Annotated in this window: 55 protein-coding genes, 1 other RNA gene and 1 riboswitch (1 of these 57 only partly in view); of the genes, 22 read left to right on the forward strand and 34 right to left on the reverse strand. The window is 61.8% G+C overall.

The annotated features are described in order from the left end of the window. Positions 1-182: 182 nt before the first annotated feature. The 3 genes from R6254_RS19650 to R6254_RS19660 all read left to right on the forward strand — a co-directional run bounded on the left by R6254_RS19650 (position 183) and on the right by R6254_RS19660 (position 1,766). Positions 183-845 carry an FABP family protein gene (locus R6254_RS19650; protein WP_318409368.1) on the forward strand — a complete coding sequence of 221 codons (663 nt, stop codon included), beginning with the start codon at positions 183-185 and terminating at the stop codon, positions 843-845. Positions 846-1,038: 193 nt separating this feature from the next. Further along, entirely contained in the window at positions 1,039-1,299 is a 261-nt protein-coding gene (locus R6254_RS19655) for a hypothetical protein (protein WP_318409369.1), read from the forward strand. 308 nt (positions 1,300-1,607) lie between these two features. Then, the gene (locus R6254_RS19660; RefSeq protein WP_412103199.1) at positions 1,608-1,766 is read left to right on the forward strand and encodes a dienelactone hydrolase family protein; all 159 of its coding nucleotides are present in this window, start codon (positions 1,608-1,610) and stop codon (positions 1,764-1,766) included. A 74-nt stretch (positions 1,767-1,840) separates the two neighbouring features. Here R6254_RS19660 and R6254_RS19665 read toward each other — a convergent pair whose 3' ends face one another. Then, entirely contained in the window at positions 1,841-2,665 is an 825-nt protein-coding gene (locus R6254_RS19665) for an AraC family transcriptional regulator (RefSeq protein ID WP_318409371.1), read from the reverse strand. Between the two features lie 75 nt (positions 2,666-2,740). Here R6254_RS19665 and R6254_RS19670 point away from each other — a divergent pair, with 75 nt between their 5' ends. Beyond that, on the forward strand, positions 2,741-3,979 hold the full coding sequence (locus R6254_RS19670; RefSeq protein WP_318409372.1) for an MFS transporter: 1,239 nt from the start codon (positions 2,741-2,743) through the stop codon (positions 3,977-3,979). A 5-nt stretch (positions 3,980-3,984) separates the two neighbouring features. Here the strand turns inward: R6254_RS19670 and R6254_RS19675 are convergent, their stop codons facing one another. The 8 genes from R6254_RS19675 to R6254_RS19710 form a co-directional block, all read right to left on the reverse strand. After that, positions 3,985-4,542 carry a DNA-3-methyladenine glycosylase gene (locus tag R6254_RS19675; protein WP_318409373.1) on the reverse strand — a complete coding sequence of 186 codons (558 nt, stop codon included), beginning with the start codon at positions 4,540-4,542 and terminating at the stop codon, positions 3,985-3,987. Positions 4,543-4,563: 21 nt separating this feature from the next. Further along, entirely contained in the window at positions 4,564-5,460 is an 897-nt protein-coding gene (locus R6254_RS19680; RefSeq protein ID WP_318409374.1) for a DMT family transporter, read from the reverse strand. A 144-nt stretch (positions 5,461-5,604) separates the two neighbouring features. Next, positions 5,605-6,696: a DNA glycosylase AlkZ-like family protein gene (locus R6254_RS19685; RefSeq protein WP_318409375.1), complete on the reverse strand. Its 1,092-nt coding sequence runs from the start codon at positions 6,694-6,696 to the stop codon at positions 5,605-5,607. Positions 6,697-6,744: 48 nt separating this feature from the next. Then, on the reverse strand, positions 6,745-7,623 hold the full coding sequence (locus R6254_RS19690) for a sugar phosphate isomerase/epimerase family protein (RefSeq protein ID WP_318409376.1): 879 nt from the start codon (positions 7,621-7,623) through the stop codon (positions 6,745-6,747). A 92-nt stretch (positions 7,624-7,715) separates the two neighbouring features. Next, entirely contained in the window at positions 7,716-8,903 is a 1,188-nt protein-coding gene (locus R6254_RS19695; protein ID WP_318409377.1) for a dihydrodipicolinate synthase family protein, read from the reverse strand. Positions 8,904-8,967: 64 nt separating this feature from the next. After that, on the reverse strand, positions 8,968-10,131 hold the full coding sequence (locus tag R6254_RS19700; RefSeq protein WP_318409378.1) for a Gfo/Idh/MocA family protein: 1,164 nt from the start codon (positions 10,129-10,131) through the stop codon (positions 8,968-8,970). A 110-nt stretch (positions 10,132-10,241) separates the two neighbouring features. After that, positions 10,242-11,225, reverse strand: coding sequence for a tripartite tricarboxylate transporter substrate binding protein (locus R6254_RS19705; RefSeq protein ID WP_318409379.1), 984 nt, complete (start codon positions 11,223-11,225; stop codon positions 10,242-10,244). Between the two features lie 149 nt (positions 11,226-11,374). Continuing rightward, complete coding sequence (locus tag R6254_RS19710; RefSeq protein WP_318409380.1) at positions 11,375-12,025, reverse strand: TetR/AcrR family transcriptional regulator; 651 nt, start codon at positions 12,023-12,025, stop codon at positions 11,375-11,377. Between the two features lie 165 nt (positions 12,026-12,190). Between R6254_RS19710 and R6254_RS19715 the strand changes: the two genes are divergently transcribed. Next, a complete protein-coding gene (locus R6254_RS19715) occupies positions 12,191-12,499 on the forward strand; it encodes a hypothetical protein (protein ID WP_318409381.1) in 309 nt (102 codons plus the stop codon). Between the two features lie 141 nt (positions 12,500-12,640). Further along, a complete protein-coding gene (locus R6254_RS19720) occupies positions 12,641-14,347 on the forward strand; it encodes a thiamine pyrophosphate-binding protein (protein WP_318409382.1) in 1,707 nt (568 codons plus the stop codon). Positions 14,348-14,477: 130 nt separating this feature from the next. Here R6254_RS19720 and R6254_RS19725 read toward each other — a convergent pair whose 3' ends face one another. The 7 genes from R6254_RS19725 to R6254_RS19755 form a co-directional block, all read right to left on the reverse strand. Continuing rightward, positions 14,478-16,127, reverse strand: coding sequence for an ABC transporter substrate-binding protein (locus tag R6254_RS19725; RefSeq protein WP_318409383.1), 1,650 nt, complete (start codon positions 16,125-16,127; stop codon positions 14,478-14,480). A 132-nt stretch (positions 16,128-16,259) separates the two neighbouring features. Further along, positions 16,260-17,255: a dipeptide ABC transporter ATP-binding protein gene (locus R6254_RS19730; RefSeq protein ID WP_318409384.1), complete on the reverse strand. Its 996-nt coding sequence runs from the start codon at positions 17,253-17,255 to the stop codon at positions 16,260-16,262. Then, positions 17,252-18,283, reverse strand: a complete 1,032-nt coding sequence (locus R6254_RS19735; RefSeq protein ID WP_318409385.1) for an ABC transporter ATP-binding protein — start codon at positions 18,281-18,283, stop codon at positions 17,252-17,254. The genes R6254_RS19730 and R6254_RS19735 overlap by 4 nt, the downstream gene beginning before the upstream one ends. 133 nt (positions 18,284-18,416) lie before the next feature. Beyond that, complete coding sequence (locus R6254_RS19740) at positions 18,417-19,316, reverse strand: ABC transporter permease subunit (RefSeq protein WP_318409386.1); 900 nt, start codon at positions 19,314-19,316, stop codon at positions 18,417-18,419. Continuing rightward, positions 19,313-20,323 (reverse strand): ABC transporter permease subunit, encoded by a 1,011-nt coding sequence (locus R6254_RS19745; RefSeq protein ID WP_318409387.1) that lies wholly within the window; start codon positions 20,321-20,323, stop codon positions 19,313-19,315. The genes R6254_RS19740 and R6254_RS19745 overlap by 4 nt, the downstream gene beginning before the upstream one ends. A gap of 236 nt (positions 20,324-20,559) precedes the next feature. Further along, on the reverse strand, positions 20,560-21,021 hold the full coding sequence (locus R6254_RS19750) for an SWIB/MDM2 domain-containing protein (RefSeq protein WP_318409388.1): 462 nt from the start codon (positions 21,019-21,021) through the stop codon (positions 20,560-20,562). 121 nt (positions 21,022-21,142) lie between these two features. Continuing rightward, positions 21,143-21,511 carry a hypothetical protein gene (locus R6254_RS19755; protein WP_318409389.1) on the reverse strand — a complete coding sequence of 123 codons (369 nt, stop codon included), beginning with the start codon at positions 21,509-21,511 and terminating at the stop codon, positions 21,143-21,145. A 30-nt stretch (positions 21,512-21,541) separates the two neighbouring features. Here R6254_RS19755 and rraA point away from each other — a divergent pair, with 30 nt between their 5' ends. Beyond that, a complete protein-coding gene (gene rraA, locus R6254_RS19760) occupies positions 21,542-22,075 on the forward strand; it encodes a ribonuclease E activity regulator RraA (protein WP_318409390.1) in 534 nt (177 codons plus the stop codon). Here the strand turns inward: rraA and R6254_RS19765 are convergent. Beyond that, positions 22,058-22,762: an ArsR/SmtB family transcription factor gene (locus tag R6254_RS19765; RefSeq protein ID WP_318409391.1), complete on the reverse strand. Its 705-nt coding sequence runs from the start codon at positions 22,760-22,762 to the stop codon at positions 22,058-22,060. The two genes, rraA and R6254_RS19765, sit on opposite strands and share 18 nt — an antisense overlap. A gap of 89 nt (positions 22,763-22,851) precedes the next feature. Here R6254_RS19765 and R6254_RS19770 point away from each other — a divergent pair, with 89 nt between their 5' ends. Genes R6254_RS19770 through R6254_RS19780 form a run of 3 tightly spaced genes read left to right on the forward strand, consistent with a single transcriptional unit; the run spans position 22,852 to position 24,764 of the window. Next, positions 22,852-23,325, forward strand: a complete 474-nt coding sequence (locus R6254_RS19770; RefSeq protein WP_318409392.1) for an OsmC family protein — start codon at positions 22,852-22,854, stop codon at positions 23,323-23,325. Then, on the forward strand, positions 23,318-24,406 hold the full coding sequence (locus tag R6254_RS19775; protein WP_318409393.1) for a cytochrome P450: 1,089 nt from the start codon (positions 23,318-23,320) through the stop codon (positions 24,404-24,406). Before R6254_RS19770 ends, R6254_RS19775 begins: the two co-directional genes overlap by 8 nt. 13 nt (positions 24,407-24,419) lie before the next feature. Further along, positions 24,420-24,764: an antibiotic biosynthesis monooxygenase family protein gene (locus tag R6254_RS19780; RefSeq protein ID WP_318409394.1), complete on the forward strand. Its 345-nt coding sequence runs from the start codon at positions 24,420-24,422 to the stop codon at positions 24,762-24,764. Positions 24,765-24,776: 12 nt separating this feature from the next. On the opposite strand, the gene fdhF is transcribed toward R6254_RS19780, so the two are convergent. The 6 genes from fdhF to oxc all read right to left on the reverse strand — a co-directional run bounded on the left by fdhF (position 24,777) and on the right by oxc (position 34,423). Then, a complete protein-coding gene (gene fdhF / locus R6254_RS19785) occupies positions 24,777-27,614 on the reverse strand; it encodes a formate dehydrogenase subunit alpha (RefSeq protein WP_318409395.1) in 2,838 nt (945 codons plus the stop codon). Positions 27,615-27,723: 109 nt separating this feature from the next. Then, a complete protein-coding gene (locus tag R6254_RS19790; protein ID WP_318409396.1) occupies positions 27,724-29,421 on the reverse strand; it encodes an NAD(P)H-dependent oxidoreductase subunit E in 1,698 nt (565 codons plus the stop codon). 52 nt (positions 29,422-29,473) lie between these two features. Then, on the reverse strand, positions 29,474-30,721 hold the full coding sequence (gene frc, locus R6254_RS19795; protein ID WP_318409397.1) for a formyl-CoA transferase: 1,248 nt from the start codon (positions 30,719-30,721) through the stop codon (positions 29,474-29,476). 126 nt (positions 30,722-30,847) lie between these two features. Further along, positions 30,848-31,294, reverse strand: a complete 447-nt coding sequence (locus R6254_RS19800) for a PAS domain-containing protein (protein WP_318409398.1) — start codon at positions 31,292-31,294, stop codon at positions 30,848-30,850. Positions 31,295-31,407: 113 nt separating this feature from the next. After that, positions 31,408-32,679: a formyl-CoA transferase gene (frc, locus tag R6254_RS19805; RefSeq protein WP_318409399.1), complete on the reverse strand. Its 1,272-nt coding sequence runs from the start codon at positions 32,677-32,679 to the stop codon at positions 31,408-31,410. A 28-nt stretch (positions 32,680-32,707) separates the two neighbouring features. Then, entirely contained in the window at positions 32,708-34,423 is a 1,716-nt protein-coding gene (gene oxc, locus R6254_RS19810; RefSeq protein WP_318409400.1) for an oxalyl-CoA decarboxylase, read from the reverse strand. Positions 34,424-34,685: 262 nt separating this feature from the next. On the opposite strand from oxc, the gene R6254_RS19815 reads away from it, so the two are divergent. After that, complete coding sequence (locus tag R6254_RS19815) at positions 34,686-35,294, forward strand: Crp/Fnr family transcriptional regulator (RefSeq protein WP_318409401.1); 609 nt, start codon at positions 34,686-34,688, stop codon at positions 35,292-35,294. Positions 35,295-35,369: 75 nt separating this feature from the next. On the opposite strand, the gene R6254_RS19820 is transcribed toward R6254_RS19815, so the two are convergent. The 6 genes from R6254_RS19820 to R6254_RS19845 form a co-directional block, all read right to left on the reverse strand. Next, complete coding sequence (locus tag R6254_RS19820; RefSeq protein WP_318409402.1) at positions 35,370-36,899, reverse strand: tripartite tricarboxylate transporter permease; 1,530 nt, start codon at positions 36,897-36,899, stop codon at positions 35,370-35,372. Positions 36,900-36,950: 51 nt separating this feature from the next. Beyond that, a complete protein-coding gene (locus R6254_RS19825; RefSeq protein WP_318409403.1) occupies positions 36,951-37,472 on the reverse strand; it encodes a tripartite tricarboxylate transporter TctB family protein in 522 nt (173 codons plus the stop codon). A 113-nt stretch (positions 37,473-37,585) separates the two neighbouring features. Continuing rightward, positions 37,586-38,608, reverse strand: a complete 1,023-nt coding sequence (locus R6254_RS19830; RefSeq protein ID WP_318409404.1) for a Bug family tripartite tricarboxylate transporter substrate binding protein — start codon at positions 38,606-38,608, stop codon at positions 37,586-37,588. Positions 38,609-39,224: 616 nt separating this feature from the next. Next, the gene (locus R6254_RS19835) at positions 39,225-40,235 is read right to left on the reverse strand and encodes a 2-dehydropantoate 2-reductase (protein ID WP_318409405.1); all 1,011 of its coding nucleotides are present in this window, start codon (positions 40,233-40,235) and stop codon (positions 39,225-39,227) included. Positions 40,236-40,255: 20 nt separating this feature from the next. Continuing rightward, positions 40,256-41,023, reverse strand: coding sequence for a fumarylacetoacetate hydrolase family protein (locus R6254_RS19840; protein WP_318409406.1), 768 nt, complete (start codon positions 41,021-41,023; stop codon positions 40,256-40,258). A gap of 9 nt (positions 41,024-41,032) precedes the next feature. Continuing rightward, entirely contained in the window at positions 41,033-41,422 is a 390-nt protein-coding gene (locus R6254_RS19845; RefSeq protein ID WP_318409407.1) for an HAD family hydrolase, read from the reverse strand. Between the two features lie 150 nt (positions 41,423-41,572). On the opposite strand from R6254_RS19845, the gene R6254_RS19850 reads away from it, so the two are divergent. Beyond that, on the forward strand, positions 41,573-42,532 hold the full coding sequence (locus R6254_RS19850; protein ID WP_318409408.1) for a LysR family transcriptional regulator: 960 nt from the start codon (positions 41,573-41,575) through the stop codon (positions 42,530-42,532). A 9-nt stretch (positions 42,533-42,541) separates the two neighbouring features. On the opposite strand, the gene R6254_RS19855 is transcribed toward R6254_RS19850, so the two are convergent. The 5 genes from R6254_RS19855 to R6254_RS19875 form a co-directional block, all read right to left on the reverse strand. Continuing rightward, positions 42,542-43,465: a methionyl-tRNA formyltransferase gene (locus R6254_RS19855; protein WP_318409409.1), complete on the reverse strand. Its 924-nt coding sequence runs from the start codon at positions 43,463-43,465 to the stop codon at positions 42,542-42,544. Between the two features lie 19 nt (positions 43,466-43,484). Next, positions 43,485-44,285 carry a sulfite exporter TauE/SafE family protein gene (locus R6254_RS19860; protein ID WP_318409410.1) on the reverse strand — a complete coding sequence of 267 codons (801 nt, stop codon included), beginning with the start codon at positions 44,283-44,285 and terminating at the stop codon, positions 43,485-43,487. Positions 44,286-44,319: 34 nt separating this feature from the next. After that, positions 44,320-44,499: non-coding RNA, 6S RNA (ssrS, locus tag R6254_RS19865), on the reverse strand. Between the two features lie 47 nt (positions 44,500-44,546). Continuing rightward, a complete protein-coding gene (locus R6254_RS19870; RefSeq protein ID WP_318409411.1) occupies positions 44,547-44,918 on the reverse strand; it encodes a cell division protein ZapA in 372 nt (123 codons plus the stop codon). Continuing rightward, entirely contained in the window at positions 44,915-45,172 is a 258-nt protein-coding gene (locus R6254_RS19875; RefSeq protein WP_318409412.1) for a cell division protein ZapB, read from the reverse strand. The genes R6254_RS19870 and R6254_RS19875 overlap by 4 nt, the downstream gene beginning before the upstream one ends. 36 nt (positions 45,173-45,208) lie before the next feature. Continuing rightward, positions 45,209-45,495: riboswitch (cobalamin riboswitch) on the forward strand. Between the two features lie 82 nt (positions 45,496-45,577). On the opposite strand from R6254_RS19875, the gene R6254_RS19880 reads away from it, so the two are divergent. From R6254_RS19880 to R6254_RS19925, 10 genes are all read left to right on the forward strand, one after another. After that, positions 45,578-47,425, forward strand: coding sequence for a TonB-dependent receptor domain-containing protein (locus R6254_RS19880; protein WP_318409413.1), 1,848 nt, complete (start codon positions 45,578-45,580; stop codon positions 47,423-47,425). 19 nt (positions 47,426-47,444) lie between these two features. Further along, entirely contained in the window at positions 47,445-48,794 is a 1,350-nt protein-coding gene (locus R6254_RS19885; protein ID WP_318409414.1) for a cobyrinic acid a,c-diamide synthase CobB, read from the forward strand. Then, positions 48,787-49,638 carry a cobalamin-binding protein gene (locus tag R6254_RS19890; protein ID WP_318409415.1) on the forward strand — a complete coding sequence of 284 codons (852 nt, stop codon included), beginning with the start codon at positions 48,787-48,789 and terminating at the stop codon, positions 49,636-49,638. Before R6254_RS19885 ends, R6254_RS19890 begins: the two co-directional genes overlap by 8 nt. Next, entirely contained in the window at positions 49,631-50,212 is a 582-nt protein-coding gene (gene cobU, locus R6254_RS19895; protein ID WP_318409416.1) for a bifunctional adenosylcobinamide kinase/adenosylcobinamide-phosphate guanylyltransferase, read from the forward strand. Before R6254_RS19890 ends, cobU begins: the two co-directional genes overlap by 8 nt. After that, on the forward strand, positions 50,209-51,078 hold the full coding sequence (locus tag R6254_RS19900; protein ID WP_318409417.1) for an ABC transporter substrate-binding protein: 870 nt from the start codon (positions 50,209-50,211) through the stop codon (positions 51,076-51,078). Before cobU ends, R6254_RS19900 begins: the two co-directional genes overlap by 4 nt. Further along, positions 51,075-52,094, forward strand: a complete 1,020-nt coding sequence (locus tag R6254_RS19905; RefSeq protein WP_318409418.1) for a FecCD family ABC transporter permease — start codon at positions 51,075-51,077, stop codon at positions 52,092-52,094. The genes R6254_RS19900 and R6254_RS19905 overlap by 4 nt, the downstream gene beginning before the upstream one ends. 8 nt (positions 52,095-52,102) lie before the next feature. Next, complete coding sequence (locus R6254_RS19910; protein ID WP_412103200.1) at positions 52,103-52,885, forward strand: ABC transporter ATP-binding protein; 783 nt, start codon at positions 52,103-52,105, stop codon at positions 52,883-52,885. Positions 52,886-52,909: 24 nt separating this feature from the next. Continuing rightward, on the forward strand, positions 52,910-53,491 hold the full coding sequence (cobO, locus tag R6254_RS19915) for a cob(I)yrinic acid a,c-diamide adenosyltransferase (protein ID WP_318409420.1): 582 nt from the start codon (positions 52,910-52,912) through the stop codon (positions 53,489-53,491). Between the two features lie 134 nt (positions 53,492-53,625). Continuing rightward, positions 53,626-54,312, forward strand: coding sequence for a 5,6-dimethylbenzimidazole synthase (bluB, locus tag R6254_RS19920; protein ID WP_318409421.1), 687 nt, complete (start codon positions 53,626-53,628; stop codon positions 54,310-54,312). An 82-nt stretch (positions 54,313-54,394) separates the two neighbouring features. Beyond that, positions 54,395-56,079, forward strand: partial view of a TonB-dependent receptor gene (locus R6254_RS19925; protein ID WP_318409422.1) — the 5' portion only. Its footprint extends 442 nt past the window's final position; 1,685 of the gene's 2,127 nt are visible here — the first part of the coding sequence; it begins with the start codon at positions 54,395-54,397; the stop codon falls past the right edge of the window.

Here is a 56,079-nt window from a genome sequence, read left to right on the forward strand (position 1 = left end):
CGCCAACTCGTGTAATCTCGCGCATGGGACTTCTCCTTCATATAGGTTTCAGATTGAATTCAACAACCCAATCTTGGCACTTGATGCCGCTACCGTGAAGTGGGAAGTCCCTTCGTATTCCGTTCAAGCGGACCTGCCTTCGGCAGGCCGCTTAAGTCAAACCTTAGACCTATGGATTAACCATGGAAAACTTCCCCAAAGACATCTACACGGAACCCGAGCCGGACGTCGATACGCTCGCCAATCTGGGACCGCTCACCGGAATGGCGGGCATCTGGAGCGGCACGCGCGGCCTTGACGTCAATCCCAAGCCTGATGGCCCTGAAAAGCAGGCTTTTATCGAACATGTGGAGTTGCAGCCTATCGATGCGCAGACCAATGGGCCGCAACTGTTCTACGGCTTGCGTTATCACACGCGAATCGTCAAGCCAGATGATGCCGAGACATTTCACGACCAGGTTGGCTATTGGTTATGGGAGCCGGCGACGGGCAATGTGCTGCAGACGCTGTCGATACCGCGCGGGCAAACGGCGATGGCTGTTGGTCACGCGGCAGCTGACGCGAGAACGTTTCGCCTCCAGGCGGTCCGCGGATCCTTGACGAACGGGATCGTGTCCAATCCGTTTCTGGAGCACGCATTCAGGACGGAGAGCTACAGCATCACGGTCTCGATCAACGCCGATGGAAGCTGGTCCTATGAGCAGGACACTGTATTGATCATTCCGGGGCAAGCGGAACCTTTCCACCATACGGATCGCAACACGCTGCGCAAGATCGGCGAGCCTACGCCCAACCCCACGGCACAAGCCGCAGCAAGGAAGCCTGGGATATCCCGAGCGCGATAGGCAAGCCCGACCTGTTGCGGAGGGCTTCGCCAGCTTGCGCAGGCATCCGTGGCCTGGCGTCAATAGTTGGGCGTCATGGACTACATTTCCTATTCCGCCCAGAATGTTTCAGGAATTGATCGTTGCAGAGGGACAAAATCCACTCTGCTTTTTTTAATGCAAGTATTTGATAGGCTTACTTTCAAGGTTGACCATGCAACACAAATACCACTTTAAACATCTCGATCACCATTACGAGGTCACGGGCGAGTACCGGCAACTCCCTGCGCATCTGGATGGAAAGTTTCTGGTCAAGATACTCCCGCCCGTCGGGGTAACTCGGCAAGCTGTTCCCGCTGTCGCTGGCAGCGATTCGGAACCTGGCGAAAAGACTTTTGTCGCCAACAATGAACATCACTTGGTACAGCAATTGGGGCGTGCATATCCCGGCCTGTCTGGCTTCAAAGGTGTGTGATAAACGGCGCTCGCCATTGATTTCAAAAGCGCGGTTGAATCGTTCGCTGGAGCCGACTGGCTCCAGCGGCGCGTCTTAGTCACTCATTTCATTCTGCGCCTTGTGCTTTGCCGTTAGCACCGGGCGGGTATTGCTGGCGAGTCCAGGACAAGTGTTCGTCGCGTTCTAGCAGCCCGATCAACTCGCCTGATGGTGGAGGCCGAGAGGCCTCACGAACACGTTCGAGCTTTTCGAGTTCAAGCCCGGTGGGCGGTGGGTCCCCTCGCTGTTCGGTACCATGCGCCAACTGTTTCCCGCTGCTCGATCAAATGAAGGTAGGCGGCGCACCGTTGCAATGGCATGTCTATCCGGGCGCCACGCACGGCTGGGACAAGCGGGGCGAGGGCGCCAACGGCGATGTCTACCAGGAAGAGACGGCGCAGGACGCCACACGGCACATGCTGGCTTTCTTTGATGAGAACAAATAGTTCTTCCTGGCTGGCGAGCTGGAGACGCTACTTTTTTGGGAGCATCCTACGCCCGCTAGATAAGGGCTGGAGCCCTATTTGTTCTGAAAATAACTCGGCGACTGCCCCATCGCCGCCTTGAACATGGCTGAAAACGCGCTGTCGCTGGCATAACCGCTGGCGGCCGCTACCTGGCTGACCGGCGTGCCGCGCGCGAGCAGAGGCAGGGCGTGGGCCAGGACGGCCTGTTGGCGCCACTGCTGGTAGCTGATGCCCAACTCGTCGCGGAACAGGCGGGCCATGGTGCGTTCGCTGGCGCCCGTGTCGGCCGCCCATTCGGCCAGGGTGGCACGTTCAGACGGTGCGCGCAGCACGGCTTCGCACAAGGCGCGCAGGCGTTTGTCGCCCTGCTGGGCATGTGGCAGTGGCACACCCAGCGGCTGGGTATCCGCGACTGTGATTTCGTCGAGCAGCAGGGTGCTGAGCAGGGCTTCGCGTGTGGGGCCCAGGACAGGGCTATCTAGTGCGTGGACCATTTCACGCAGCAGCGGTGACACCACGATCACGCGGCAGCCCTGCCAACCGACAGGGGTGGCGTTGGCGTGGATGTACAACGTTCTGAACTCGGCCGCCTCCAGCACGTTGATGGCATGTAAGGCGCCGGGTGCGACCCAGACCGCACGTGAAGGCGGCACGATGTAGGTTACTTCGTCGGGTGTGGCGGCCGTCACCTGCACGATGCCGCTGGCGCAATAGGCCAGTTGCGCCCAGGCGTGGCGGTGCGGCTCGAAGTGGGTGTCGGCCGGCATGCTACGGGCCCGCACTCGCACCGGCCGCTCGCGGCTGGGCGTGAAGGCGTCTATGCCGTCCACCGAGATCAGCGGCGGACGGGCTTTGGCGGGGTCGGGATGGCGGGGCATGGGTTTGGCTGGATTTCGCTAAATGATGTCTTTTTGTCGCATTCAGGAATCCTGGGCCGATATTACGATAGCCGCATGAGCATCACAAGTACCGCCCCCACACCTCCTTTCAATGCCGTCCCCCTGCGCCAGGACGCCGGCGTCATTGGCCTGGTCGGCCTGGCCCACATGATTAGCCACTTCAGCCAGTTGCTGCTGGCGCCGCTGTTTCCCTGGCTCAAGGACGAGTTCGCCGTCAGCTACGCGCAGCTAGGCTTTTTGATGACGATTTTTTTCGTCGTCTCGTGTGCGGTGCAGGCCTTGTCAGGTTTTGTGGTGGACCGTTTCGGTCCGCGCCCGATTCTGTTGGCCGGCCTGAGCCTGCTGGGCATCGCGGCCTTTGGTTATTCCATCAGCACCAGCTACTGGATGATGGCCGGTTTTGCGGTGCTGGCCGGTATCGGCAACGGCGTGTTCCATCCGGTGGACTACACCCTGATCAACCGCAAGGTCAGCCCACCGCGCCTGGGCCATGCTTACAGCGTGCACGGCATCACCGGCAGTCTGGGTTGGGCGCTGGCGCCGGCACTGGTGGTGACACTGACCTTTGCCTACTCCTGGCGCGTGGCGCTGGCGGCCGCGGGTACGCTGGCCTTTGTTGTGCTGGCTGTGTTGCTGCTGAATCGCGACAAGCTGACCTTGACGGTGGCGGCCCCGGTCAAGGGGGCCCCGGCGGTTGACAGCTCCTTGAGTTTTCTGCGAATTCCCGCGGTGTGGATGTGTTTTGCGTTTTTCTTCTGGTACGCGATTGTGTTGAGCGTGGTGCAGGCTTTTGCGCCTGAGGCCGCGCGCCAGTTGCATGACGTGCCCGTGGCGCTGGTGGCGATGTGCCTGACGATTTACATGGTGTGCAGCGCGGCCGGTATGGTGATGGGCGGCTTTCTGGCCGCGGACCCGGCGCGTTGTGAACGTATTGTGGGCGGCGGTTTTGGCGTGGCGGCCCTGATTGCGCTGGTGCTGGCCCTGGGCAGCTTTCCGGCCTGGGTCGTGCCCGTGTTATTTGGCTTGATGGGATTTTCGTCCGGCATTGCCGGGCCCTCGCGCGACTTGCTGGTCAAGCGCTCCACGCCTGAAAACGCATCGGGCCGGGTGTATGGCGTGGTCTATGCAGGCCTGGACATCGGCCAGGCCGTGTCACCCCTGATTTTCGGCGTGATGATGGACCACCAGATGTACCGCGGTGTTTTGCTGGGCCTGGCGCTGATGCTGGGGGTGCTGATTGCCAGCGCGTTTAATGTGCGGCGTGTGCGGCGCACGCCGCTGGCGATGGCTTGAAATTTTTAGCGAAAAGGCCGGCTCAAAAACACGGAGCCGGCCAGGCCGAATCGCCAAGGCTGGTCCACCGCTTTTGAAATGCCGATACGCGGCCCGCTGAGCACGCGGCTGGTGCTGCGGGCCGGCAACAACTCAAACGGTGGCAGCGTGATCGGCAAGCCGTTGTGCGCCCGCGTGATGCCCAGCGCCTGACCGACCCGTCCCGGCCCGGCGCACAAGAGCCGCAGCTCTTGCAGCCCACGCCGTTCGCGCATCTTGTCCAGCCCGGCCAGCGGCTCCAGCGCGCGTATCAACACACCGGCGCCATGGCCTTCTTCGCGGCAGACCAGGTTCAGGCACCAGTGGATGCCGTAGGACCGGTACACATAAGCATGGGCGGGTGGGCCGAACATGGCCACGTTGCGCGGCGTGGGTCCTGAAAAACTGTGCGAGGCCGGATCGTCCTGGTCATAGGCTTCGGTCTCGACAATCCGTCCGCCCACGCCGTCCAGCAGCAAGGTCGCGCCTATCAGGCGGTGCGCCAGCTCGGCAGAGGGGGCCAAAAAATCGAGGGTGATGGGCACGTTGGGTCGTGCCAGACGGGCTCAGTCTGGCGAAGGTTTGCGTCGCTTTTCATTGTGCAGCACATACAGGCCCGAGCCTATCAGCAGGGCAATGCCGCTCCAGGCCAGCACGTTGGGCACGTCGCCCCACACGGTGTAGCCCAGCAGCAGCGCAAACAACAAGCCGCTGTAGCGAAACGGCGCCACCAGTGTCATCTCGCCATGGCGCATGCTGTTGATGATCAGGTAATAACCGCCGGTCAAAAATACCGAGGCCAGCGCGAGCAAGGCAAACTCAAACAGGCCGAAAGGTCGCCAGCCCTGAAAGATGGAAAACACGCCGGAGACCACGGTGACGGCCACGGCCGTGGCCAGGGTGATGAGGATAGCGGGAATGCCGGCATGGATGCGGCGTGTCATCAAATCGCGGGCGGCGTGAAACAGCGTGCCTAGCAGGCACACCAGCGCGTAGTAGTTAAAGCCCTCGGCGCGCGGCTGGATCACCAGCAACACACCGAGAAAACCGGCGCCGACGGCCAGCCAGCGCGCACCGTGCACCCGTTCTCCGAGAAACAACACGGCAAACACCGTCATGAACAGCGGTGCCGCCAGGTTGATGGCAGTGGCGTTGCCAATCGGCAAATGAAACAGCGAGCCCAGGTACAGCATGGTGGCTATCGCGTCCACCACGGCGCGGCAGGCGACCCAGCCGCGTGTGGCTTCGGCCAGGCGGGCGGTGGCGCCCAGTACATGGGCGACCACCAGCACCAGCAGGACGGACAAGGCACCGCGCACAAAAATCAGTTGGGCGCTGGGCATGCTTTGGCTGGCAAACTTCACCAGCGCGTCGTTGCTGACAAAACAGGCCATGGCACCCACCATGGAGAGAATGCCGCGGCGGTTTGCGGCGGCTGATGCGGCAGACGTGAGCAGGCTCATGGCGTGGCGGCCAGGCCGCAAGTTTTGATTCGTCCGTACCCAGTCATGCGGCTTTCTTGAAAAAATGGAAGGCCTGTTTATACCCCGCTGCAGTGCCCCGTGTAGCGGATGGACAAGGCGGCAGGGGGTAGGCGTGGTCCTGCATCAGCGCCCAGCCAGGAATTGCATCATGCCTTGCAACTCGTCATCGAGCGCCGCGCGAAAGGCGATATCACGCGGTTTGGCATCGGCATAACCGAAGCTTGCTTGCAGCCCGTCCGCAGTGTTTGTCACATTGGCCCAACCGATCACACGTTCGTGCCTGAGCAGGGGCAAGGCGTAGTAGCCGAACTGTCGCTTGGGCGCCGGCGTATAGGCTTCGAACTTGTAGGTCCAGCCCCACAGCAGCGCAAAGCGGCGCCTGTCCCACACCAGCGGGTCGAAAGGCGCGAGCAGGCGGACTGCCGTATCGGGCGCATGTTTTCGTGAGGCCGGGTTTTCATCCGCTGGCCAATACCAGGTGGTGCCGTCGATGCGGCAGCTCGCCAATTCTTCGCGGGCCAGCTTAAGGGCTGCCTGCATTTGCGCGGACAGATGCGGCGCGCCGTAACCCAGCAGACGCACGAGGTAAGTCAGGCTCGCCGCCGGCAGTGGCGCGTACTTGCGCACCACCAGCTCAATCAGCGCCGCGGCACGTTGTGCGCGAGCGGCGGCACTGTCATCGGCGGGTACATGGGCGACTGTTTCGTAGACACGTGTGCCGCTCTGGCGCAGCGCCACGCGCAGCAGGCCGCGGTAGTGCAGGCCATCGAGCAGGTGTGTACTCGCGTTGCCGGAGCCGCCCCAGTAGTTCTTGACGCTGCCGTGCGCAAAGTGTTGCTCGACCTCGCGTGGATGCACAGGCCCGCGCTCGCGCACAAAGGCCAGCACGTCGGCGGCCTGGCGCTGCGTGTCGGTATCCCAGGTACGTTTGGCTTGCCGCGGATGCATCAGCGCCAGATGTTCGCGCGGCAGAAAACCGTAGTTGACGAGGCAGTCTTCCTCGATCGCCAGCTTGGTGTAGCGGCTTTCCAGATCGCCCGCGCGGTAGTCTTTCACGCGGTGGCGTAGCGTGAGGTCTTGCGCACGCGCCGGCGCGCGTATCGGATCGGCCTGCACGAAGCCCAGCCGCCGGATCGCGCGCAGCAGTGTCGTGGGCGGGAAAAGGGTGCGCGCCACGGCGTAGCGGCGCAAGTCGTCAAGGGTTGGGTCAGCCATGTGGTGAATTTCAGCACATTCGACGGCAACCCGCTGAAGCTGGCCCGGTCAAACTGCGCTGCGATGCCGTTCGATGCAGATGTCCAGCGTTTCGGCACCGGGACGTTGCCACCAGTCGAGTGTCGAGAAAATTTCAACCTCGCTGAAGCCGGTAAAACCCGCGTCTTCCACCCAACTGCGAATTTTCTTGAGCTCCACCACACCATCCCCCATCATGCCGCGGTCCGAGAGCAGGTCACGTGTTGGTGTGAGCCAGTCGCACACGTGGTAGGCCAGCAAGCGTTCTTTGCCCGCGCGGGCGATTTGCTGCTGCAACTTGGGATCCCACCAGACGTGATAGATGTCGAGCGCGACGCCCAACATGCCGCTTTTGCCGGCGTCGAGTTCGTCGCAGATGTCGAGTGCATGTTCCAGCGTGTTGATGCAGGCGCGGTCGGCGGCCTGCATGGGATGCAGCGGTTCTATGGCCAGCGGCATGCCGACTTCGCGCGCGTATTCAAGCGAGGCGGCGATGCCGTCACGCACCTCGTTGCGAGCGCGGGCCAGGTCGGTATAGGCCGCTTTGCCTTCCAGTGCGCCTGGCAGGGCGCCGACGACCAGCACGACGCAAGGTGCATTCAAGGTCTTGGCCTCATCGATGGCGTGGCGGTTGTCGTCCAGCGCGGCTTTCAGGCCGGCGGCATTGGCCGCGGGGAAAAAGCCGCCGCGGCAGTAGCCTGAGAGGCCGATGCCGTGCGCCTTCAATTGTTTTGCGACCTTGTCGAGTCCAACAGCCGCCACCTGGTCGCGCCAGGGGCTGATGGCACGTATGCCGCGTTCGGCGCACTGGTCGATGATGCGGTCCAGCGGCACCTCGGCACCCGCTTGTTTGCGCACCGTGGCGGTGTTGATGGACAGCCAGTGGTGGTCTTGGGAAAAATCTCTCATGCTTGCCTCAATGGGTGTCGCGCCGGACTTGATCCGGCATCCATGTGGGCTCACCAGCATGGATCCCGGGTCAGGTCCGGGATGACAGATGGTTAATGTTCGACGCCGTGTAGCGCCAGCAGGGTCTTCATGCGGCGTACCGCCAGCTCGGGTTGCTCCAGCAGGTTGGCCGCATCGGCCAGGCGGAACAACTCGGCGAAATGTTGCAAGGACCGTGTGCTTTGCTGGCCGCCCACCATGGTGAAGTGGCTTTGATGGCCGTTGAGCCAGGCCATGAAGACCACGCCGGTTTTGTAAAAACGTGTGGGCGCGGCAAAAATGTGGCGCGACAGCGGCACGGTGGGGCCGAGGATGGCGTGGAATTTCTCCACATTGCCCAGGGCCAGTTCACCCAAAGCCGCGCTGGCGGCCGGCGCAATCGCGTCGAAGATGCCGAGCAAGGCGTCGCTCTGGCCGTGCATGGCTTGTTCGCCAAAACCGTCGCCGGCAATCAGTTCGGCGTAGTTGAAATCGTCACCGGTGTACATACGCACGCCGGCAGGCAGACGCCTGCGCATGGCGATTTCCTTGTCCTTGTCGAGCAGGGAAATCTTGATGCCGTCGACCTTGTCCGGATGGGCGTTGATGATGCCCAGCGCCGTGTCCATGGCTTGTTCGACGTTGTTGCTGCCCCAGTAACCGGCCAGCGCGGGGTCGAACATCTCGCCCAACCAGTGCAAGACCACGGGTTGTTTGGCCTGGCTCAGGATGCGGTCATAGACACGTTCGTAGTCGGCCGGTGATTTGGCCACGCGGGCCAGCGCACGGCTGGCCATGACGATGAGTTTGCCGCCCAACTTTTCGATGGCCGCCATTTGTTCTTCGTAGCCGGCGATGACTTCATCAACGGTTTTGACGTTCTCCAGCACCAGGTGGTCGGTGCCGCAACCGGACGCGACCAGCGCGCCCGGCATATCTTTGGCGGCGTCCAGCGAGCGGCGGATCAGCTCCAGCGAGGTGGGCCAGTCCAGGCCCATGCCGCGCTGCGCCGTGTCCATGGCTTCGGCCACACCCAGGCCCAGCGACCAGAGGTGGCGGCGATAGGCGATGGTGGCATCCCAGTCCACAGCGCAGTTGACCCAGGGGTCTACCGCGGCCAGCGGGTCGGCCACCACGTGGGCGGCCGAGTAGGCGATGCGGTTGAATTTTGTGCCCTTGGCGGGCCGTACCGGTGTGGTGCCGCGCAGCGTGTAAGGCTGCAGGCTGCCCGCGGCGACGGGCAGGGTGAGTGTCAAGGGCATGAAATCTACCTTTTTTATGTATCAAATATGCCTGCAGCCCATATCTGACGGGCGCAGGCAGCTATTAAACCTGTAGCGTCGGAACGTCCACCCAGCGGCGCTCTTTCCAGCTCTCCAGCGCGGCTTCCACCAGCTGCACGCCTTTGGCGCCTTCAGGCAGGGTCCATTTGTAGGGCTCGTTTTCGACGACGTGGCGGATGAAGTGCTCCCACTGGATCTTGAAGCCGTTGTCGTAGACCTGAGTGTCCGGCACTTCCTGCCACTGGTCGGAAAAACTCATCGTCTGCTTCTCGTCCGGGTTCCAGACGGGGCGCGGCGTGTTGACGCGCGACTGGGCCTTGCAGGAGCTCAGGCCGGCGACGGCCGAGCCGTGCGTGCCGTCGACGTGAAAGGTGACCAGGTCCTCGCGGTTCACACGTGTGGCCCAGGACATGTTCATTTGTGCGATCACGTTTTCGCCGCTGTGGCCGATCAGCTCAGCCGTGGCATAAGCCGCGTCGTCGGCGGTGGCCTGGTAAGGCTTGCCGGCTTCGTCCCAGCGCTCGGGAATGTGGGTCGCGCCTATGCAGGAGATGGACTTGACTTCGCCGAACAGGTTGTCCAGCACATAACGCCAGTGGCACATCATGTCCAGGATCATGCCGCCGCCGTCTTCGGTGCGGTAGTTCCACGACGGACGCTGGATCGGTTGCAGGTCGCCTTCAAACACCCAGTAGCCGAACTCCAGGCGCACCGACAACATCTTGCCGAAGAAGCCAGCGCGGCGCAGCATGTCGAGCTTGCGCAGACCTGGCAAAAAGAGTTTGTCCTGAACGGCGCCGTGTTTCAGGCCTGATTTTTCAGCCAGTCGGGCGATTTCAACGGCTTCGTTGAGATTGGTGGCAATCGGTTTTTCGCAGTACACGTGTTTGCCGGCACGAATGGCTTTGGCCAGCAAGGTCGGGCGCATCTGTGTGGTGCCGGCGTCGAAGAAAACGGTGTCGTCCGGGTTGGCCAGCGCCTTGTCGAGGTCGGTGCCCCAACGTTCGATGTTCCAGGTCTTGGCCAGGGCTTCCATCTTCTCGGCGTTGCGGCCGATCAGGATCGGGTCGGGCATGACCTTGTCGCCGTTGGACAGCGTAACGCCGCCTTGTTTGCGGATCGCGACGATGGAGCGGATCAGATGTTGGTTCATGCCCATGCGTCCGGTGACGCCGTGCATGATGAGTCCTAGTCGTTGAGTGGCCATGTGAGAGGTCCTTGTAAGTGCGTTGAGAATGCGGTGGCCGCGCCGGTGCCGAATGGGGCCAGGCGCGGGCCTGGGTCACTCGGCCCGGACGTTAACCGGGCGGGAAAAAATTACTGAGGCGCGGGGGAGAGGCCGGCGGCTTTGACCAGCGAGGCGTTGCTTTTGATTTCGTCTTTGATGTAGCTGTCGAACTGCTCGGGCTTGAGCGTCCAGGCATCGGCGCCCAGCGCGGCGAAGCGCTCCTTGACTTCCGGCGTGGCCAGGGCCTTCACGACTTCGTCGTGCAGGCGGTTGACGATGTCGCGCGGGGTCTTGGCGGGTGCCATCATGCCAATCCAGAAGTTGAACTCGGAGCCGGGCACACCGGCTTCGGCCGTGGTCGGCACCTGGGGCAGGGCACTGGCGCGTTTGGGCGAGCCGACGGCCAGCGCCACCAGCTGGTTGTTGCGGATCTGGCCGATCACCGGCGCGATGGGCGAGAAGTAGTAGTCGACGCGGCCGGACATCACCTCGGTCACGGCTTCTCCGGAGCCTTTGAACGGGATGTTGGTCGCTTCGATTTTGGCTGCGAGCTTGAACTTCTCGGCGTTCAGGTGGGTGGCGCTGCCTTGGCCGGCCGAGGCGAAATTCATGCTGCCGGGCTTGGCACGGGCGGCGGCGAGCAGCTCTGGCAAGGTTTTGATGTTTTTTGTCGGCGAGATCACCAGCACGTTGGGGGTGCTGGAGATCGGTGTCACACCGGCAAAGTCACCCACGGTGTCGAAGGGCAGTTTGGCAAAGGTCGAGGGGCTGACCGTGTGCGACGAGGAGTGAATCATGATGGTGTAGCCGTCCGGCGCGGCCGTGGCCACGGCCTGCTGGCCGATGGTGCCGCTGGCGCCGCCGCGGTTGTCGATCACCAGCGTCTGGCCCATGCTGGCACCCATCTTGTCGGCGATGGCGCGGGCAATGATGTCGGTGGTGCTGCCGGCGGCGAAAGGCACAACCACGCGGATCGGCTTGCTCGGGTAGGCGGCCTGGGCGCTGGCAAGCAGCGGCGACAAGGCCGCCATGCAGGTGAGGGAAGCCAAGGCGGCGCGGCGTGTCAAGTTCATGTTGTCTCCTGGAAGGGCAATGAAGGGGCGGCACCTGCTGACCAGGCGATCGGCAGGGTGAAGCAAACCGGAGTTTACGTCTAATTCACCATTGAGTGAATTGTGAATTGTAAAAACAAGGGCCTTGCCGCGTCAATTCCCACCCCGGATCAGTTTCTAAGTACATACCCTAGGATGACATCGCTCATGTGCGACAGGCGCTCGTGGTGGGCTTTGGGGGTCATCAGATCACGTCCGAAAATTGCCGAGAGCGTGTGGTTGTTGGAGAGGTAAAAGTAGGCCATGCCGGCGATCGAGACGTAGAGCTGGATCGGGTCGATACCGCCGCGAAACAGGCCTTCGCTGCGCCCGCGTTCGAGGATTTCGGCCAGCGTCTGGATCAGCGGCGAGTTCATGTCGCGCACCCGTCCGGACATGGCCAGATGCCGGCCCTGGTGCAGGTTTTCGCTGTTGAGCAGCGTCAAAAATTCGGGGTGGGCCAGGTAGTATTCCCAGGTGAACTCGGTCAGCCGCTGGATTGCCTGGGCCGGCGGCATGTCGCGCAGGTGCAACTGGGTTTCGGCCTCGCGGATGTCGGCATAGGCATTCTCCAGCACGGCCAGAAACAGCTCATCCTTGCTGGTGAAGTAGTAATAAATCAGACGCTTGTTGACGTCGGCGCGTTCGGCAATCCGGTCAACACGTGCACCGCCCAGGCCGTGTTGTGCAAATTCATCCCGGGCGGCCAGCAGGATCGCGAGTTGGGAGCGGTCGGCATCGCGTGAGCGGGGCTCGGTGGGTTTGGCTTTGGCGCTTGGCATGGGCTTAATTTAACTGTTTGGTGAATTAATGCAAGATCGGCATTGGCAGGTCGCGCGAGGCGGCATGCCCGATCGCGGCATTGGATGACAGCAACTGTAACAAGCCCATGTCATCATGAGGCAGGCATGGGCCACCCGCGTCCTTGCCATTTCAAGGAGACGGCCATGCATGATTCGACCACGCCCAAAGACGGAGACTTCGCGACTTGGGTGGACGAAAAGGCCGAGGCGCTCAAGTTTGAGCTCGGCGAGAAATTCCCGGTGCCGCCTACCGAACTGCATTCTCCTTCGGTACATGTGGAGACCGGCAGGCAGAAGCTCGAGGAAGTGTTGCTGGAGCACGAGCAGCCGACGCCCGAGTTCCTGGAGGAACTTGATGCGCTGCAAAACGCACCGCCGCTGAGCGACGAAGAACTGGCCAAACAGGCGCTGGAAGCCGGCGGGGCCGATGGCGACAACAAGACGCCCGAGTAGATGATCAAGGGGTGAAGGGGCAACATCCCCTTCAAGCAGGGGCCGCGGGACTGGCTTTGCCAGACCGCAGGCGCAGCGGCCCCCTCGGGGGGCAGGGAGCTACACGCAGTGAGCGACCGTGGGGGCAACATAATAGGTGGCATGACAACACAACTTGCCGGCCATCTTCTTGTTCAATGCCTTGTGGCCCAGGGCGTCACCCATGCGTTCGGTGTTCCGGGGGAGAGTTACCTCGCGGTGCTCGACGGCTTTCATGCCTACCACGACAAGATCAGTTTCATCACCAACCGGCAAGAGGGCGGCGCCGCCTTCATGGCCGAAGCGCATGGCAAGTTGACCGGGCGGCCCGGCATCTGTTTTGTGACGCGTGGACCGGGTGCCACCAATGCCTCCATCGGCGTGCACACTGCCTTTCAGGATTCCACACCCATGATCCTGTTTGTCGGCGACGTGGCCAGCGACACGCGCGACCGCGAAGCTTTCCAGGAGGTGGATTACAGCAGTTTCTTCGGCCCCAGCACCAAGGGCATGGCCAAGCGGGTGGAGCGTATCGACGATGCGCGGCGTATTCCCGAATATGTGGCGCGCGCTTTTGCCACGGCCATGAACGGCCGGCCCGGGCCGGTGGTGCTGGTGTTGCCGGAAGATATGTTGACGCAAACGGTGGACCTGGCGCCGCTGCCGCGTGTGGAGGCGGTCGAAGCCTGGAGCGATCCCGGCTCGCTGCGCAAGCTGCGCGAGCTGTTGCTGCAATCGCAGCGCCCGCTGGTGATTGCCGGCGGCGGCGGCTGGACGCCGCAGGCGGCGCAGGCCTTGCAACGCTTTGCCGAAAATTGGTCGCTGCCGGTGGGTAATGCCTTCCGTTTTCAGGACACCTTTGACAACCACCACCCGCTGTACGCCGGCGATGTGGGTATAGGCCTGAATCCCAAGCTGGCTGCGCGTATCAAGCAGGCCGACCTGATTTTGGCCATCGGCCCGCGCCTGGGCGAAATGACCACCGGCGGCTACACCTTGATCGAAGCGCCGCGTCCTCAGCAAAAGCTGGTGCATATCCACGCCAGCGCCGAAGAACTCAACCGCGTCTTCCAGGCCGACCTGGCGATCAACGCCACCATGAATGCGGCGGCGCGTTCGCTGGAGGTGTTGACGGCGCCGGTGTCCGTGGCCTGGGAGGCGTGGACGGCTTCCGCCAATCAGGACTACCTGGCCAATGTGGATCCGGCCAATGCCGGTGTGGTGTTGCCGGGCAACATCGACATGCCGGCCATCGTTGCGACCTTGCAAAAGTTGCTGCCGGTTGATGCGGTGTTGACCAATGGCGCCGGCAATTTTGCGAGCTGGGTGCACCGCTTTTTCAAACACCACGGGCTGGTCAAAGGCCTGAAGACGCAGCTGGCGCCCACCGTGGGCGCCATGGGTTATGGCGTGCCGGCCGGTATCGCCGCTGCCATCACCACCGGCCGCACGGCTTTCACGATTGCCGGCGACGGCGACTTTTTGATGAATGGCCAGGAACTGGCCACCGCCGTGCAGCATGGTGCGAAAAGCATCGTCCTGCTGCTGAACAACGGCATGTACGGCACCATCCGTATGCACCAGGAGCGCGAGTACCCGCGCCACGTCAGCGGCTCGAATCTGCAGAACCCGGACTTCTGTGCGCTGGCGCGGGCTTATGGCTACACCGCCACGCGTATCACACGCACCGAGGAGTTTGAAGCGGTCATGCGCCAGGCGCTGAAGGGCAAGGAAGGCGCGCTGATCGAGATCATGCTGGACCCGGAGGTCATCAGCACACGCGGTACCTTGTCGGCCATCACGCAGACGGCGTTGAATCGGTTGCTATAAAGTTGATAGCTGCTTGCGCCCGTGGATCATGGGCTGCAGGCATTATTTTCTTTGGAAAATGACAAAAGGCCGGTTGTGCCGGCCTTTTGTCAGAGACCGGGCCATCGCATGACCCGGTGCGCAGCCATACTTATTCCTTGATGTCCACGCCGTAGAAGTTGTGGCGGCCAAAGGGGCTGTTTTTGTAGTCGATCACGTTTTTGCGCACAGGTTTGAGCTGCACCGCATGGGCAATCGTGAACCATGGCGCCTGCTCCTTGAAGATGACTTGTGCCTGCTGGTAGAGCTTGGTGCGTTCGGCCTGGCTGGTGACGGTTTTGGCTTTGAGCACCAGGTCTTCATACGGCTGGTGGCAGAACTTGGCGACGTTGCTGCCGCTGGCCGACTGGGCCGAGGCGCAACCCAGCAGGGTGTACATGAAGTTGTCCGGGTCGCCGTTGTCGCCGGTCCAGCCCAGCATGCCCATCTGGTGTTCGCCGGCCTGCAGGCGCTTGCGGTATTCGCCCCATTCAAAACTCTTGATCTCGGCCTTGACGCCGACCTTGACCAGGTCGGCCTGCATCAGCTCGGCAATCCGTTTGGCGTTCGGGTTGTAGGGGCGTTGTACCGGCATGGCCCACAAGTCGGTGCTGAAGCCATTGGGGTAACCGGCCTCGGCCAGCAGCTTCTTGGCGGCCTCGGGGTTGTAGGCGTCGTCCTTGACCGCGTCGTTGTACGACCACATCGAGGGCGGGATCGGGTTTTTGGCGGCGATGCCGGTGCCCAGGTAAACGCCGTCCACGATGGCTTTTTTGTTGATGGCCATGTTGATGGCCTTGCGCACACGCACATCGTCAAACGGTTTTTTGGTCGTGTTGTAGGCCAGGTAACCGACGTTCAGGCCGGGCTGCTCCAGCACCTGGATGTTGGGGTCCTTGCGGATGGCCTCGAGGTCGGCCGGATTCGGGTAAGGCATGACATGGCACTCGCCTTTTTGCAGCTTGGCCCAGCGCACCGAAGCATCGGTGGTGATCGAATACACGAGGTCGTCGATCTTGGCCTTGCCGCCCCAGTATTGCGGGAAGGCCTTGTAACGAATCACCGCGTCTTTCTGGTACTGCACCAGGTAGAAGGGACCGGTGCCGACCGGGTCCTGGTCGATTTTTTCCGGCGTGCCGGCTTTCAGCATGGTGTCGGCGTATTCCTTGGACTGGACCGCCGCATACGGCATGGCCAGGTTGGCGAGGAACGGTGCTTCGGGTTTTTCCAGCGTGATCTTGACGGTGTAGTCGTTGACCTTTTCTACTGACTTGAGCAGCTTGGGCATGCCCATGTCGCTGAAGTAGGAGTGGTTGGGGCTGGTCACCTTGAAGAAAGGGTTGTCTTCTTTCCACTGGCGCTCGAACATGAACAACACGTCGTCGGCGTTGAAGTCGCGTGTGGGTTTGAAACTTTTGCTGCTGCCATGCCATTTCACACCCTTGCGCAGGTGGAAGGTGTATTCCTTGCCGTCGGCGGAGATGTCCCACTTCTCGGCCAGGCCCGGCATCACCTTGGTGCCACCGCGCTCAAACTCGACGATGCGGTTGTAAATCGGCTCGTTGGCATCAAAGGACGTGCCCGTGGTGTTGACGCCGGGGTAGAAGTTTTCCGGGCTGCCTTCCGAGCAGAACACCAGGGTTTTGGCCGCCACGGGTGACAAGGCCAGCAACGCGGGCAAGGCCAGCGTGCAGAACAAGGCACGCTGGAGCGGGCGCAGCTTCCCTGGGCCGGGGCTTGCAGTGGGTTGGGTCTGAATCATTTGACGAACTCCCTTTGGCGGTTGAATGCTGCAAAGCAGCGGGCTGGCGGCCAGTACGTGCACCGGTGTGCGGCGCGTGTCACGGCCCTGAAAAAGCGTGGCAGACCCATGCTGGCTAAGCACGGAGACAACTCACGCAACGAGGAACTTTTCCGCATGATGGCAAGCCACCTGGCGGTTGGCAAGTTCGCGCAGCGCCGGCCTTTCGGCGCGGCAACGTTCGGTTACATGCGGACAGCGGGTGGAAAAAACGCAGCCTGTGGGCGGGTTGAGCGGCGAAGGCAACTCGCCTTTGAGCACAATGCGCTGCCGCACGATGCTGCTGCCGGCCAGCCCCGGTGTGGATGCCAGCAAGGCCTGGGTGTAGGGGTGCAAGGGTCTTTCAAACAGGGTGGTTTTGTCGCCGTGCTCCACCGTGTGGCCCAGGTACATCACCAGCACATCGTGGGCGATGTGGCGCACCACACCGAGGTCGTGCGAGATGAACAGGTAGGCCAGTCCCAGGGTCTGCTGCAGGTCGGCCAGCAGGTTGAGCACCTGGGCCTGGATCGACACATCCAGCGCCGACACCGGTTCGTCGGCCACCACTAGGGCGGGGCGGAGCATCAGGGCCCGCGCGATGGCGATACGCTGGCGTTGCCCACCGGAAAACATGTGGGGATAACGGTCGTAGTGTTCAGGCCGCAGGCCCACCAGGGCGAGCATGGCGCGGGCCTGGGCGGCCCGTTCGGCCGCCGGCAAGGTGGTGTTGATTTCCAGCGGCGCTTCCAGAATAGCGCCTATTTTTTTGCGCGGATTGAGCGAGCCGAAGGGGTTTTGAAACACCAGTTGCACGGCCTGGCGCAGGCCCAGGCGTTGCTGGCGCGGCGCATGGATGGCATCCACGCCCTGGATGGACAACTGGCCGGCACTGGGCGTTTCAATCAGGGACACCATGCGGGCCAGGGTGGACTTGCCGCAGCCGGATTCACCGACCACCGCCAGGGTCTTGCCCGCCTGGAGTTCAAAAGACACACTACCCACGGCCTGCAGGTGGTCGGGTGCGCGGAAAAAGCCGCGGCGTATCTCGTAGACCCGCTGGAGATTGCGGGCCTGGACCACAGGCGGCGTGGCGGGGGCGGTACTCATGCTTCGGCCCTGGCCAGCGGCGTATCACGCAAGATGGCGGCTTCCCGGCCGGGATCGCCCAGCGGGTAGTGGCAACGCACTTTGCCGCCCGCGGGTGTACCGGCCTCCCAGGCGCGCAGCAGCGGGCGTTCCTTGCATGTGTGTTCGGTGGCGTAGGCGCAGCGTGGCGCAAACAGGCAGCCGTTCGGCCTGTCGTAGAGGCCGGGCACCATGCCCGGAATGGTCGCCAGGCGGGTGCTGCCGTCGCTGCGTTCGGGCAGGGCAGCCAACAGGGCTTCGGTGTAGGGGTGTTGCGGTGTGTTGAACAGCGGGTGGGCGTTTTGTTCTTCCATGATCTGGCCGGCATACATCACGGCCACACGTTGCGCCATCTCGGACACCACACCCATGTTGTGGGTGATCAGCACCAGCGCCATGCCGCGTTCTTTTTGCAGGCTGCGCAACAAGTCCAGGATTTGCGCCTGGATGGTCACGTCCAGCGCCGTGGTGGGTTCGTCGGCAATCAGCAGGCGAGGGTTGCAGGCAATCGCCATGGCGATCATCACGCGCTGGTTCATGCCGCCGGACAACTGATGCGGGTAGGCCTTGAGTCGACTTTCCGGTGCGGGAATGCCGACTTGTTCCAGCAGCTCGATGGCTTTGCGTGTGGCGGCTTTCTGATCCAGCTTCAAATGTTGGCGCAGGGTCTCGGTGATCTGGAACCCAATGGTGAAGCAGGGGTTCAGGCTGGTGGTGGGGTCCTGGAAAATCATGGCCACGTCTTTGCCGATGAGCTTGTTGCGCTCGCGATCGGACAAGGCCAGTAAATCGTGGCCAGCAAACCGCAGCTTGTCGGCACGTACCCGGCCCGGGTAGGCGACCAGGCCCATCAGCGCCATCATGGTGACACTTTTGCCGGAACCCGATTCCCCCACAATGCCCAGCACCTCGCCTTCTTCGAGCGAGAGGCTGACACCGTCCACCGCCTGCAGCATACCGTTGTGGGAAGGAAACTCGACGGACAGGTTTTCGATTTCGAGCAGGGCCATAGTTAGTCACTCCCCCTTCTCGGCTCACTTCGTGTAGCCGGATCCCCTCTCCGGGGGCAACAGCTGCGGCCCGGCGAAGCCGGTTCCGCGCTGTTACTTGCGAAGAGACGCATGGGGTGTGGGTGAGTATTGGTCATCTCTTAAGTTTTGGATCGAACGCGTCACGTAATCCGTCGCCGAGCAGGTTGAAGGCCAGCACCGTGATGAGGATGGCGAGGCCTGGGAACGTCACCACCCACCATGCGCGAAGCACAAACTCCCGGGCGTCGGCCAGCATGGTGCCCCATTCCGGCGAGGGCGGCTGGGCACCCAGGCCCAGAAAGCCCAGTGCTGCGGCGTCCAGAATGGCGGTGGACACACCCAGCGAGGCCTGCACGATCAGCGGCGCTGCGCAGTTGGGCAGGATTTCGCTGAACATCAGCCGCAGGCGGCTCGCGCCACACATGCGGGCGGCCGTCACGTAGTCGCGCGAGGTTTCGGCGATCACGGCGGCGCGGGTGATACGCACATAGTGGGGCAGTACCACGATGGCCACCGCCAGCATGGCGTTGATCAGGCCGGGGCCCAGAATGGCGACGATGACAATGGCCAGCAGCAGGCTGGGCAGGGTCAGGATGATGTCCATCAGGCGCATCACGGCAATTTCGAAGATGCCGCGGAAAAAGCCCGAAAGCAGGCCCAGCACGGTGCCCACGATGACTGACAGCGCGACCACGGCCAGGCCAATCACCAGGGACAGGCGGGCGCCGTACATCAGGCGCGACAGGATGTCGCGGCCTATGGCGTCGGTGCCCAGGGGGTAGGTCCAGGAACCGCCAGCCTGCCAGGCCGGCGGCTGCAGAAACACCGCGCTGTTGGTGATGTTGGGTGGGTGCGGGGCCAGCACCGGTGCAAACAGCGCAATCAGCAGCACCGCCAGCACAATCACCAGGCCTACGACCGCGCCGTGGTTGGCGCTGAAATAACGCCAGAACTCGCGCAGCGGATGGGCCGGTGCCGAGGGGTTGGCAGTGCTCAGTGTGGCCGTGTTCATCGCTGGTGCCTGATCCGTGGATTGATGATGCCGTAGGTGATGTCCACCAGCAGGTTGACCGCCATCACGATCAATCCCAGCAGCAAGATGCCGCCTTGCAGCACCGGGTAGTCGCGGCGGCTGATGGCTTCGATCAGCCATTTGCCGACACCGGGCCAGGAAAAAATGGTCTCGGTCAAAATCGCCCCCGTGAACAACACACCGACCTGCAGGCCAATCACGGTGACCACCGGAATCAAGGCGTTGCGCAGCGCATGCAGGGCCACCACACGCAGCTTGGACAAGCCTTTGGCGCGCGCCGTGCGGATGTAGTCCTCGCCCAGCACTTCCAGCATGGCCGAACGTGTCATGCGCGCGATCACCGCCAGCGTGTGGGTGCCCAGCACAACCATGGGCAGGATCAGGTGGGAGACGGCCGACCAGAAGGCGCCTTTGTCGTCCGAGAGCAGGGAATCGATCAGCAAAAAACCGGTGGTGGGCTCGATGAAATATTGCACCGACAGCCGCCCCGACACCGGCGTCCAGCCCAGTTGAACCGAAAACAGCAGGATCAGCAGCAGGCCCCACCAGAAGATAGGCATGGAATAACCGGTCAGCGAGACCCCCATGACGCCGTGGTCCAGGATGGAGTTGCGTTTGACCGCCGCCAGAATGCCGGCGGGAATACCCACCAGCAAGGCAAACAGGATGGCGCACAAGGCCAGCTCGATGGTGGCCGGGAACAGCGTCAAAAATTCACGGAGGACCGGCTCTTGCGTGATGATGGATTTGCCCAGGTCGCCCTGGAGCACGCGGCCGATGTAGATGCCGTATTGCACCAGCACGGGCCGGTCCAGGCCGTACTCTTTGAGCAACTGCGCGTGGCGTGCGGGATCTATGCCGCGCTCGCCGGCCATGGTTTCGATGGGATCGCCCGGCACCATGCGAATCAAAAAGAAGGCCAGCAAGGTCATGCCCAGGAAGGTGGGAATGATCAGGCTCAGTCGGGTCAGGATAAAACGCAGCATGGTGGCCAGAGGTCCAACAGGGCGTTCTGCTCAGCTGGAAGCTGCTTGCACTGCGCGGGTTTGGGAGGGCATCAACATAGGCCTCCATTATTCGCAGTGCGGCGCGTAATGCGCTCCCCAGTAACCCCTAGGGTCGAACCCGCCTGTCGGCGATGGCCTTGCAGCCTCGCGGGTTATTCAACAGGCATAAAAAAAGGCCGGTGGGTACCGGCCTTTTTGAGTGCGGCGAAAGCCGATTATTTGACGTGCTTGCCGATCAGGCCAGCCATCTCAAACATCGACACTTGCGCCTTGCCGAAAACGGCGCGCAATTTTTCGTCAGCGTTCACCATGCGCTTGTTGACTTTGTCCTGCAGGCCTTTGGCTTTGATGTAAATCCACAGCTTGCGAACGATCTCGGTGCGGGGCAACGCAGCAGCGCCAACCACGGCCGACAGAGCGGGGCTCAGTGTCAACGCCTTCATGAAGGCTGCGTTGGGCGTACGCTTTTTGGCGGGCGCTTTTTTAGCAGGAGCAACTTTCTTTGCCACTACTTTTTTAGCAGGAGCAACTTTCTTTGCCACTACTTTTTTAGCCGGTGCGACTTTCTTCGCAGCGACTTTCTTTGCAGGAGCTGCTTTTTTTGCAGCTACTTTTTTGGCCGGTGCAGCTTTTTTTGCAGCTACTTTTTTTGCCGGTGCTTTTTTTGCAGTTGCCATGATTGATTTTCCTTCTAGAAGTTGATAAATCACCAATGCAGATAACTACTCTTCACTGGCAAGGGGGATGCTACTGGAGAAAATCACGATTTCATAGGGAAACCGGAATATTTTTGGTCTTTTATGTTGCTGATTTACCTCTGAAAATCAAAAAACCACCAGTGAGAATCACACCGCAGGTCATCCACTGCACACCTGCGGCATCTGCTTCTGCAGAAAAAACACGCTGCTTGTCAGTCATTCGAGAGCGTTGAAACGCCTCACCCACTGCGAGAGAAATCTCCCATAACACCGCGCCACCACTGGGCATTTCGCTGGCAAAGCTGCTGTCCAGGCCAGCCACAACAGCGTGACCTGCCGCAAGGCCATGCCCGAAATCACCAGCGAAAGCGTTGCGCAATTTCGGTATCCTTGTGCAAATCTCCACGGCGATCGTGTGTGCTTCCCCCTGAGAAAAGGCCAGCGCGTGGCCGGCCCGCAGGGGAAACATTCAGGTCCTCCTTAAGAAAGTCACAGCAAAATGACCACTCCCACCGCCTCGTTTGCCACCTGCGATTTGTGCGACGTCCATAAAAACGACAGCTCGGGCCGCTTTCGGGTGTTGCCGCCCGTGTTCCAAAATTTTGGCGGGGTATCCAAGTTTTGCGGCCCGGTGGTCACCATCAAATGTTTTGAAGACAACTCGCTGGTCAAGGCCGCCGTCGACAGCAGCGGCCTGCTCGATACCCCGGCCGGTCGGGTGCCGGCGGTGCTGGTGGTCGATGGCGGGGCCTCGCTGCGTCGTGCTTTATTAGGCGGCAACCTGGGTGCCGCGGCCGTCAAAAACGGCTGGGCCGGTGTGCTGATCGACGGTTGTGTGCGGGATGTGGCCGAGCTGGCGCAGTTTCCCATCGGCATACGCGCCTTGGCCGCCATGCCCTGGCCTACGGAAAAACGCAACGAAGGCCAGCAGGGTGTGGCGATCCAGATCCAGGGCGTGTGGGTCTACCCCGGCGACTGGCTGTATGCCGACGAAGACGGCGTGGTGGTGATGCCCTCAGCCGGGCAGGCTTAAACCCAGTTGCCTGAGTTGCGCCTGGCCCAGGTCGGTGATGAGGACCACGCGGCTGTGTTTTTTCCGTTCTATCCAGCGCGCGGCCTGCAACTGTTCGGCCAAGGCCGCACCCAAAGCGCCGCCCAGGTGATCGCGCCGTTCTGACCAGTCCAGGCAGCGGCAGGCCAGTTGCCGGCGCCGCGCCCGGACGCTGGCAAGGTCTAGGCCCAGGGAGGTGAAAGCCTTGTTGCCTTTGGGCGTGATGGCCAGCTGTTTGGCCGTGGTATCGCCCGTGTCGTTGACCAGCCAGTCTTTGTGCAGCAGGGTGCTCAGCAAGCCGGTACCGAGGCTGCCGGCCAGGTGGTCGTAACAATAACGGGCGTGGCGGATCGGCTCGTTGGACGCCGAAGCGGCGGCTGCCATACGCTGGCGCGGCGGCGCCACACGCATCAAGGACTCCACCAGTTGCGCCACCTGTTCGGTCGCCAGGCGGAAATATTTGTGCCGTCCTTGCGAGGTGGACACCAGCAGGCCGTCATCCAGCAGACGTTTGAGGTGGGCGGTCGCCGTGGCGGGCGTGATGCCGGCGCCCAGCGCCATCTCCTTGGCGGTCAGCGCGCGGCCTTCCATCAGCAGCACCAACATCTGGATGCGGCGCGGATCCCCCACGGTGGCGGCCAGCCGGGCGAGGTCGGGTTCTGCATTCATAGTTTCATCTTAAGCAAACTGTTGTCGCTCGACAAGTGATGCCTTGCCCGCGACACTGGCATTTTTCCATCAAGCGGATCGGGCACACCATGGCGGCGTACAGCGCACACATTCTTTGGCAACGCGGCGAGCAGGATTTTCTGGGCAACCGGTATAGCCGGCGGCACCTGATGTCTTTTGATGGCGGCGCCGAAGTGGCAGGGTCGTCCTCACCGCATGTTGTCCCCTTGCCCCTGTCGGATGCGGCGGCAGTCGATCCCGAAGAAGCGTTTGTGGCCTCGCTGGCCAGTTGCCACATGCTCTGGTTTTTGTCCATTGCGGCCAAATACAAGTTTTGTGTGGACCGTTACGTTGACGAGGCGGTGGGTGTGATGGCCAAAAACGCCGAAGGAAAAATGGCGATGACCGTGGTTACGCTGCGGCCCGAGGTGGCTTTTTCCGGCGAACGGCGGCCGACACGCGAGCAGATAGACCAGCTTCACCACGAAGCCCATGAAGAATGTTTTATCGCCAACTCGGTCAAGACCGAGGTGTGTTGCGAGCCGGTTTACGTCGATGCTTGATGCCGCGCTGTCACCACCCGCCAACGTGATCGCGGCGGTGACCCATGCGGACCCCTGGCCCTTTTACAGGCAGTTGCGCGAAGAGCGGCCGCTGTATTTTGACCAAGGCCTGATGCTCTGGGTGGCCAGCAGCCATGCCGTGATCAGCGAGGCCTTGCACCAGGAGATGCTGCGTGTGCGTCCGTTGTCCGAACCCGTGCCCCAGGTTTTGCGGGGCACGGCGGCGGGCGAGGTTTTTGCGCAGTTGGTGCGGATGACGGACGGCGCCTTTCATGCCACCCACAAGCCCGAGGTGGCGCAGGCGGCACGCCGCTGGACACTGGCCGACGTGGCCAGGGCCAGCGAAGCGGCCACCGCGGATGTGTGGGCCACCCGGGACTTCATGGACGTGCTGCCTGTGCAAACCATGGCGCGCCTGCTGGGTGTGCCCGGCGAGCAACTGGCGGACACCTGCCGTTGGGTGCAAGCGTTTGTACGCGGCATCGCGCCCGGCGTTGACCTGGCCGCTACGTCGCTGGCGGCCGAAGCGGCTGCGGCCCTGATGGCCCAGGGCCTGGCGCTGGGTTTGCGGGCTGTGCAAGCGGCCAACCGGATCGCCTTGATGCAGCAGTCGCTGGACGCCACGGCGGGGCTGCTGGGGCAGACGGCGCTGATGCTGGCACAAGAGCCGTCGCTGGCTGCGGCGGCGGACCATTCGCTGGACGCGATGCGCGGTTTTGTCGCCGAGGTCGAACGCCATGGCGCGCCAGTCCAGAACACCCGGCGTTTTGCCGCGAGGCCCCTGTTGCTCGCGGGGAAAACCATCGAAGCGGGGCAGGGTGTGTTGCTGGTGCTGGCCAGCGCCAACCGCGATGCCGCGCTGAATCCGCAGCCGGACCAGTTCGATCCGCAGCGCAGCACGCGCCGCAGCATGGGTTTTGGTACCGGTGCCCATGCTTGCCCGGGTTCTTCAGTTGCTATCGAAATGGTAGCTTCTTGCGCCCGTCAGATAAGGGCTGGAGGCCAGTTTGATGCCTGTTTCGGGCGCCCGGCGGGTTTTCAGCCCTCTGGCAATACACGTATCCCTGTCTTCACACGCTGAAAGGAAAACACCCATGGTCTCCGTGATTTTTGAAGTCTGGCCAGATCCCGCGCACCGCGAGGGTTACCTGAACTGGGCGGCCGAGCTTAAAACCGAGTTGCTGAAGATGGACGGTTTTATTTCCATCGAGCGCTTCCAGAGCCTGAGCGAGCCCGACAAGCTGTTGTCTCTGCAGTTCTGGCGTGACGACGCCTGCCTGACGGCCTGGCGCAAGCTGGAGGCGCACCGTGCGGCCCAGAACGCGGGCCGCAGCACCCTATTCAGGGATTACCGGCTGCGTATCGCCGAGGTGACGCGTGACTACGGACTGAAGGAGCGCGACCAGGCCCCCGCTGATTCGCGCCAGGCCCACGGTTAGGCCGCGGGCCGTTCAGATGCCGGCCAGCGCGATCGAGTTTGCCAGGGCCTGACCGCCGCCATAGCTGTCCTGCACAGGCGGCAGGCCGCCCAGCGAGACGCGGATCGCGCAGTATTTGAACTCCGGGATCTTGGCAAAGGGGTCGAGCGCGGCGTTGGTCAGCTTGTTGATGGCAGCCTCGTAGTAGCAGAAGGGCACAAAGACTGCGCCACGCGGCGAGCTTTCGTCGGCCCGAGCATAGAGTGCGACCTTGCCGCGGCGGGACTCGATGGTCACCACGTCACCCGGCTTGCCGCCCAGGGCCACCAGATCCAGCGGATGCACCAGCGCCACCGGATCGGGCTCGATCGCGTCCAGCACCGTCGCGCGCCGCGTCATGCTGCCGGTGTGCCAGTGTTCGAGTTGGCGCCCGGTGATCAGCACCAGGGGGTACTCGGTGTCGGGCCGCTCGTTGGCCGGGATGATGTCGGCCGGCACAAAGCGGGCACGCCCGGTTTCGCGCGGGAAATCATCCACAAACACCACGGACTGGCCCGGGTCGCCTTCCTTCAGGCAAGGGTAGGTCACGGCATGTTCACGCTCCAGCCGGTCCCAGGTGATGCCGCCTATGCTGGGCATGGTGTGGCGCATCTCGTCGAAAACTTCGCTGACATGGTTGTAGTGCCAGTCCAGGCCCATGCGTTTGGCGATCTGCTGGATGATCCACAAATCCTGGCGCGCATCACCGGGCGGGTTGATGGCCTTGCGGCCCATCTGCACCAGCCGGTCGGTGTTGGTGAAGCTGCCATCCTTTTCGGGGAAGGCGCTGGCCGGCAGGATCACGTCGGCCAGGTAAGCGGTTTCAGTCAGGAAGATGTCTTGCACCACCAGGTGGTCCAACGCCGCCAGCGCTTCACGCGCGTGGTTGGCGTCGGGGTCGGACATGGCCGGGTTTTCGCCTTGCACATACATGCCGCGTATGCCGCCTTTCTTGATCGCGTGCATCACCTCGACCACCGTGAGGCCGGGCGTGTCGTCCAGCGAGCCGGCAGGCACCTTCCAGGCTTTTTCGAAGCTGGCGCGCACCACCGGGCTGGACACATGCTGGTAGTCCGGGAACATCATGGGGATCAGGCCCGCGTCGGACGCGCCCTGCACATTGTTCTGGCCACGCAGGGGATGCAGGCCGGTGCCGGGCCGGCCAATCTGGCCGGTCATCAGCGCCAGCGCGATCAGGCAACGGGCATTGTCGGTGCCGTGTACGTGTTGCGACACACCCATGCCCCAGAGGATCATCGAACCCTTGGAGGTCGCGTACAGCCGCGCCACGTAGCGCAGGGTGTCGGCGTCAATGCCGCAGATGGGGGCCATCAACTCGGGCGTGTAACCTTCGACGTTTTTACGCAGTTCTTCGTAACCGATGGTGCGGCTGTCGATGAAAGCTTGGTCCACCAGGCCTTCGGTCACGATGACGTTCATCATGGCGTTGAGCATAGGCACGTCGGTGTCGGGCTTGAACTGCAGGTGGCGGTGTGCCAGGCGGGTCAGGTCCGAGCGGCGCGGGTCCAGCACCAACAGCTTGCTGCCGTTTTTGATGGCGTTCTTGATCCAGGTCGCGGCCACCGGGTGGTTCACCGTCGGGTTGGCACCGATGATGACAATCACCTCGGCCTTGGTCACGTCCATCACGGGGTTGGACACCGCGCCCGAACCTATGCCTTCGAGCAGGGCCACGACGGAGGAGGCGTGGCACAAGCGTGTGCAATGGTCCACGTTGTTGCTGCCGAAGCCGGTGCGCACCAGCTTCTGGAACAAATAGGCCTCTTCGTTGCTGCCCTTGGCCGAGCCGAAGCCGGCCAGGGATTTTTTACCGTGCTGGTCGCGGATGGCGGCGAGTTTGCCGCCGGCGAACTCCAGCGCTTCTTCCCACGTGGCTTCACGGAACACGTCCATCACCCGGTCCGGGTCCATGCTGAAGTCGCCGGTCTTGGGCATGCCGGCGCGGCGTATCAGCGGCTGGGTCAGGCGTTGCGGATGGTGGGCATAGTCAAAGCCGTAACGGCCTTTGACGCAGAGCCGGCCATGGTTGGACGGGCCGTCGCGGCCTTCGACAAACAGAATTTTGTCATCCTTGACGTTGTAGGTTAGCTGGCAGCCGACGCCGCAATAAGGGCAGACCGAGGCCACCTGTTTGTCGGGCACAGCCAGCGCGGCTTCGCGCGCCGGCATCAACGCGCCTGTCGGGCAGGCCTGCACACATTCGCCGCAGGCCACGCAGGTGGAGGCGCCCATGGCGTCGTCCATGTCGAACACAATCTTGGCCTGGTCGCCGCGAAAGGCCAGGCCGATCACGTCGTTGACCTGTTCGTCGCGGCAGGCGCGGAGGCAACGTGTGCACTGGATGCAGGCGTCGAGGTTGACGGCAATGGCGGGGTGGGACAGGTCCTGGCGGACTTGTTTGCGCGCCTCAAAGCGCGGTTTGCCGACCCCGATTTTGGCGGCCCATTGGTCCACCTCGTTATTGCGGGTGTATTCCTTTTCGGGCATGTCGGACAGCAGCAGCTCGAGCACCATTTTTTGCGAGGCCACGGCGCGTTCGCTGTTGGTGATCACTTTCATGCCGGCGGTGGGTGCCCGACAGCACGAAGGCGCCAACACACGTTCGCCATTGATTTCGACCATGCAGGAGCGGCAGTTGCCGACCGCTTCCAAACCTTCCTTGTAACAAAGGTGGGGGATTTCCACACCTTCGCGCTGGGCCACCTGCAGCAGGGACTCGGAGGCCCGGGCCGTCACGTCACGGCCGTTGAGGCTGAAACTCACGAGCGGCGCGTCGAGTTCGGCGAGTTCTTGTCTTGTAATAGCGTTCATCAGAAATCCTTAAAGTCCACAAAGGCCCCGGCCGCAGCGCAGGGCCGCCCCAAGCAAGGCCTGCCCCCTCGGGGGGCAGCGTAGTACGCGTAGCGACAAGCGTGGGGGCTCATAATTCATGCGGGAAATATTTGACAACGCAGTCCATGGGATTGGGCGCGGCCTGGCCCAGGCCGCAAATCGATGCGTCACGCATGACCAGCGACAGGTCCGCCAGCAGGGCGAGGTCCCATTTGGGCTGCTCCATGAGGTGCGCCGCTTTGGCCGTGCCGACGCGGCAGGGCGTGCACTGGCCACAGGACTCGTGGTGAAAGAAACGCATCATGTTGCGTGCCGCGGCTGTGGCGGTGTCCTGGTCGGACAAGACCATGACGGCGGCCGAACCGATAAAACAGCCATAGGGTTGCAAGGTGTCGAAGTCCAGCGGGATGGTGTTCAGCGTGGCCGGCAGGATGCCGCCCGAGGCGCCGCCCGGCAGGTAGGCGTAGAAATTGTGGCCGTCCAGCATGCCGCCGCAATATTCGTCAATCAGCTCCTGGATGGTGATGCCGGCAGGCGCCAGCTTCACGCCGGGTTCCTTCACGCGGCCGGATACGGAGAAGGAGCGCAAGCCCTTGCGGCCGTTGCGGCCGTGCGAGGCAAACCATTCACCGCCTTTTTCCAGGATGTCGCGTACCCAGTACAGGGTTTCGAAATTGTGTTCCAGGGTCGGACGGCCAAACAGGCCGACCTGCGCCACATAAGGCGGGCGCAGACGCGGCATGCCGCGTTTGCCTTCGATGGACTCGATCATGGCCGACTCTTCACCGCAGATGTAGGCGCCGGCACCGCGGCGCAGCTCGATGTCCGGCAGGCCGGCCATCAGCGGCGACTGCCTGAGTTTGTCCAGCTCAGCTTCCAGCATGGTGCGGCAGCCGTGGTACTCGTCGCGCAGGTAAACATAGATTTTTTCGATGCCGACGGTCCAGGCGGCAATCAGCATGCCTTCCAGGAAACGGTGCGGGTCGCGTTCCAGATACACGCGGTCCTTGAAGGTGCCGGGCTCGCCTTCGTCGATGTTGACCGCCATCAGGCGTGGGCCTTGTTCGGCCCGGACAATGCGCCATTTGCGGCCTGAGGGAAAACCTGCACCGCCCAGCCCGCGCAGGCCGGAATTTTCCATGGTCTTGATGACGGCCTCGACATCCTGTTGGCCAGAAACACATTGCTGGAGCAGGGCGTAACCGCCGGCGGCCTGGTAAGCAGCGAAGTCCACAAAACCCTCAGGCACATGTTTGACGGCGCCTGTCGCGACGATGGCCACAACGGCCTCGCAGCTGGCATTCGGCACCGGGTTTTGCCCCACCACCACGGCTGGCGCCTGCTCGCAACGCCCAACACAGGGTGCCGCAATGACCCGGACTTCGCGGCCCAGCAGGGCCGGGAGTTTGGCCAGCAGGTCTTGCGCACCTGCCATTTCGCAGGACAGGCCATCACACACCCGCACGGTGAGTGGTGCTGGCGCAGCTTCACCTTCCTTGACCACATCGAAGTGGTGATAAAAGGTCGCGACCTCGTAGACCTCGGCCTGGGACAGGCGCATCTCTTGCGCCAGTGCCGCCAGATGGGCGGCCGACAGGTGGCCGAAGCGATCCTGGATCTTGTGCAGGTGTTCGATCAGCAAATCCGGCTGCCGCGATTCGCTGCCCAGCAGGCCTTGCACATCGGCCAGGGCCTCCGGGTCCACGCGGCGTCCCTTGGGTGCCTGGCGTTTGCGCTGCTTGCTGGAGGCCTCTATGACGGCGATGGGGATGATGGGGTGATTCATGGGCTTGCTGTTACTTGCTGGCTGGCGAAGGCGGCGTTGAGGGATGTCCGGCTCAGATGACGTGTTCGGTGCGTAATTCGGCGATGTACTCGGCGCTGTAGCCGAGTTGGGTCAAGACCTCGTCCGTGTGTTCTCCGAGCAGGGGTGAACGTGTGACTTCGGTGGCGCTGTCCGAGAGCTTGATCGGGTTGCCCACGGTCAGGTATTTGCCGCGTGTGGGGTGGTCGACCTCGACAATGGTGCCGGTGGCCCGCAGTGCGGGTTCTTCGGCGATTTCCTTCATCGAGAGAATCGGACCGCAGGGAATGTCGTATTTGTTGAGGATGTCCATGGCCTCGAACTTGGTCTTGGTCATGGTCCACTGCTCGATACGCGCGAAAATCGGCTTCAAATGCAGCAGGCGGGCGGCGGCTGTGGCGTAGGCCTCGTCGGTGATCCAGCCTTCTTCGCCGATCACCTTGCACACCGCCGGCCACACACCGCCTTGCGTGATGAAATAAATATAGGCATTGGGGTCGGTTTCCCAGCCCTTGCATTTCAGGATGGAGCCCGGCTGGCCGCCGCCGGATGCATTGCCCGCACGCGGCACGGCCTGGCCGAACTTGCCATCCGGGTATTGCGGGTACTCGTGCATGGTGCCGGTGCGCTCCAGGCGCTGCTGGTCGCGTAGCTTGACGCGGCACAGGTTCAGCACGGCATCCTGCATGGGTGCCAGCACCTTCTGGCCACGCCCTGTGGTGTTGCGCTGGTACAGCGCCGCAACAATGCCCAGCGCCAGGTGCAGGCCGGTGCCGCTGTCGCCGATCTGGGCGCCGGTGACCATGGGCGGGCCGTCGTCGAAACCCGTGGTCGAGGCGGAGCCGCCGGCGCATTGGGCGACGTTTTCATACACCTTGCAGTCTTCGTAAGGTCCGGGCCCGAAGCCCTTGACCGAGGCCACAATCATGCGCGGGTTGAGCTGCTGGATGTGTTCCCAGGTGATGCCCATGCGGTCCAGCGCGCCTGGGGCGAAGTTTTCCACCAGCACGTCGCAGGTCTTGATGAGTTCGTCCAGCACCTGCTTGCCCTTGGCATTTTTGGTATTGAGCGTGATCGAGCGCTTGTTGTGGTTCAGCATCGTGAAATACAGGCTGTCCACGCCGGGGATGTCGGCGAGTTGGCCGCGTGTGGCGTCGCCTTCGCCAGCGCGTTCCACCTTGATCACATCGGCGCCGAACCAGGCCAGCAGTTGCGTGCAAGTAGGACCCGACTGGACATGGGTGAAATCAAGGATGCGAACGCCGTCTAACGCTTTGCTCATGAAGAATTCCTGCTGGGGTTGAATGGGTTATTCGGCCATGGTCCAAGCCATGGCACCGGCCGCGTTGGCAGCCGGTTCAACCTCTATATTAATCATCGCGCCCGTGAGGTGGTTTCCCCGCCTGATTTACAGGGGGGCCGCCGAAGGGGTGATCTGGCTTTCAAGCTCCATCAGGCGTTTGCGCAGGCCGCGTTCCTCGGCGAAGCGACTGGTTTCGTCGCGAATGACGGCCACAATGGCCGAAACTTGGCCGTCAGGCGCATGTAACAGGGCGACGGTGAAGGCGATGGACAGCCCATGCCCGTCCTTGTGCACGGCCGGCACCCGTAAAACGTCGTTGCCGTAACGGGTTTTACCGGTCGCCATGGTCCTGTGATAACCGTCCCAATGGCGTTGTTGCTGGCGTTGCGGAATGATCAGGTCCAGCGATTGGCCCAGGGCTTCCTCTTCCGTGAAGCCAAACATGCGTTGTGCCGCCGGGTTCCACAAGGTGATGGCGCCGCCAGCGTCCGAGGCGACGATGGCGTCGCCCACGGCCTCCACCAGCTGTTTCAGGTCGGTTGTTGATTGCATAAGTCCACTCCTGGTGCGGGCCAATAAGCTGGCTGGGTCCTCAAACAAAGACGGCGTCCAACCTGAACGCCGTCTTTGCGAGTCATGAAGACCAGTGTGTCACATGAGGTCGGTCAAACGGCTTTTGCAGTGTGCATGGCCGCGATCTGGTCCTTGCTGTAGCCGAGTTCGGCGAGAACTTCGTCGGTATGTTCACCCAGCAGGGGCGATGCCGTTACTTCGGGCTTGGTGTCAGAGAACTTGATCGGGCTGCCCACTGTCCAATAGCTACCGCGCACTTTGTGCGGTACTTCAACGATGGAGCCACTGGCGCGCAAGGATTCGTCATGCAACAAATCCTTCATCGACAACACGGGCGCGCAAGGAATATCAAACTTGCGGAAGATGTCCACGGCTTCGAACTTGGTCTTGTCAGCGATGAATGCTTCAATCGTGGCGAAGATGTCCATGATGTGCGGCTGGCGTGCTTTGGCCGTGGTGTAGGCGGGGTCGGTTTTCCACTCGGGTTTGCCCAATGCGTCGCAGATCGGCTCCCAGGCGTGGCCCTGAACCGTGAAATAGATGTAGGCGTTGGGGTCGGTTTCCCAGCCCTTGCACTTCAAAATCCAGCCGGGTTGTCCGCCACCGCCGGCATTGGCGCCACGCGGCACCACGCCGTCTTTGAAGGCTTCCATTTCATGCGGGTATTGCGGGTACTCTTCCAGGTAGCCAAGGTTGTCCAGACGCAACTGGTCGCGCATTTTGACGCGGCACAGGTTGAGCACACTGTCCTGCATGGACACGGCGACTTTTTGGCCCTTGCCAGTCTGCTGGCGGCCGATATAGGCCGTCAAAATACCGATAGCCAGGTGCATGCCGGTATTGCTGTCGCCCAGAGCGGCAGACGAAATGGTGGGACCTGAGTTCTCGCCCTTCCAGTAGCCGGTGGTGGACGCTGCGCCGCCTGCGCACTGGGCCACGTTTTCGTAAACCTTCAGGTCTTCGTAGTGGTGGCCGTCAGAGAAACCCTTGACGGATGCCAGAATCATTTTTGGGTTGAGTGACTGGATGTGTTCCCAGGTGAATCCCATACGGTCCAGCGCGCCCGGTCCGAAGTTTTCAACCAGGACGTCGCTTGTTTTGATGAGTTTTTCCAGGATGGCCTTGCCCTCGGGCTTCTTCGTATCCAGGGTCAGGCCGCGCTTGTTGCTGTTGAGCATGGTGAAGTACAGCGCGTCAGCGCCTTCGATGTCGCGCAACTGGCTGCGGGTGACGTCGCCAGAGCCAGGACGCTCGACCTTGATCACGTCAGCGCCGAACCAGGCCAGCATCTGAGTGCAGGCGGGACCGGCCTGAACGTGGGTGAAGTCGATGATCTTGATGCCCGCGAGTGGTTTGTTGCTCATTTTGCTTTCTCCTTAAATAGTGACTTGCTTACTTCTTCTTCGCGCTTTGCGGATTCAGGCTGGTGATACGACCGCTTTCGGTGCCTGCGGTTTCGTCGATGATGGCGTTGATCAGGGTCGGCTTGCCCGAGGCCACAGCCTCGTCCAGCGCCTTGGCCAGTTCCGCAGGGGTGTTGGCCAGCACGCCGACGCCACCGAAGGCCTGCATCATCATTTCGTAGCGGGCGTTCTTGACGAACACGGTGGGCGCCACATCGCCGCCGCGCGGGTTCACGTCGGTGCCTTTGTAGATGCCGTTGTTGTTGAAGACGATCACGCAGATCGGCAGGTTGTAGCGGCAGATGGTTTCGACTTCCATGCCGCTGAAACCAAAAGCGCTGTCACCTTCAATGGCGATCACGGGTTTACCCGTGGTCACGGCGGCGGCGACGGCATAACCCATGCCGATCCCCATGATGCCCCAAGTGCCGACGTCCAGGCGCTTGCGCGGCTCGTACATGTCGACAATGCTGCGTGCGAAATCCAGGGTGTTCGCGCCTTCGTTGACAACGATGGCATCCGGACGCGCCTTGACTGCGTTGCGAATCACGTTCAGCGCGCTGTGGAAGTTCATGACTTCGGGGTTCAGCGCCAGGGTGGCCGCCATTTTGGTCAGGTTTTTATCCTTGCGCTCGGCGATGCCCTGGGTCCACTCGGCCGGCGGTTTGGCCCAGCCTGAGCCCATGCCAGCGAGCAGTGCCGAGACACAGGAGCCGATGTCGCCGACCAGCGGAGCGGCGATAGGCACGTTGCTGTCCATTTCGGTGGGCGAGATGTCGATCTGGATGAATTGCCGGGTGTCGGCATTGGCGCCGCCCCAGGTCTTGCCCTTGCCGTGTGACAGTAGCCAGTTCAGGCGCGCGCCGACCAACATCACTACGTCGGCTTCGGCCAACACGTGGGAGCGGGTGGCGGAGGCCGATTGCGCATGGGTGTCAGGCAGCAGGCCCTTGGCCATGGACATGGGCAGGTAAGGGATGCCTGTCTTTTCGATCAGGGCGCGGATATCGGCATCACATTGGGCATAGGCTGCACCTTTGCCGAGCACGATCAGCGGACGCTTGGCACCCTTGAGCAGGTCGAGCGCGCGTTGGACCGAATCGGGCGCAGGGAGCTGACGCGGCGCCGGGTCCACCACCTTGATCAGCGAACGTTTGCCGGCTGCGGCATCCATGGTCTGTGCGAAGAGTTTGGCGGGCAGGTCGAGGTAGACGCCGCCGGGACGGCCGGACAGGGCCGAACGGATGGCGCGTGCGATGCCGACACCGATGTCCTCGGCGTGGAGTACGCGAAACGCTGCCTTGCACAGTGGTTTTGCGATGGCCAGTTGGTCCATTTCTTCGTAGTCGCCTTGCTGCAGGTCGACGATCTCACGCTCGCTGGAGCCGCTGATCAGAATCATCGGGAAGCAGTTGGTGGTGGCGTTAGCCAGCGCCGTCAAGCCGTTCAGAAAACCCGGCGCCGACACGGTGAGGCAGATGCCGGGTTTTTGCGTCAGGAAGCCGGCGGCCGCGGCGGCGTTGCCGGCATGCTGCTCGTGACGGAAGGAGATCATGCGAATGCCCTCGGCCTGCGCCTTGCGCGTGAGGTCGGTGATGGGGATACCGGGCAGACCGAAAATCGTGTCGATGCCGTTGAGCTTCAGCGCGTCGATGACAAGATGAAACCCGTCGGTCGTTTCCTGTGTTTGCGTGTCGTTTGTCATGATGAATGTCTCTTCGTTTGGCTTCGATAAAGGTTGATCAAGAGGGCTGGCAGGGTCGGGCGTCTCAAAAAAGCGCGTAGGCCCAAGTCAAGGCCGCCTGGCGTGGATGTGCCATCCCGCTCTTGCGCCCAGACCTGTCTTCTGCACCGTCGAGGTATCATAGGAATCGATTCAGGTTTCGCGATTGACCACGGTCAATTTTTGTTGCATTTGACCTCCCCTGAGCGGGCCTATCCTGCGTCCCGCCCAAACTTACGTCTCCATGCTGTCCGTACAAAACCATCCCGAAAGAAATATCATTCGTGTCCAGTTGGGGCAGAACCTGGTCCTGAAGGGGATGACGGCGGAGCAGAGTGCGGAACTGGAGACCCTCCTGGTCGTGGTGGACTGCCAGAAGGGCGATACCCTGCTACATCAGGGCGCGCATGACATGGAGCAGTATTTCATCCTGGAAGGCATCCTGAAACGGGTGGTCACCAACCAGGAGGCCAAGGAAATGATCCTCAGGTTTGCCGACGAGCGCGACATGGAAACCAGCTACGCGGCCTGGCGCCTGGGCACCCCCACGCCTTACAGCACCGTTTGTGTGACCAAGGGCCGGGTGGCCAAGTTGCCGTTGGCGGAATGGGTGGCATTCCTGGAGCGCCACTACGACATCAAACAGTCTTTCGAGTATTACGTCATGCGCCTGATGAGCGAAATTATGGCGCACACCATCACCTTGCATTTGCTGGATGCGCCTGGGCGGGTCAAACGTTTTGTGCGCAAACATCCGGAGCTGTTCGAGCGTATTCCGAAGAAGGAGTTGGCGTCTTACCTGAACCTCTCCGCAGAAACCCTGAGCCGGCTCAAGCAGCGCGGCAAGATTTGATCGACTGACACAGGTCCTGAAAGCAAAAAAGCCGGGTGTTGCCACCCGGCTTTTTTGTGTCTGAACGGTGTGTGATCAGTCGACCGGCTGTTCTGCCGCAAATTCAGGCCGCTTGGGCGGACGAATCTTGGCCAGCACGCGGGACACCAGCGGCCAGAACAGCAGCACCAGGGCCAGCGTGGTGATACCACCAACCAGGGGGTTGGCCCACATGATGGACAACTCGCCTTGCGACACCAGCATGGCCTGGCGGAAGGAATCTTCGGCCTTGTCGCCCAGCACCAGGGCCAGGACCAGCGGTGCGAGCGGGTAGTCCAGTTTCTTGAAGAGGTAACCCATCACGCCGAACAGCATCATGAACCAGATGTCCAGCATGGCGTTGTGGACGGTGTAAGCACCTATCGCGCAGATCACGACAATCACCGGTGCAATGATGGAGAAGGGGATGCGCAGAATGGAGGCGAACAGCGGCACGGTGGTCAACACCACAATCAAGCCGACCAGGTTGCCCAGGTACATGCTGGCAATCAGTCCCCAGACAAAGTCTTTTTGCTCCACAAACAGCAGCGGCCCGGGTTGCAGGCCCCAGATCAGCAAACCACCCAGCAAAACGGCGGCTGTTGGCGAGCCCGGAATGCCCAGGGCCAACATGGGAAGCAGGGCGCTGGTGCCGGCGGCATGGGCTGCGGTTTCGGGTGCAATCACGCCTTCGATTTCGCCAGTGCCGAACTTCGATCCGTTCTTGGACATTTTCTTCGCCAGGCCGTAACTCATGAACGAGGCCGGGGTGGCGCCGCCAGGGGTGATGCCCATCCAGATGCCGATCAGGGAGCTGCGGATGGAGGTCATCCAGTATTTCGGCAGCTTCTTCCAGGTTTCCAGTACCACCTTGGGATCGATCTTGGCGCTTTTGCCGGAGAAGGCCAGACCTTCTTCCATGGACAGCAAAATTTCACCGATGCCGAACAGGCCAATCACGGCGATCAGGAAGTCGAAGCCGCGCATCAGGTCGGGAATACCAAAGGTCAGGCGCAACTGGCCGGTGACCGTGTCCATGCCCACGGCCGCCAGCGCAAAACCGATGGCCATGGAGGCCAGGATTTTGAACGGAGAACCTTTGCCCATGCCGACAAAGCTACAGAAGGTCAGCAGGTAGACGGCAAAAAACTCGGGGGGGCCGAACTTGAGCGCGAACTTCGCAACCAGGGGTGCCATGAAGGTGATCATCACCACGGCAACAAAAGCCCCAATGAAGGAGGACGTGAACGCTGCGGTCAATGCCGCACCGGCGTGCCCGTTTTGCGCCATCGGGTAGCCGTCGAAGGTGGTGGCCACCGACCAGGGCTCGCCGGGGATGTTGAACAGGATGGATGTGATGGCACCACCGAACAGGGCACCCCAGTAAATACACGACAGCATGATGATGGCTGAGGTGGGTGACATGGTGAATGTCAGGGGCAGCAAAATGGCCACACCGTTGGCACCACCCAAGCCGGGCAACACCCCGATCAGCACGCCAAGGATGATGCCCACAAACATGAGGAGCATGTTCATCGGTGTCAGGATGACACTGAATCCGTGAAAAAGCGCGTTTAGTTCTTCCATGTCATTGTCCGGTCAGTAAATTGCAATGGGCTTGAGGCGGGAGGAGGGGGCTCAATAGCCGAGGAAACTCAAGGGATCGAACTGGCCTTTGAACAAAGGCACTTTGAACCAGACCTCGAACATGAAGAAAAACAGCACCACCACGATGAGGGCGGTGATCACACTCTTGATCCGGGAAAATTTGCCCAGGATGATCATGAACAAGGCGATGTAAACCGCCGACGCGACATAGAGGCCTATGAACTGGACCACCAGCACGTAAAGCAAGGCTGGCAACAGCACCGACAAAACGCGTTTGAGCTGCTCGCCGTCAACAAAAATGTCGGTGTTTTTGTTTTTGCCGAACAAGGCCTGGTACAGGGTGCCGGCGCCGGAAATGCAGAGAATCAAGCCGATGTAAAAAGGGAAATAACCCGAGCCTGGGCCGTCGCTGGTCCAGCCTGAGCCCAGCGCTCGACTGCCCTGAAGCACCACCGCCCCCATGATGACGATGCATAAAGCAACAACGGCTTCGACGACATAGGTGGCGACGCCCGTGCGACGCTCCACGCCGGATTCTTGGTTTGGCTCCATCAGGAACTCCCGCTGAGTTGGTTGCCCTGTGCCAGGGCGAACAGTGATCGAATGGCGGGCCAGTGCAAGAATGGCCGGCCCGCAGTGCAAACCCCGTATCTGCGGGGCTTGCCTTATTTGGCGATGAAGCCGGCTTCTTTCATCAGGTCGCGGTGCATGTTCTCGGCACTACCTAACCATTTGTTGAAGTCTTCGCCGGACAGGGTGGTCTGGTTGAACGCACCTTTTTCCATGTAGTCCTTCCACTCAGGCGTTTCGCGGACTTTCTTGAGCATGTTGACGTAAAACTCAAGCTGATCCTTGGTGACGCCCGGTGGCATGAAAATGCCGCGCAGCATCACGTAATCGGCTGGCACGCCCGCTTCCTTGCAGGTGGGAATGTCGCCCCAAGACTGGGTGTCCGTGACCTTGGTTTTGTAAGGCATGCGTTTTTCGTCGAACACACACAGGGCACGCAACTGGCCAGCGCGCCATTGGGCGACGGCTTCAATCGGGTTGTTCACCGTGGAGTCGATGTGTTTGCCAACCAGTTGCACCGCCACTTCGCCACCGCCTTTGAACGGAACGTAGATGAACTTGGTGCCGGTAGCGCGCTCGATGCCGACGGTCAAAATCTGGTCCTCCTGCTTGGAGCCGGTGCCGCCCATCTTGATTTTGCTCGGGCCGGCGGCTTTCACCGCGGCCAGGTAGTCTTTGGCATTTTTTGCGGGGTTTTCGGCATTGACCCACAACACAAACTGGTCCAGGGCCATCATGGACACGGGTGTCATGTCACGCCAGTTGAACGGCACACCGGTTGCCAAGGGCGTGGTGAACAGGTTGGACAAGGTGACCACGATTTTGTGCGGATTGCCGGTTGCCCCCTTGATTTCCAGAAAACCCTCGGCACCGGCACCACCAGACTTGTTGACGACAATCAGGGGTTCTTTCATCAGCTTGTGCTTGATGACGATGCCCTGGATCAAGCGGGCCATCTGATCGGCGCCACCGCCGGTACCTGCAGGCACCACGAATTCGACCGGTTTGGTCGGCTCCCAGGCCGCATGGGCTGGCAACGTCATCAGCGCCGCTGCGGCGATGGCTCCTGTCGCCACCACGGTCAGTCCACTCCTGATACTTGCAAGTTGGGTCTTCATCGCTTTGTCTCCTGTGTTTGGTAGCTTTGAGGTTAAGGCCGGGACTTCTTGGTGAATCCCTGGCCGGAACGTATCACAACGGTATGGTGTTACCAAGTGGGCGAAAAATTCTTGACGAGGGTCAAGTTTGCCCAATTTTCGAGTCACGCTAGGGGTTTGTCCGGAGTCCCGGACGTGGTGGCCGGATAGCGTAATTCCCTAGGGAAAATGAGTCCGCCAGCTGCAGCATGAATTTCAGTTCGGCGGGCATGTGCATCGGATCCGGCCGGTTCCTGAATTTTCACAGGCGCGACAAGCCATGAAAAATCGATGGCGGTTGGTTTTTGGGGTTGACCTGCGTTGCCTTAGTCCACGCGCAATCGTGTGAAGGCGGCTTGTGCCTGAACCCAAAAGTGATTCGCGGCGAAGGCTCGTCTCAAACCGAAACTGCGTTGGGGGGGGGCGATTTGTCCGGCTCGCAGGGCTGTCGGTGGCGCCAGTCCTCAACATCAAGGAAACGCAAGGCGTTCTGACTGCTGTCAAGAGGCCGGTTCTGCCTTGCCGGGTTGACGACAACCCGGTCGAGCTGAAGACGCTGACGCCCGATCAACAAGCCAGGGTGTGGACGGGGGCCAGCTCAGGTGGCGGGTTGAAGCCGCAGCTGCCCATGTTCGGCTTCCATGGTTCTGGCGAGCAGCTTGACCAGGGCATACACTGTGTCGATGTGGGGCGTGGGTGTCTGTGTGAGGCGTCCGAGTTCCACGACCGATCCCACCAGCGCATCGATCTCAGGCGCCCGGCCGGCTTCGATGTCCTGCAGCATGGAGGTTTTGTGTTTGCCCACCTTCTCGGCGCCGGCGATGCGTTTTTCCAGGGTCACGCGAAACGTGATGCCCAGTTTGTGCGCCACGGCCTGCGCTTCACGCATCATGCTGGCCGCCAGTTCGCGTGACAAGGGGTATTGGCAGATATCCAGCAGGGTGGCGTGAGCCAGGCTGCTGATGGGGTTAAAAGTGAGATTGCCCCAGAGCTTGAGCCAGATCTCCGCGCGGATGTTGTCCAGTACCGGCGCCTTGAAGCCGGCCTTGCCAAAACATTCGGAGATACGTGTGACCCGCTCGCTGTTAGAGCCGTCCAGTTCACCGACCGGGAAACGATCGCCTTCCAGATGCCTGACCACGCCGGGCGCCACCAGTTCCGAAGCCGGATAAACGACGCAACCGATCACGCGTTGTGGCGGAATTTTTTCCACCAGAATGCCGCTTGGGTCCACGCTGTGCACCTGGCAGCCTTCATGGGGGCCGCCATGTTGGTGAAAATACCAGTAGGGGATGCCGTTCTGCATGGTCACCACCGTGGTGTCTGGCCCGAAAAGTTTGGGCAGCTCATCGGCCACCGCTTCCACCTGATGCGCTTTCATCGCCAGGATCACCATGTCTTGCGGGCCAGCTTCGGCATAGTTGTTGCTTGCCTTGACGCCGGCCGCGATGTGTTCAGTGCCGTCATGCATGATGAGTTTCATGCCCTTGTTGCGAATGGCCTCCAGGTTGGCGCCCCGCACCATGAAGGTCACGTCTTCGCCAGCCAGGGCCAGCTTTACGCCTACATAGCCGCCTATGGCCCCGGCCCCAATAATCGCAATCTTCACAGCACTTCTCCTGAAATAATTTATTCGAACCGGTTGCTGAGCCTGCCGATGCCGGCAATCTCCACCTCGACAGTGCTTCCCGCTTGCATGGACCCCACCCCAAGGGAGGTGCCGCACAGAATGATGTCACCGGGGTAGAGGGTCATGTCCTGGGAGATCAGGCTCACCAGTTGTTGCACGGAAAAGCGCATGTCGCTGATGGGATAGTCCTGGCGAACTTCGCCGTTGAGCATGGTTTTCACCACCAGCTTTGTCGGGTCCAGTCCGGTCGCCACTACCGGCCCAAAAGGGCAGAAAGTATCGAAACCTTTGGCGCGCACCCATTGCGCAAACGAGGCATCGCGGTTCAGGATGTCTGCGACCGTCACGTCGTTGGCGCAGGTGTAGCCAAACACGTGATTCAAGGCATCACTTTCGGGGACCCGCTTGCAGGTCTTGCCGATGACAATGCCCAGTTCTCCTTCGAAGACCACCTTGCCGCCGCATGCCGGTTTGAGTATGGTGCCGTTCGGGGCCAGGTAGGTGTTGGGCGCCTTGATCAGGTACAGCGGTTCCTCCGGCACCGCCAGCTTGAGTTTCTCGCCCAGCGCCCGGAAGTTGTTCCACAAGGCGATGACTTTGCTGGGTTGAACCGGTATCAACAAGTTGACCTCGGTCAGCGGCAGCCAGCGATCGGTGGGGGTGGCCCCTGTAAACATGTCCCCCTCGCAGACCCGGATGCGATCGCCTTGCAGAAGTCCAAAGTGGATGGTGCTGCCTTCCGAGAAACGTACCCAATGGTTTGGCATTCGGGTCTCTCAGGTCAAAACAATTGACGCTGGCCGGTGCGTCGGTGTACTGCTTGGTGCGTGTTGTCGGGGGCCATCTGGCGCGTACCCGTAAGCGCTGTCCAGCCAGCTGCTCGGTGTTGGGCGGGCTCGATTGCCGCCCATGCTGGCGTGGCTGCGCGCCTGGGCGACCGCGATGGCGTTGACCAGAAAGTCAGCCTCGTAGGCGCGCAGCAGGTGGGCTTGCTCGGTTTCCAGGTAGACACGTACCGCATTCCGGCCATGCGCTTGCAAGCGGGCATAGGTCGCGGCATCCCAATGCCAGGTCAGGCCGAGTTCCTCGAAGGCCGCGTTGTACGCATGACGCTGGGCCTCGGCCGTTTGGCCGCTGACGGTTTGGTCGAGCAGGGCGTTGAGCATGGCAGTTCTCCTCTTGGTTGACGCTTTCCGGGCAAGGGCGGCGCGCAATGCACCGGGCTTGAGCCCAAATGTAGAGAAGAATAATGATTAGTAATAGTTAAAGTATTTGATACTATGCATAACTCATAGATTATGAATAAAGAGGGGCGAATGAAAAACGCGACGCTGCGCCAGCTCAAGGTGTTCGAGGCCGTGGCCCGCAACCTGAGTTTTTCACGTGCTGCCGAGGAGTTGCATCTGACGCAACCGGCGGTGTCCATCCAGGTCAAAAAACTGGAAGACCACGCTGGTCTGCCGCTGTTCGAGCAACTGGGAAAAAAAATCCATCTCACGCCTGCGGGCGCGGAAATGCTTCACTCCAGCCGGATCATCATCCAGCAGTTCAAGGAAGTTGAAGAGGCCATGGCGCAGTTCAAAGGTATTTCCAGCGGCAAATTGAACGTGGCGGTGATCAGTGCCGGCGACTATTTTTTCCCGCGCCTGCTGGTGGAGTTTGCGCGCTGCCACCCCGGCGTGACCCTGAATTTTGGTGTCTGCAACCGTGAAGAGTTGCTGGACCAGTTGGCGGACAACCTCACCGATCTGGCCATCATGGTGCGGCCGCCGCTGGACATGGACACCGAGCACGAAGCTTTTGCACCCCATCCCTATGTGGTGGTGGCTGCACCCGACCATCCGCTGGCCACGAAAAAACGCATTCCGCTGTCGCGCCTGGTGCGTGAGCCGTTTGTGGTGCGTGAAAAGGGTTCGGACACCTGGAGCTCCATGGAGGAGGGTTTTGGTGCACACCTGGCCGAGCTGAATATCGCGATGGCAATCAAGAGCACCGAGACCATCAAGCAAGCCGTGATCGCCGGCATGGGTGTGAGTTTTTTGTCTGCGCACACCATCAGCCGCGAGTTGCAGGTTGGCAGCCTCCGTGTGCTGGATGTCCAGGGTTTTCCGCTGATGCTGCATTGGTATGTGGTGCACCGCCGGAACAAACGCCTGACCCCGGTGGCCCAAGCCTTCAAGAGTTTCCTGCTGAGTGACGGCGCGGCCCTGATTGAGCAGACCATAGGTTATCGACCCAAGTCGACAGCCTCCGCCAAGAGGTTGCGGACCAATTGAGCGAGGGGCTTAGTGAGCTGGAATAAGCAACTTGCGCTCACGCGCAAAGTCGGCTGCATTCATTTTTTTACCGCCTTCGGGTCGCAGTTTCAACACTTCGATTTGCCCGCCATGTGAATTGATCAGCACGCCCGCGTCCGTGATGCCCGCCATTTCCCCGGGCTTGCCACGCACGGCCGTGAAGCCGCGTACTCGATGTTTGCGGCAGTCATAAAGCCAGACGCGGGTTCCGTCGAGCACGGTCCAGGCCCCTGGCGCGGGGTTGCAGGCGCGGATCAGGTTGTAGACCTGGTCCACGTGGTTGGCCCAGTTGATGCGGGACTCTTCTTCGTGGTACCAGCCTTCGTAACTGGCTTGTGATTCTTTTTGCGCCTGTTCTTCGTGCCGATCGGATGTCACCAGGTCGGCCGCTTCGAGCAGGGCCGCCACACCCATGGGGAACAGCTTGTTGAAGTAAAGCTCACCCAGCGTTTCGTCCGGCCCAATCGGGCAGGATTTCTGCAAAATAATCGGCCCCTCGTCAAGTCCGTCGGTCGGGCGAAAAATACTGATGCCGCTGTGGGTTTCGCCCAGCGCAATCGGCCAACTGATCGATGACGGTCCACGGTGCCGCGGCAGCAGCGAAGGGTGAAACTGGATGGTGCCGCAACGCGGAATATTCACAAACGCCTGCGGTGCGAACTGCACCACATAAGCCATGACGCCGATGTCTGCATTGAGTTCCCGCATGGCGTGTTCGGCATAACTGCTCTTCAGGCTGCTGAACTGGAACACCGGCAGGTGCCGGTCCTGGGCCGTCACGCGCAAGGCATCAGGCTTGGCGCCGGCTTTTTCCGGCATGCAGAACACACCCACCACCTCGTCCCCACGCGCCAAAAAGGCCTCCAGGGTGGCTTTGCCGAATTCCTGTTGGCCGATGAATGCGATTTTCATGGGTGGAAGTGAGGGTTGTTTAGCGGAGCAGAAAGTAGGCGGCCAGTGCGTACAACACCAGCGCAAATACTTTTCGGAGCGGCCGGATGTCCATGCGGTGGGCGGTACGTGCACCCAGGGGGGCGGTGCACATGCTGGCCAGCGAGATGACGATCAGGCCAGGCAGATAAAGATAACCGAAGGCGCCGGGCGGCATTTGCGGCAAGCCCTGGCCAGCCCAGATGTAGCCCAAGGTGCCGGCCAGCGCGATCGGGAAACCCAGCGCGGCCGAGGTGCCCACGGCATCGTGGATTTTGACGTTGCACCAGGTCATGAAAGGCACGGAAACAAAAGCCCCGCCTGCACCAACCAGCGACGACAACATACCGATCACACCACCCATGCCAAAGGTGCCCAGGGGGCCAGGCAAGGTGCGGCTGGGTTTGGGTTTGCGGTTCAGGAACATTTGTGTGGCGGAAAACGCCACAAAGACCGCGAACAGGATGCTCAGGACTTTGCCCGGCAGGGCCACCGCCACTTGTGCACCCAGCAGCGAGCCCAGCAGGATGCCGGGTGCCAACACGCGCACAATGGGCCACAGCACCGCGTCGCGCCGGTGATGCGCACGCACCGAGGACATCGATGTGAAGCAGATGGTGGCCAGCGAGGTGGCCACGGCCATCTTCACGGTGTATTCAGGCGGGAACCCCTTGGCCGAGAGGATGAAGGTCATGAAGGGCACCATCAACATGCCGCCGCCTATGCCCAACAGGCCGGCGAGAAAGCCGGTGGCGCTGCCCAAGAGCAGGAGTTCGAGAATCAGCAGGGGTTCGAGAAACATGCGGGCCGGGCTGGGCCCGAAAAGAGAACAAAAAAAGGTGTCTGCAAGTGCCACCGGACCGTCATCCTGAACCAGGGTTCAGGTGGGCGAGGGCAGTCAAGCTTCGGGTTCGTCTAACGCGAGACGATCACGCCAGCCTGACAATTTACCAAGCCCGAGCTCAAAGAGCATTGGTACAAGGAAATATAAAGCCCAGTGCGCACTGCAGACCCATTGATTGTAGGCGCTTGCGGCGGGCTCTGCCGGCGCCCCTTGTTGCCTTTACAGCAGGCGGCCGTCTACACCCAGCGCGCTGTCCAAGCGCTGCAGCAAAGACGCCAGTTGCGGCTGGGTTGACCCGTTGGTAGGCGTGTTGTTTGACGCCGCGAAGTCGGCGGCTTCGGGGTCCGCGGCCGTGGTTTGGCTGGTGCGTGAAGCTTTCAGCGCATTGGCTTCGAGTTCCGACAACTCGAAAGCCAGGTTCAGCGCGGCCAGCACCGCAATGCGGTCGCGCGCTTTGATTTTTCCGGCGTCGCGGATCTTGCACATGGCGGCGTCGACTTTTTCCACGGCGTCCAGCAAACGGACATCGCCGCCTTCGGGGCAGCCGAGCAGATAACTCTGCCCCATGATTTGGACGTCAAGCTGCTTCATTGGTCTGATCTCGCGGATGTTCTGACGCTGACCGACCCGAGGGACAGGGAGGACGACGAGTCCGGCAGCCGCTCGAGCAAGGCGTCAACCCGGGCCCGGGCGGCGCTCAGGCGTGAGCGGAGGGAGTCGCGCTCTTGCGTCAACTCGTGAACCTGTTCGCTGAGCAGGGTATTGGTGCGCTGCAATTCCTCGTAGCGCAACAGGAGCCGCTCGACGCGTTCGGCAATCTGGTCGATTTGGTTTTGATTCGACATGGCAGCCTGATTGTAGGGTTTGCAAGATTTTGGCGCGTAGAATCTCGCCTGTTGGTGCTCGCGGTGTGGTTCACACGCTGCAGTTCAACGGGAAGCAGGAGGGAGTCAAGGCCATCCGGACCGGGTTAGACCCAGTTCGCAAGCGCCGCGACTTTTAACCTGCGCTGCCCCCGCAACGGTAAAACGGACGAATGGTTTCCTGAAATTCAACTTCAGGTCGCATTCAGCCCTCATCACAGCCACTGAACGTTTGAACATACGTTTGGGAAGGCGATGAGGACAGTTCCGTCAGCCCGGATACCGGCCAACAAGGTGAACGCGCGCGTCTTTCAATTGACCGAGCGTTTGTAACGCTCAAGTACCGGCGGGGAAGCCGGTGAGGGCATTTTGTTGATTGCTTCCATCATGAAACCTGGTGTTTTTTGTGTGCGCCTTGCCGCACTTCCCTTGGCCTTGGCCGCTGCTTTTCCTTCTTTTGCGCAAACCGCCCCCGGCTCGCCCGGCCTGAAGGAAACCGTGGTGACCGCCACCCGTACCGCACAGCCGCTGACCGACCTGCTGGCCGATGTCAGTGTGGTTGACCGCGAAGCCATAGAACGCAGCGGCGCTGTCGGATTGGCCGACGTGCTGGCCCGTCTGCCAGGCATCGAGTTTCAGCGCAATGGCGGTCCAGGTACCAATACCGGCGTGTTCGTGCGGGGTGCCGAGTCGCGCTTCACGGCGGTTTACATCGACGGTGTGCGTGTGGACTCGCAAGCCACCGGTGGCGCGGCCTGGGAGAGCATTCCGCTCGGCCAGATCGATCGCATCGAAGTCCTGCGCGGGCCGGCGGCCGCGGTGTATGGCTCGGACGCCCTGGGCGGCGTGATCCAGATTTTCACGAAACGCGGCGAAGGCCCGTTTTCACCTTTTGTCGGCATCGGGTTGGGCTCGCGGGGCACACGCAAGGCCGATGCCGGCTTCAGCGGCTCCAATGGCGCGTTTGACTACTCGCTGGGCCTGGCCGATGAAAGTAGCGACGGCTTCAACTCGCGCACCATCGCCAGCCAGAACCCCGACCGCGACGGCTACCACAGCCGCTCGGCCAACGCCAAGCTGGGTTTTCAGATCAACAAGGCGCACCGGCTGGAAGCCTCTCTGCTGACCAGTGACATGAATTCGCAATACGACAGTGCGACGACACGGGATGACCGCAACCTGCACGAGTTGCAGACGATGGGGATCAACTGGCAGGCGCAGTGGACCGATACCTACAGCACCCGGCTAAGCATCACCGATTCGCGCGAAAGTTACCAGACCGTCCCCACGCCTTACCTGACCATCACCACGCTGCGCGGCTACCTGCTGCACAACGAGTTGCGCCTGGGTGCCCACCTGTTCACGGCTGACCTGGAGCGCAAGGAAGACCATCTGGAAAACGCGCCCATCAACCGCGGCCGTTCACAGAATGCACTGGCACTCGGTTATGGCTGGAAGGGCGGTCCGCACACGGTGCAACTGAACGCGCGGCACGACGAGGACAGCGAGTTTGGCGGTAAAAACACCGGCAGCGCCGCCTACGGGTTTGCGCTCACGCCGGCCTGGCGGGTCACGGCTTCGACCGCCACGGCCTTCCGCGCGCCCACGCTGTACCACCGCTTCAGCATCTACGGTGTCTCCACGCTGCAGCCCGAAAGCAGCCGCAATGTGGAACTGGGCCTGCGTTACGCCGAAGGCAACAGCAGCTTTGGCATCGTGGCCTACCAGAACAAGGTCTCCAATCTGATCACCTTCACCTCCGGCTCCGGTCCCTGCGCCAATGGGGTCGCGCCTGTGGCTTTGGCCAATCGGGCCTGTTACACCAACACCGCGCGGGCCGAATATTCGGGGGTCACGCTGACTGGCGGCTACAAGCTGGGCAACACCCGGCTGTCGGCTTCGCTGGACTTGCAGGACCCGCGTGATCTCGGCACCGGGAAAAGCCTGGCCCGACGCGCGCGCCAGCATGCGATGCTGGCAGCCGACACCAGGGTGGGCACCTGGTCGCTGGGGGCCGAAGCGCAGTTGTCGGGCCGCCGTTTCGACGACGCCGCCAACACCAAGGTGCTGGGTGGTTATAGCCTGTTCAATCTGAGCGCGAGCACGTCGGTGGCCAGGGACTGGACCGTGATTGCCCGTGTCGACAATTTGACCAACAAGTCGTATGAATTGGCTCAAACTTATGCCACGGCGGGACGCACCTTGTACGTCGGGCTGAAGTGGGCGCCGCTGTAAAAAGTCAAGGTGTTTTCCCATGCCTGAATCCTCCCGCTGCCCCGTTGTCCTGATCGCCGCCCCGGCCTCCGGCCAGGGCAAAACCACCGTGGCCTGTGCCCTGGCGCGTCTGCACACGCGCCAGGGTCGGCGGGTGCGGGTGTTCAAGTGTGGTCCGGATTTTCTGGACCCCTACTGGCTCAGCCTGGCCAGCGACGCGCCGGTCTACCAGCTGGACTTGTGGATGACTGGCGAGGCCGACTGCGCGCAGCGTTTGCACGATGCTGCGCAGGAGGCCGACCTGGTCATTGTTGAAGGCGTCATGGGCCTGTTTGACGGCCAGCCCAGCGCGGCCGACCTGGCGCAGCGTTTTGGCCTGCCGGTGCTGGCGGTGATAGACGCCGGCGCCATGGCCGGCACGTTTGGCGCACTGGCCTGGGGCTTGCAGCATTACCGCGAAGGCCTGCGTTTTGCCGGTGTGCTGGCAAACCGGGTGGCCTCCGATGGCCATGCTGCCATGCTGGAAGAAGGCTTGCGCGACCCGGCGCAGTGGCTGGGCGCCTTGATGCGCAGCACGGCTTTCAGCCTGCCGGAGCGCCACCTGGGCCTGGTGATGTCCGATGAAATCGACGACGCCATGGGGCGGCTGGATGCCGCCGCCGATGCGCTGGCCGACACCCAACTGGGACAAATGGGGCTGGCCGAACTGCAGGCCTGGGCGGTCACTTTTGAGTCGCCGTCTGACGCGGCGGGGGCGATCGCGCCTTTGCTGCAAGGCCAGACCATTGCGGTGGCGCGCGACGCCGCCTTTTGTTTTTTATACGCCGCCAATCTGGATTGTTTGCGCGCCTTGGGCGCGGAACTGGTGTTTTTCTCGCCGCTGGCGGACGCCGCCGTACCTACCTGCGACGCGCTCTGGTTGCCAGGCGGTTATCCGGAATTACACGCTGAAACCCTGGCGGCCAACAACGCCATGAGCACCAGTGTTCGCGCCCATGTGTCGGTCGGCAAACCGGTCTGGGCCGAGTGTGGCGGCATGATGGCGCTGTTTGAGCAACTCACCACCGTCGATGGTGTTAGCCACCCGATGTGGGGTGTCTTGCCCGGCAGCGTGACTTTGCAAAAACGCCTGGCAGCGCTGGGGCCGCAGCAACTGGAGGTGGACGGCGGTACCTTGCGCGGCCATGCTTTTCATTACTCCACCTGTCTCACGCCGCTGCCGGCGGCAGCACGCACCCAGGCGGCGCCCGGTCGAAAATTGCGCGGCGAGGGCGAGGCCTTGTATGTGGCGGGGCCAAGCGGCGCGGTTCAGGCCAGTTATTTCCACGCCTGGTTTGCGTCGAATCCCGCGGCCACCGCGCAGCTTTTCCTGAAGGATGGCCATGACTGAATCCCTCAAAGACTGGCGTAGCCTGGCGGCCGCCAAAGACACTTCGGCCTATGGTCCGCAACGCATCGTCTGCCTGACCGAAGAACCGACCGAGTGGCTGTATTTGCTGGGCGAGGAGCGGCGGATTGTGGGGATCTCGGGTTACACCGTGCGACCACCACGTGCGCGTGAGGAAAAACCCAAGGTCAGTGCTTTCCTGAGCGCCAAGATCGACAAGATTGTGGAACTGCGGCCCGACTGCGTGATCGGTTTTTCCGACCTGCAGGCCGACATCGCCTCGCAACTGGTCAAAAAAGGCATACAGGTCACCATCTTCAACCAGCGCAGTGTGGCCGAAATATTTTCGATGCTGTATCAGCTCGCCGCCATGGTCGGCCAGGAAGCGCGTGGCCTGGCGCTGATGCAGGGCATGCAGCAACGCCTGCTGGAGATCGAACAAGCGGCCGCCACACTGAAACGCCGGCCGCGCGTGTTTTTTGAAGAGTGGTATGACCCGCACATCAGCGCCATTGCCTGGGTGTCTGAAGTGATGGGGATTGCCGGCGGCGACGATTGTTTCCCCGAGTTGGCCAAAGAGGCCATGGGCAAGGACCGCATCATCGCCGACGGCGGCGAGATCGTCAGTCGCAACCCCGACATTATTTTCGGCTCCTGGTGCGGCCGTAAATTCAGGCCCGACCATGTGCGGGCCAGAGCCGGCTGGGACAAGGTCAACGCCGTTAAAAACGGCCAGCTGTTTGAGATCAAGTCCGCCGAGATTCTGCAACCCGGACCGGCGGCGCTAACTGATGGCGTAGAGCAGATTCACAGCATCATCATGGACTGGAATAAACACTATGGCTGAAGTTGCCCGCAGCGAACTGATCCTGGGTGGTCAGAGAAGCGGCAAGTCGCGCCGAGCCGAAACACTGGCGCAGGGCTGGTTGGCGCAGTCGCCGCAGCACCAGGCCGTGCTGATCGCCACGGCCCAGCCCTGGGACGAGGAGATGCGCGCGCGCATAACGCGTCACCAACAGGACCGCGCCGAAAGGGTGCCGGGCATGGTCACGGTCGAGGAACCGCTGCAGCTGGCACAAGCCATCCGGCAACACAGCCGCAGCGACACCTTGATCGTGGTCGATTGCCTGACCTTGTGGCTGACCAATTGGCTCATGCCTGCCGAAGATTCAGAGTCAAATCGGCCTCCAGCCCAATACCCACAAGCGCAAGCAGCTATGCTTTTGGAAGCAATTCAGGCCAGCCCCGGGCCGCTGGTGCTGGTCGGCAACGAAATCGGGCTGGGCGTGATTCCCATGGGCCGCGAGACCCGGGACTTTGTGGATGCGTTGGGCCGGCTGAACCAGACGGTGGCCCAGGCCTGTGAGCGGGTCACCTTCATGGCCGCCGGTTTGCCGCTGACCCTGAAAGGCCAGCCATGAAACGCAGCTCGGTCTTGTTCCTGTTTTTTTGTTTCGCGCTGTGGGGGCCGGCCCGCGCCCTGCAGGTGACGGACGATCGAGGCGTGAGCGTCACCTTGGCGCAAAGTCCGCAACGTATTGTCAGCCTGCTGCCGTCACTGACCGAAGCGGTTTGCGCGCTGGAGCAGTGCCAGCGCATCGTGGGTGTAGACCGTTATTCCAACTACCCGACCAGCGTGCGGCGTTTGCCGGTGATGGGCGGCGGGCTGGACCCGAACATCGAAGGCATCGTGGCGCTCAAGCCCGACGTGGTGCTGCTGGCGGTGTCCTCGCGTGCCAGCCAGCGCCTGGAGTCGCTGGGCATCAAGGTGGTGGCGCTGGAGCCCAAGAGCCACGCCGATGTCCGGCGCGTGCTCAAGAAGCTCGGCGTGCTGCTCGACGTGCCCGACGAGATCGGCGCCGAACGTCTGTGGCGCGTCATCGACACCAGTGTGTCGGCCGCGGCTCAGTCCTTGTCACCGAAAGCACGCAACGTGCGTGTGTATTTTGAAGTCAGCCGCGGGCCGTATGCCGCCAGCGAGTCCTCTTTCATCGGCGAAACCCTGGCGCGGCTGGGTGTGAAAAACGTGGTGCCGGCGTCACTGGGCCCGTTTCCCCGCCTCAACCCCGAATTTGTGGTGCGCGCCAACCCGGACGTGATCATGGTCGGCAACCGCAGCATGCAGGCCATGGTCGCCTACCCGGGCTGGTCCAGCATCAAGGCGGTGAAAGAGCAGCGTATTTGTGTCTTCGGCGTGGACGAGTCCGACGTGGTGGTGCGGCCCGGTCCGCGCATGGCCGAGGCGGCGCGCCTCATGGCCAAGTGCCTGGAAGACAAAGCACGATGAGCCTTCATCTAACGTATCAACACCGCAAGGCCTACCTGCTGGCCGCCGGTTTGCTGATTGCCAGCGTATTGCTGCTGCTGCTGGGGGTGAGTGTGGGCAGCACCGGTTTTGACAGTGTGCTGAACATGGGCAGCGATCCGCAGGCGCAACAAATCGTCTGGGAAATTCGCCTGCCGCGCACCGCCGGCGCCTGGCTGGCCGGGGCGCTGTTCGGCCTGGCGGGCGCAGTGGCGCAGGGCCTGTTTCGCAACCCCTTGGCCGATCCCTATTTATTGGGCAGCGCCTCGGGTGCCTTGCTGGGAGAGGCGTGTGCGATGGTGCTGCTGGGCGTCTCGCCTCTTGCCGCACATTGGCTGGTGCGGATCGGCTTGACGAGTGCTGCCTTTGTCGGCGCCGTGCTGGCCGTGTTGCTCACCCTGCTGCTGGCCAAGGGCGTGCAGCATACGCTGCGCCTGCTGCTGGCGGGTGTGATCGTGGGGGTGGTGCTCGGTGCCCTGAGCTCACTCATCTTGCTGTTCAACCCCAACCTGATGCAGGCCATGCAGTCTTTCATGTTGGGTAGCACTGCGTTTGTGGACTGGACCGCTTGCGCCGTGATGGCCTTGGTGCTGGCAGTCAGCCTGGTCGCCGCCTGGATGATGAGTCACGTGCTGGACGGCCTGGCACTCGGCGAAGCCACGGCGCAAAGCCTGGGCCTGCGCCTACCGCAAATGCGGGCCGCGCTGGTGGCGGTGCTGGCGCTGGCCACCGGCACGGCCGTGGCACAAACCGGGTTGATCGCTTTTGTGGGCCTGGCCGCGCCGCACCTGGTGCGTTCGGTGGTCAAGACCACGCACGGCCGGCTGATTGTGTTGTCCAGCCTGACGGGCGCGGTCTTGCTGGTGGCTGCAGATATTCTGGCGCGCTGGCTGATCTCGCCCCAGGAGTTGCCCGTGGGGGTGTTGACCGCGGTGTTGGGCGGCAGTTATCTGTTGTGGCTGATGCACCGGCATACCGGGCGGGGGGCCGGATTGTGATGTCGACTATGTCCCCACTTGCTACGCATTCGATAGCTATCGATGCCCATACGATAAGGGCCAGGCTCGGAAATGTTGATGTATTGCACGGCATTTCGCTGGCACTGCCGGTGGCGCGCTGGACCAGTATTGTTGGCCCCAACGGCGCGGGTAAATCGACCTTGCTCAAGGTGCTGGCCGGTTTGTTGCCACACAGCGGCGAGGTGGCCTTGCTCGGGCAGTCGCTCCACACCTTGCGTGCCCGCGACCGCGCACAGCAGTTGTCCTGGCTGGGCCAGAACGAAAGTTCGGCCGACGATCTGACCGCCTACGACGTGGCCATGTTGGGCCGCCTGCCGCACCAGCCCTGGCTGGCACCGCCCAGTGAATACGACCACGTTGCCGTCGAGCGGGCTTTGCGCGCGACCCAGGCCTGGGACTGGCGCGACCGTGCGCTGGGCCAGCTTTCGGGTGGCGAGCGCCAGCGCGTGTTGCTGGCGCGTGCGCTGGCGGTCGAGGCCCAGGTCTTGCTGATGGATGAACCGCTGGCCAACCTCGACCCGCCGCACCAGGCTGACTGGCTGCGCATGGCGCGTGAGCTGGTGTCTAGCGGCAAAACCGTGGTCAGCGTCTTGCACGAAATTTCATTTGCGCTGCAGGCCGACGAACTGGTGATCATGGCCGCAGGCCGCGTGACCCACCAGGGCGCTTGCAGCGACAGCAGCACCCACCGTGCGCTCGAAGAAGTGTTTGACCACCGCATTGTCGTGCACCCCTTGGCCGGCCAGTGGCTGGCTTTGCCAAAAATATAGAGATAGCTTTCCGAAAGACGCCCCATGCAGATCGAAACCCCACCGACCGTCAAACCTTACGACAAACCCGAAGGTGAACGCCGCGGCCTGGTCATCGTCAACACCGGCGACGGCAAGGGCAAAAGCACCGCCGCCTTCGGCCTGGCCTTGCGTGCCCAGGGCCGCCACCATGTGCACGGCAAGGCCGTGAAGATTTTCCAGTTCATGAAAGTGCCGACCGCGCGTTTTGGCGAACACCGCATGTTCGAGCAACTGGGCATCCCTATCGAAGGCCTGGGCGACGGTTTCAGCTGGAAAAGTCAGGACCTCGAACATTCGGCCCAGCTCGCGCGCAAGGGCTGGGAAAAGGCCAAAGCTGCCATCTTGAGCGGTGAAAACTTCATGGTGGTGCTGGACGAACTGACTTACCCGCTGATTTACGGCTGGATGCCGCTGGACGACGTGTTGCAGACGCTCAAAGACAGGCCGAAAGACGTGCATGTGGTGATCACCGGTCGGCGTTGCCCGCCCGAGATCATCGAGCTGGCCGACACGGTCACCGAGATGACCAAGGTCAAACATGCATTCAACGCTGGCATCCCCGCCCAGCGCGGCATCGAAGATTAGAAGATGCGAATAAATCTACTGCGCCCACCGATCTCGCACCTGCGGTCCTCGCCGTACGTGTGTACGGCTGCTGTCCTCGATGCGACCTCGGCGCGCTCGCTACGATTTCTTCACACCTTCTGAGCACGGTGGATATGAGCGATTCACCTTCTGATCACGCCTTTCCTGCGCCCGACATTGCCGCGGTGTACCGCGCGATTTTCGAGCGCCGCGACATGCGGCATTTTTCCGGCGGCGAGGTGGCGCCCGAGGTAATGCAGCGTTTGCTGCAGGCGGCGCACCACGCGCCCAGTGTCGGTTTTATGCAGCCCTGGCGTTTTGTGCGTATCGCGCAGCTGGCCTTGCGCCATCAACTGCATGCCCTGGTCGAGGCCGAACGGGTCTTGACGGCACGTGCGCTGGGTCAGCGCGAAGACGAATTCATGCGGCTCAAGGTTGAGGGTTTGCTCAGCGCGGCCGAAGTCTGGGTGGTGGCCCTGGCCGACGGGCGCGAGAAACATGTGTTTGGCCGCCGCACCATGCCGCAGATGGACCTGGCTTCCGCCGCCTGCGCGATCCAGAACCTCTGGCTGGCGGCCCGCGCCGAAGGTCTGGGCATGGGCTGGGTGTCGCTGTTTGAGCCGGCGGCCGTCGCGGCCTTGTTGCAGATGCCGGCCGGTGCCGAACCGATCGCCGTCTTGTGTCTCGGGCCGGTGAGCGGCTTTTACGAAGCGCCCATGTTGCAGCAGGAACGCTGGGCCCAGCGTTGTGCGCTGGACGATCTGATTTTTGAAAACTGCTGGGGCCAGTCCATGGCGCCGGCCTTACCCGGGAAAAGCTGAGCAGCCCGTTCGCATGGGTGCAGCCGTGCGGACCAGCCACCTTGGCGAATTTAAACAACTTGCCTTTCAAAAAAGGAATGGAATGAATCCGTCTGTCATCTGCATCGCCACCAGCGCGCTGATCCTGAGTCTGCACACTCTTGCACAAAGCGCCGAGCTGCCCACGGTGCATGTCCTGGAGACCGGCCAGGCGCCCAATAGCAGCCTGGGCCTGGATGTGCCGAGCAGCACCGGTTCGCGCCTGGGCTTGACGCCGCGCGACACGCCCGCCAGCATCACCAGCATCAGCAGCGCCGATCTGGAAGAGCGCAACATCACCCGTGTGCAGGATGCGGTCAAACGTATGCCGGGCTTCACCGACAGCGCCTCGGCTGGCAACGGTGGCACCGGCCTCACGGCGCGCGGTTTTTCCGGCCACAACTCGGTGGCGCAAATGATTGACGGCACACGCCTGGTGGTGGGCTCCGGCACCGTGACCTTTCCGTTTTCGACCTGGCCTTACGAGTCGATAGAAGCCTTGCGTGGCCCGGCCTCGGTGTTGTATGGCGACGGCAGCATAGGCGCAGCGGTCAACTACATCACCAAACAGCCGCTGCGTGACCGCCGCGAACACGAGGCATTTTTCACCCTGGGTTCGCACGGCACGGTGATGAGTGGCGTTGGCTCGCGCGGGCCTATCAACGACACGCTGGCTTATTCGGCTTATGTCAGCGGCGAAAAAAGCAATGGTTTTCGTGAGGACAACGCCTATTCGCGCCAGAACTATTCGCTGGCCTTGCTGATCCAGCCCAACAGTGCGCTGAAGATCACGCTGTCGGCCGACGGTGCGCGTAATAAGGACGCGACCTACCAGGGCACGCCGCTGATCAACGGCCAGCTCGATGATCGCCTGCGCCGCACCAGCTTCAATGTGCAGGACGCGCTGGTCAAGTACGACGACCAGTGGCTGCGTGCCAAGGTCGAGTTCCAGGCGAGCGACAGTATCAAGCTGCGCAACGAAACTTATGTGCTCACCAGCGAGCGGCATTGGCGCAACACGGAAAGTTATACCTATGTGCCGGCCACCGGCCGTGTCACACGCGGCGATTACCTGGAAATCCTGCATGACCTGAGGCAGACGGGCAACCGTTTTGACGCCACCTTCGACGGCACGCTGGCCGGCATGAAGAACCGTTTTGTCGCTGGTTTTGATGTGTCGCGGGTTGATTTTTTGAACACCAACAATTCGCCTTATGGCGGCAGCAGTTCGGTGAATCCGTTCAACTTTGTGCCCGGCAACTTCATCAGCCCGGTCCCCACCGTGCCGGGCCGCCAGAGCAATCTCGACAGCACGGCCTTTTTTGCCGAAAACGCACTGGACCTGACGCCGCAATGGAAGCTGGTGGCCGGCTTGCGCCAAGACCGCATGACCCTGGACTCAACCGACCTGCGCACTGGGGTGGCGGGTAGCAAGAGTTATTCGCCGCTGACCGGTCGCCTGGGGGCGGTCTGGCGTGCCAGCGCCGCGCTGTCGCTGTACGGCCAGTATGCGACCGGCACCGACCCGCTCAGCGGCGCGCTGAGCTTGCCGGCCAACCTGGCACACGACCTGACCAAGGGGAAACAGCTTGAGTTCGGCGCCAAGGGCGATTTGCCCTCGGTGCGTGGCGAATGGACGGCCTCGGTGTACCGCATCGAAAAGCGCAATCTGTTGTCGCGTGACGCCATCAACCCGCTGGTCACGCAGCAGATCGGCCAGCAGTCCTCGACCGGTGTCGAGCTGGCGCT

The organism is Polaromonas potterensis, from assembly GCF_033446725.1.
GTDB lineage: Bacteria > Pseudomonadota > Gammaproteobacteria > Burkholderiales > Burkholderiaceae_C > Polaromonas.

Bases quoted from the DNA above. Each gene is read 5' to 3' on its own strand.
- R6254_RS19650 (WP_318409368.1), top strand. From the start codon at position 183: ATGGAAAACTTCCCCAAAGACATCTACACGGAACCCGAGCCGGACGTC.
- R6254_RS19655 (WP_318409369.1), top strand. From the start codon at position 1,039: ATGCAACACAAATACCACTTTAAACATCTCGATCACCATTACGAGGTC.
- R6254_RS19660 (WP_412103199.1), top strand. From the start codon at position 1,608: ATGAAGGTAGGCGGCGCACCGTTGCAATGGCATGTCTATCCGGGCGCC.
- R6254_RS19665 (WP_318409371.1), bottom strand. From the start codon at position 2,665: ATGCCCCGCCATCCCGACCCCGCCAAAGCCCGTCCGCCGCTGATCTCG.
- R6254_RS19670 (WP_318409372.1), top strand. From the start codon at position 2,741: ATGAGCATCACAAGTACCGCCCCCACACCTCCTTTCAATGCCGTCCCC.
- R6254_RS19680 (WP_318409374.1), bottom strand. From the start codon at position 5,460: ATGAGCCTGCTCACGTCTGCCGCATCAGCCGCCGCAAACCGCCGCGGC.
- R6254_RS19685 (WP_318409375.1), bottom strand. From the start codon at position 6,696: ATGGCTGACCCAACCCTTGACGACTTGCGCCGCTACGCCGTGGCGCGC.
- R6254_RS19690 (WP_318409376.1), bottom strand. From the start codon at position 7,623: ATGAGAGATTTTTCCCAAGACCACCACTGGCTGTCCATCAACACCGCC.
- R6254_RS19695 (WP_318409377.1), bottom strand. From the start codon at position 8,903: ATGCCCTTGACACTCACCCTGCCCGTCGCCGCGGGCAGCCTGCAGCCT.
- R6254_RS19700 (WP_318409378.1), bottom strand. From the start codon at position 10,131: ATGGCCACTCAACGACTAGGACTCATCATGCACGGCGTCACCGGACGC.
- R6254_RS19705 (WP_318409379.1), bottom strand. From the start codon at position 11,225: ATGAACTTGACACGCCGCGCCGCCTTGGCTTCCCTCACCTGCATGGCG.
- R6254_RS19710 (WP_318409380.1), bottom strand. From the start codon at position 12,025: ATGCCAAGCGCCAAAGCCAAACCCACCGAGCCCCGCTCACGCGATGCC.
- R6254_RS19715 (WP_318409381.1), top strand. From the start codon at position 12,191: ATGCATGATTCGACCACGCCCAAAGACGGAGACTTCGCGACTTGGGTG.
- R6254_RS19720 (WP_318409382.1), top strand. From the start codon at position 12,641: ATGACAACACAACTTGCCGGCCATCTTCTTGTTCAATGCCTTGTGGCC.
- R6254_RS19725 (WP_318409383.1), bottom strand. From the start codon at position 16,127: ATGATTCAGACCCAACCCACTGCAAGCCCCGGCCCAGGGAAGCTGCGC.
- R6254_RS19730 (WP_318409384.1), bottom strand. From the start codon at position 17,255: ATGAGTACCGCCCCCGCCACGCCGCCTGTGGTCCAGGCCCGCAATCTC.
- R6254_RS19735 (WP_318409385.1), bottom strand. From the start codon at position 18,283: ATGGCCCTGCTCGAAATCGAAAACCTGTCCGTCGAGTTTCCTTCCCAC.
- R6254_RS19740 (WP_318409386.1), bottom strand. From the start codon at position 19,316: ATGAACACGGCCACACTGAGCACTGCCAACCCCTCGGCACCGGCCCAT.
- R6254_RS19745 (WP_318409387.1), bottom strand. From the start codon at position 20,323: ATGCTGCGTTTTATCCTGACCCGACTGAGCCTGATCATTCCCACCTTC.
- R6254_RS19750 (WP_318409388.1), bottom strand. From the start codon at position 21,021: ATGGCAACTGCAAAAAAAGCACCGGCAAAAAAAGTAGCTGCAAAAAAA.
- R6254_RS19755 (WP_318409389.1), bottom strand. From the start codon at position 21,511: ATGTTTCCCCTGCGGGCCGGCCACGCGCTGGCCTTTTCTCAGGGGGAA.
- rraA (WP_318409390.1), top strand. From the start codon at position 21,542: ATGACCACTCCCACCGCCTCGTTTGCCACCTGCGATTTGTGCGACGTC.
- R6254_RS19765 (WP_318409391.1), bottom strand. From the start codon at position 22,762: ATGAATGCAGAACCCGACCTCGCCCGGCTGGCCGCCACCGTGGGGGAT.
- R6254_RS19770 (WP_318409392.1), top strand. From the start codon at position 22,852: ATGGCGGCGTACAGCGCACACATTCTTTGGCAACGCGGCGAGCAGGAT.
- R6254_RS19775 (WP_318409393.1), top strand. From the start codon at position 23,318: ATGCTTGATGCCGCGCTGTCACCACCCGCCAACGTGATCGCGGCGGTG.
- R6254_RS19780 (WP_318409394.1), top strand. From the start codon at position 24,420: ATGGTCTCCGTGATTTTTGAAGTCTGGCCAGATCCCGCGCACCGCGAG.
- fdhF (WP_318409395.1), bottom strand. From the start codon at position 27,614: ATGAACGCTATTACAAGACAAGAACTCGCCGAACTCGACGCGCCGCTC.
- R6254_RS19790 (WP_318409396.1), bottom strand. From the start codon at position 29,421: ATGAATCACCCCATCATCCCCATCGCCGTCATAGAGGCCTCCAGCAAG.
- frc (WP_318409397.1), bottom strand. From the start codon at position 30,721: ATGAGCAAAGCGTTAGACGGCGTTCGCATCCTTGATTTCACCCATGTC.
- R6254_RS19800 (WP_318409398.1), bottom strand. From the start codon at position 31,294: ATGCAATCAACAACCGACCTGAAACAGCTGGTGGAGGCCGTGGGCGAC.
- frc (WP_318409399.1), bottom strand. From the start codon at position 32,679: ATGAGCAACAAACCACTCGCGGGCATCAAGATCATCGACTTCACCCAC.
- oxc (WP_318409400.1), bottom strand. From the start codon at position 34,423: ATGACAAACGACACGCAAACACAGGAAACGACCGACGGGTTTCATCTT.
- R6254_RS19815 (WP_318409401.1), top strand. From the start codon at position 34,686: ATGCTGTCCGTACAAAACCATCCCGAAAGAAATATCATTCGTGTCCAG.
- R6254_RS19820 (WP_318409402.1), bottom strand. From the start codon at position 36,899: ATGGAAGAACTAAACGCGCTTTTTCACGGATTCAGTGTCATCCTGACA.
- R6254_RS19825 (WP_318409403.1), bottom strand. From the start codon at position 37,472: ATGGAGCCAAACCAAGAATCCGGCGTGGAGCGTCGCACGGGCGTCGCC.
- R6254_RS19830 (WP_318409404.1), bottom strand. From the start codon at position 38,608: ATGAAGACCCAACTTGCAAGTATCAGGAGTGGACTGACCGTGGTGGCG.
- R6254_RS19840 (WP_318409406.1), bottom strand. From the start codon at position 41,023: ATGCCAAACCATTGGGTACGTTTCTCGGAAGGCAGCACCATCCACTTT.
- R6254_RS19845 (WP_318409407.1), bottom strand. From the start codon at position 41,422: ATGCTCAACGCCCTGCTCGACCAAACCGTCAGCGGCCAAACGGCCGAG.
- R6254_RS19850 (WP_318409408.1), top strand. From the start codon at position 41,573: ATGAAAAACGCGACGCTGCGCCAGCTCAAGGTGTTCGAGGCCGTGGCC.
- R6254_RS19855 (WP_318409409.1), bottom strand. From the start codon at position 43,465: ATGAAAATCGCATTCATCGGCCAACAGGAATTCGGCAAAGCCACCCTG.
- R6254_RS19860 (WP_318409410.1), bottom strand. From the start codon at position 44,285: ATGTTTCTCGAACCCCTGCTGATTCTCGAACTCCTGCTCTTGGGCAGC.
- R6254_RS19870 (WP_318409411.1), bottom strand. From the start codon at position 44,918: ATGAAGCAGCTTGACGTCCAAATCATGGGGCAGAGTTATCTGCTCGGC.
- R6254_RS19875 (WP_318409412.1), bottom strand. From the start codon at position 45,172: ATGTCGAATCAAAACCAAATCGACCAGATTGCCGAACGCGTCGAGCGG.
- R6254_RS19880 (WP_318409413.1), top strand. From the start codon at position 45,578: ATGAAACCTGGTGTTTTTTGTGTGCGCCTTGCCGCACTTCCCTTGGCC.
- R6254_RS19885 (WP_318409414.1), top strand. From the start codon at position 47,445: ATGCCTGAATCCTCCCGCTGCCCCGTTGTCCTGATCGCCGCCCCGGCC.
- R6254_RS19890 (WP_318409415.1), top strand. From the start codon at position 48,787: ATGACTGAATCCCTCAAAGACTGGCGTAGCCTGGCGGCCGCCAAAGAC.
- cobU (WP_318409416.1), top strand. From the start codon at position 49,631: ATGGCTGAAGTTGCCCGCAGCGAACTGATCCTGGGTGGTCAGAGAAGC.
- R6254_RS19900 (WP_318409417.1), top strand. From the start codon at position 50,209: ATGAAACGCAGCTCGGTCTTGTTCCTGTTTTTTTGTTTCGCGCTGTGG.
- R6254_RS19905 (WP_318409418.1), top strand. From the start codon at position 51,075: ATGAGCCTTCATCTAACGTATCAACACCGCAAGGCCTACCTGCTGGCC.
- R6254_RS19910 (WP_412103200.1), top strand. From the start codon at position 52,103: ATGTCCCCACTTGCTACGCATTCGATAGCTATCGATGCCCATACGATA.
- cobO (WP_318409420.1), top strand. From the start codon at position 52,910: ATGCAGATCGAAACCCCACCGACCGTCAAACCTTACGACAAACCCGAA.
- bluB (WP_318409421.1), top strand. From the start codon at position 53,626: ATGAGCGATTCACCTTCTGATCACGCCTTTCCTGCGCCCGACATTGCC.